Source organism: Streptomyces sp. WM4235 (genome assembly GCF_001279725.1).
Lineage (GTDB): Bacteria > Actinomycetota > Actinomycetes > Streptomycetales > Streptomycetaceae > Streptomyces.
On sequence record NZ_LGDE01000238.1, the window covers coordinates 1 to 56,496 of the forward strand.

Annotated in this window: 51 protein-coding genes and 1 tRNA gene (1 of these 52 only partly in view); 29 read left to right on the forward strand and 23 right to left on the reverse strand. The window is 72.8% G+C overall.

From position 1 onward, the window contains the following. Positions 1-44 precede the first annotated feature (44 nt). Positions 45-728, reverse strand: a complete 684-nt coding sequence (locus ADK55_RS17810; protein ID WP_053679916.1) for an endonuclease V — start codon at positions 726-728, stop codon at positions 45-47. 26 nt (positions 729-754) lie between these two features. Here ADK55_RS17810 and ADK55_RS17815 point away from each other — a divergent pair, with 26 nt between their 5' ends. Beyond that, positions 755-1,054, forward strand: coding sequence for a YciI family protein (locus tag ADK55_RS17815; protein ID WP_053679918.1), 300 nt, complete (start codon positions 755-757; stop codon positions 1,052-1,054). Positions 1,055-1,386: 332 nt separating this feature from the next. Continuing rightward, positions 1,387-2,049: an O-methyltransferase gene (locus ADK55_RS17820; RefSeq protein ID WP_053679920.1), complete on the forward strand. Its 663-nt coding sequence runs from the start codon at positions 1,387-1,389 to the stop codon at positions 2,047-2,049. A gap of 105 nt (positions 2,050-2,154) precedes the next feature. Here ADK55_RS17820 and ADK55_RS17825 read toward each other — a convergent pair whose 3' ends face one another. Then, entirely contained in the window at positions 2,155-3,297 is a 1,143-nt protein-coding gene (locus tag ADK55_RS17825; RefSeq protein ID WP_234350123.1) for a WD40/YVTN/BNR-like repeat-containing protein, read from the reverse strand. Between the two features lie 408 nt (positions 3,298-3,705). Here ADK55_RS17825 and ADK55_RS17830 point away from each other — a divergent pair, with 408 nt between their 5' ends. The 7 genes from ADK55_RS17830 to ADK55_RS17860 all read left to right on the forward strand — a co-directional run bounded on the left by ADK55_RS17830 (position 3,706) and on the right by ADK55_RS17860 (position 10,678). Continuing rightward, the gene (locus tag ADK55_RS17830) at positions 3,706-4,122 is read left to right on the forward strand and encodes an SsgA family sporulation/cell division regulator (protein ID WP_053679924.1); all 417 of its coding nucleotides are present in this window, start codon (positions 3,706-3,708) and stop codon (positions 4,120-4,122) included. 334 nt (positions 4,123-4,456) lie between these two features. Beyond that, positions 4,457-6,103, forward strand: coding sequence for an ABC-F family ATP-binding cassette domain-containing protein (locus ADK55_RS17835; protein WP_053679926.1), 1,647 nt, complete (start codon positions 4,457-4,459; stop codon positions 6,101-6,103). A gap of 907 nt (positions 6,104-7,010) precedes the next feature. After that, complete coding sequence (locus ADK55_RS17840; protein WP_053679928.1) at positions 7,011-7,982, forward strand: acyl-ACP desaturase; 972 nt, start codon at positions 7,011-7,013, stop codon at positions 7,980-7,982. 72 nt (positions 7,983-8,054) lie between these two features. Next, a complete protein-coding gene (locus tag ADK55_RS17845; protein WP_053679930.1) occupies positions 8,055-8,354 on the forward strand; it encodes a hypothetical protein in 300 nt (99 codons plus the stop codon). After that, a complete protein-coding gene (locus tag ADK55_RS38605; protein ID WP_053679932.1) occupies positions 8,347-9,477 on the forward strand; it encodes a hypothetical protein in 1,131 nt (376 codons plus the stop codon). The genes ADK55_RS17845 and ADK55_RS38605 overlap by 8 nt, the downstream gene beginning before the upstream one ends. Beyond that, positions 9,474-10,094, forward strand: coding sequence for a hypothetical protein (locus tag ADK55_RS17855; RefSeq protein WP_053679934.1), 621 nt, complete (start codon positions 9,474-9,476; stop codon positions 10,092-10,094). Before ADK55_RS38605 ends, ADK55_RS17855 begins: the two co-directional genes overlap by 4 nt. Next, complete coding sequence (locus ADK55_RS17860; RefSeq protein WP_159041443.1) at positions 10,091-10,678, forward strand: hypothetical protein; 588 nt, start codon at positions 10,091-10,093, stop codon at positions 10,676-10,678. Before ADK55_RS17855 ends, ADK55_RS17860 begins: the two co-directional genes overlap by 4 nt. Here ADK55_RS17860 and ADK55_RS17865 read toward each other — a convergent pair whose 3' ends face one another. The 3 genes from ADK55_RS17865 to ligD all read right to left on the reverse strand — a co-directional run bounded on the left by ADK55_RS17865 (position 10,679) and on the right by ligD (position 12,649). Further along, positions 10,679-10,936, reverse strand: coding sequence for a WhiB family transcriptional regulator (locus ADK55_RS17865; RefSeq protein ID WP_053679938.1), 258 nt, complete (start codon positions 10,934-10,936; stop codon positions 10,679-10,681). A 71-nt stretch (positions 10,937-11,007) separates the two neighbouring features. Next, a complete protein-coding gene (locus ADK55_RS17870; RefSeq protein ID WP_053679940.1) occupies positions 11,008-11,553 on the reverse strand; it encodes an HAD domain-containing protein in 546 nt (181 codons plus the stop codon). A gap of 76 nt (positions 11,554-11,629) precedes the next feature. Further along, on the reverse strand, positions 11,630-12,649 hold the full coding sequence (gene ligD / locus ADK55_RS17875) for a non-homologous end-joining DNA ligase (protein ID WP_053679942.1): 1,020 nt from the start codon (positions 12,647-12,649) through the stop codon (positions 11,630-11,632). Positions 12,650-12,724: 75 nt separating this feature from the next. Between ligD and ADK55_RS17880 the strand changes: the two genes are divergently transcribed. Continuing rightward, complete coding sequence (locus ADK55_RS17880) at positions 12,725-13,795, forward strand: ATP-dependent DNA ligase (RefSeq protein WP_053679944.1); 1,071 nt, start codon at positions 12,725-12,727, stop codon at positions 13,793-13,795. A 30-nt stretch (positions 13,796-13,825) separates the two neighbouring features. Here the strand turns inward: ADK55_RS17880 and ADK55_RS17885 are convergent, their stop codons facing one another. Together ADK55_RS17885 and ADK55_RS17890 are read right to left on the reverse strand one after the other, a co-directional pair. Further along, positions 13,826-15,217: an NAD(P)/FAD-dependent oxidoreductase gene (locus ADK55_RS17885; protein ID WP_053679946.1), complete on the reverse strand. Its 1,392-nt coding sequence runs from the start codon at positions 15,215-15,217 to the stop codon at positions 13,826-13,828. A 208-nt stretch (positions 15,218-15,425) separates the two neighbouring features. After that, a complete protein-coding gene (locus ADK55_RS17890) occupies positions 15,426-16,427 on the reverse strand; it encodes an NAD(P)/FAD-dependent oxidoreductase (protein WP_234350116.1) in 1,002 nt (333 codons plus the stop codon). Between the two features lie 262 nt (positions 16,428-16,689). On the opposite strand from ADK55_RS17890, the gene ADK55_RS17895 reads away from it, so the two are divergent. After that, positions 16,690-17,229: a nucleotide triphosphate diphosphatase NUDT15 gene (locus ADK55_RS17895; RefSeq protein WP_053679950.1), complete on the forward strand. Its 540-nt coding sequence runs from the start codon at positions 16,690-16,692 to the stop codon at positions 17,227-17,229. Between the two features lie 232 nt (positions 17,230-17,461). Here the strand turns inward: ADK55_RS17895 and ADK55_RS17900 are convergent, their stop codons facing one another. The 3 genes from ADK55_RS17900 to ADK55_RS17910 all read right to left on the reverse strand — a co-directional run bounded on the left by ADK55_RS17900 (position 17,462) and on the right by ADK55_RS17910 (position 22,231). Then, entirely contained in the window at positions 17,462-19,570 is a 2,109-nt protein-coding gene (locus tag ADK55_RS17900) for an MDR family MFS transporter (protein WP_053679952.1), read from the reverse strand. Positions 19,571-19,642: 72 nt separating this feature from the next. After that, complete coding sequence (locus tag ADK55_RS17905) at positions 19,643-20,992, reverse strand: 6-phospho-beta-glucosidase (protein WP_053679953.1); 1,350 nt, start codon at positions 20,990-20,992, stop codon at positions 19,643-19,645. Between the two features lie 147 nt (positions 20,993-21,139). Continuing rightward, positions 21,140-22,231 carry a helix-turn-helix domain-containing protein gene (locus tag ADK55_RS17910; RefSeq protein ID WP_420713641.1) on the reverse strand — a complete coding sequence of 364 codons (1,092 nt, stop codon included), beginning with the start codon at positions 22,229-22,231 and terminating at the stop codon, positions 21,140-21,142. Between the two features lie 109 nt (positions 22,232-22,340). Here ADK55_RS17910 and ADK55_RS17915 point away from each other — a divergent pair, with 109 nt between their 5' ends. From ADK55_RS17915 to ADK55_RS17925, 3 genes are all read left to right on the forward strand, one after another. After that, positions 22,341-23,009 (forward strand): helix-turn-helix domain-containing protein, encoded by a 669-nt coding sequence (locus tag ADK55_RS17915; RefSeq protein ID WP_053679957.1) that lies wholly within the window; start codon positions 22,341-22,343, stop codon positions 23,007-23,009. Positions 23,010-23,073: 64 nt separating this feature from the next. Next, positions 23,074-23,631, forward strand: a complete 558-nt coding sequence (locus ADK55_RS17920) for a hypothetical protein (RefSeq protein WP_053679959.1) — start codon at positions 23,074-23,076, stop codon at positions 23,629-23,631. Then, the gene (locus ADK55_RS17925) at positions 23,628-24,806 is read left to right on the forward strand and encodes an MAB_1171c family putative transporter (protein WP_053679961.1); all 1,179 of its coding nucleotides are present in this window, start codon (positions 23,628-23,630) and stop codon (positions 24,804-24,806) included. Before ADK55_RS17920 ends, ADK55_RS17925 begins: the two co-directional genes overlap by 4 nt. A gap of 31 nt (positions 24,807-24,837) precedes the next feature. On the opposite strand, the gene ADK55_RS17930 is transcribed toward ADK55_RS17925, so the two are convergent. Then, positions 24,838-25,614, reverse strand: a complete 777-nt coding sequence (locus ADK55_RS17930; RefSeq protein ID WP_053679962.1) for a DUF4239 domain-containing protein — start codon at positions 25,612-25,614, stop codon at positions 24,838-24,840. Positions 25,615-25,670: 56 nt separating this feature from the next. Beyond that, positions 25,671-26,270, reverse strand: a complete 600-nt coding sequence (locus ADK55_RS17935; RefSeq protein ID WP_053679965.1) for a hypothetical protein — start codon at positions 26,268-26,270, stop codon at positions 25,671-25,673. A 302-nt stretch (positions 26,271-26,572) separates the two neighbouring features. On the opposite strand from ADK55_RS17935, the gene ADK55_RS17940 reads away from it, so the two are divergent. Further along, the gene (locus ADK55_RS17940) at positions 26,573-27,883 is read left to right on the forward strand and encodes a sensor histidine kinase (protein WP_053679967.1); all 1,311 of its coding nucleotides are present in this window, start codon (positions 26,573-26,575) and stop codon (positions 27,881-27,883) included. Continuing rightward, on the forward strand, positions 27,871-28,539 hold the full coding sequence (locus ADK55_RS17945; RefSeq protein ID WP_053679969.1) for a response regulator transcription factor: 669 nt from the start codon (positions 27,871-27,873) through the stop codon (positions 28,537-28,539). Before ADK55_RS17940 ends, ADK55_RS17945 begins: the two co-directional genes overlap by 13 nt. Here the strand turns inward: ADK55_RS17945 and ADK55_RS17950 are convergent. The 3 genes from ADK55_RS17950 to ADK55_RS17960 all read right to left on the reverse strand — a co-directional run bounded on the left by ADK55_RS17950 (position 28,457) and on the right by ADK55_RS17960 (position 33,891). Continuing rightward, complete coding sequence (locus tag ADK55_RS17950; RefSeq protein WP_234350120.1) at positions 28,457-29,767, reverse strand: glycosyltransferase 87 family protein; 1,311 nt, start codon at positions 29,765-29,767, stop codon at positions 28,457-28,459. The genes ADK55_RS17945 and ADK55_RS17950 overlap by 83 nt on opposite strands. Positions 29,768-29,918: 151 nt before the next feature. Further along, positions 29,919-31,634, reverse strand: a complete 1,716-nt coding sequence (gene metG / locus ADK55_RS17955; RefSeq protein ID WP_053679973.1) for a methionine--tRNA ligase — start codon at positions 31,632-31,634, stop codon at positions 29,919-29,921. Positions 31,635-31,917: 283 nt separating this feature from the next. Next, positions 31,918-33,891, reverse strand: coding sequence for a hypothetical protein (locus ADK55_RS17960; protein WP_053679974.1), 1,974 nt, complete (start codon positions 33,889-33,891; stop codon positions 31,918-31,920). Between the two features lie 326 nt (positions 33,892-34,217). Between ADK55_RS17960 and ADK55_RS17965 the strand changes: the two genes are divergently transcribed. Together ADK55_RS17965 and ADK55_RS17970 are read left to right on the forward strand one after the other, a co-directional pair. Next, positions 34,218-34,739 carry a sigma-70 family RNA polymerase sigma factor gene (locus ADK55_RS17965; protein WP_234350122.1) on the forward strand — a complete coding sequence of 174 codons (522 nt, stop codon included), beginning with the start codon at positions 34,218-34,220 and terminating at the stop codon, positions 34,737-34,739. Next, positions 34,736-36,565 carry a hypothetical protein gene (locus tag ADK55_RS17970; RefSeq protein WP_053679976.1) on the forward strand — a complete coding sequence of 610 codons (1,830 nt, stop codon included), beginning with the start codon at positions 34,736-34,738 and terminating at the stop codon, positions 36,563-36,565. Before ADK55_RS17965 ends, ADK55_RS17970 begins: the two co-directional genes overlap by 4 nt. A 6-nt stretch (positions 36,566-36,571) precedes the next feature. Here the strand turns inward: ADK55_RS17970 and ADK55_RS17975 are convergent, their stop codons facing one another. From ADK55_RS17975 to ADK55_RS17985, 3 genes are all read right to left on the reverse strand, one after another. Continuing rightward, positions 36,572-38,167 carry a serine/threonine-protein kinase gene (locus ADK55_RS17975; protein WP_234350125.1) on the reverse strand — a complete coding sequence of 532 codons (1,596 nt, stop codon included), beginning with the start codon at positions 38,165-38,167 and terminating at the stop codon, positions 36,572-36,574. Positions 38,168-38,321: 154 nt separating this feature from the next. After that, positions 38,322-38,409, reverse strand: a tRNA-Leu gene (locus tag ADK55_RS17980). A 205-nt stretch (positions 38,410-38,614) separates the two neighbouring features. Continuing rightward, entirely contained in the window at positions 38,615-39,556 is a 942-nt protein-coding gene (locus ADK55_RS17985; protein WP_053679978.1) for a beta-ketoacyl-ACP synthase III, read from the reverse strand. A gap of 202 nt (positions 39,557-39,758) precedes the next feature. Here ADK55_RS17985 and fdhD point away from each other — a divergent pair, with 202 nt between their 5' ends. After that, complete coding sequence (gene fdhD, locus ADK55_RS17990; RefSeq protein ID WP_053679979.1) at positions 39,759-40,586, forward strand: formate dehydrogenase accessory sulfurtransferase FdhD; 828 nt, start codon at positions 39,759-39,761, stop codon at positions 40,584-40,586. A gap of 86 nt (positions 40,587-40,672) precedes the next feature. Here the strand turns inward: fdhD and ADK55_RS17995 are convergent, their stop codons facing one another. Continuing rightward, positions 40,673-41,098 (reverse strand): (2Fe-2S) ferredoxin domain-containing protein, encoded by a 426-nt coding sequence (locus ADK55_RS17995; protein WP_199826555.1) that lies wholly within the window; start codon positions 41,096-41,098, stop codon positions 40,673-40,675. Positions 41,099-41,107: 9 nt separating this feature from the next. After that, a complete protein-coding gene (locus ADK55_RS18000; RefSeq protein WP_053680026.1) occupies positions 41,108-42,148 on the reverse strand; it encodes a bile acid:sodium symporter family protein in 1,041 nt (346 codons plus the stop codon). A gap of 190 nt (positions 42,149-42,338) precedes the next feature. On the opposite strand from ADK55_RS18000, the gene ADK55_RS18005 reads away from it, so the two are divergent. From ADK55_RS18005 to ADK55_RS18035, 7 genes are all read left to right on the forward strand, one after another. Then, positions 42,339-43,190: a LysR family transcriptional regulator gene (locus ADK55_RS18005; protein ID WP_053680028.1), complete on the forward strand. Its 852-nt coding sequence runs from the start codon at positions 42,339-42,341 to the stop codon at positions 43,188-43,190. Between the two features lie 328 nt (positions 43,191-43,518). After that, positions 43,519-45,342, forward strand: coding sequence for an AMP-dependent synthetase/ligase (locus ADK55_RS18010; protein ID WP_053679981.1), 1,824 nt, complete (start codon positions 43,519-43,521; stop codon positions 45,340-45,342). Positions 45,343-45,462: 120 nt separating this feature from the next. After that, entirely contained in the window at positions 45,463-46,731 is a 1,269-nt protein-coding gene (locus ADK55_RS18015; RefSeq protein ID WP_053679983.1) for an ABC transporter substrate-binding protein, read from the forward strand. A 9-nt stretch (positions 46,732-46,740) separates the two neighbouring features. Next, complete coding sequence (locus ADK55_RS18020; protein WP_053679985.1) at positions 46,741-49,608, forward strand: ABC transporter permease subunit; 2,868 nt, start codon at positions 46,741-46,743, stop codon at positions 49,606-49,608. Next, entirely contained in the window at positions 49,605-50,378 is a 774-nt protein-coding gene (locus tag ADK55_RS18025; RefSeq protein ID WP_053679986.1) for an ABC transporter ATP-binding protein, read from the forward strand. The genes ADK55_RS18020 and ADK55_RS18025 overlap by 4 nt, the downstream gene beginning before the upstream one ends. A gap of 122 nt (positions 50,379-50,500) precedes the next feature. Next, the gene (locus ADK55_RS18030; protein WP_053679988.1) at positions 50,501-51,349 is read left to right on the forward strand and encodes an aldo/keto reductase; all 849 of its coding nucleotides are present in this window, start codon (positions 50,501-50,503) and stop codon (positions 51,347-51,349) included. Positions 51,350-51,368: 19 nt separating this feature from the next. Continuing rightward, complete coding sequence (locus tag ADK55_RS18035; RefSeq protein ID WP_053679991.1) at positions 51,369-51,794, forward strand: RICIN domain-containing protein; 426 nt, start codon at positions 51,369-51,371, stop codon at positions 51,792-51,794. 69 nt (positions 51,795-51,863) lie between these two features. Here the strand turns inward: ADK55_RS18035 and ADK55_RS18040 are convergent, their stop codons facing one another. After that, complete coding sequence (locus ADK55_RS18040; RefSeq protein ID WP_053679993.1) at positions 51,864-52,616, reverse strand: class I SAM-dependent methyltransferase; 753 nt, start codon at positions 52,614-52,616, stop codon at positions 51,864-51,866. After that, positions 52,616-52,921: a 4a-hydroxytetrahydrobiopterin dehydratase gene (locus ADK55_RS18045; RefSeq protein ID WP_053679997.1), complete on the reverse strand. Its 306-nt coding sequence runs from the start codon at positions 52,919-52,921 to the stop codon at positions 52,616-52,618. Before ADK55_RS18045 ends, ADK55_RS18040 begins: the two co-directional genes overlap by 1 nt. Before the next feature lie 175 nt (positions 52,922-53,096). Between ADK55_RS18045 and ADK55_RS18050 the strand changes: the two genes are divergently transcribed. Next, positions 53,097-53,885: a helix-turn-helix domain-containing protein gene (locus ADK55_RS18050; RefSeq protein WP_053679999.1), complete on the forward strand. Its 789-nt coding sequence runs from the start codon at positions 53,097-53,099 to the stop codon at positions 53,883-53,885. Here the strand turns inward: ADK55_RS18050 and ADK55_RS18055 are convergent. Continuing rightward, positions 53,871-54,296, reverse strand: coding sequence for a hypothetical protein (locus ADK55_RS18055; protein ID WP_053680001.1), 426 nt, complete (start codon positions 54,294-54,296; stop codon positions 53,871-53,873). The genes ADK55_RS18050 and ADK55_RS18055 overlap by 15 nt on opposite strands. Before the next feature lie 322 nt (positions 54,297-54,618). Here ADK55_RS18055 and ADK55_RS18060 point away from each other — a divergent pair, with 322 nt between their 5' ends. Then, the gene (locus ADK55_RS18060) at positions 54,619-55,650 is read left to right on the forward strand and encodes a hypothetical protein (RefSeq protein WP_053680003.1); all 1,032 of its coding nucleotides are present in this window, start codon (positions 54,619-54,621) and stop codon (positions 55,648-55,650) included. A gap of 316 nt (positions 55,651-55,966) precedes the next feature. Continuing rightward, positions 55,967-56,496, forward strand: the 5' end (the start) of a protein-coding gene (locus tag ADK55_RS18065; protein ID WP_159041444.1) for an FAD-dependent oxidoreductase. The gene runs 952 nt beyond the window's last position; only the first 530 of its 1,482 coding nucleotides appear in the window; its start codon is at positions 55,967-55,969; the stop codon falls past the right edge of the window.

Consider the following 56,496-nt stretch of genomic DNA (forward strand, 5'->3'; position numbering starts at 1 on the left):
CCCGACAGGCGGGCTCGGGGCGGGGTGGCCCCGGCCCCGCCCGCCTACTCCGCGACGGCTTCGCGCAGGGCGCGCCGGCACAGGGAGTCGGCGCGTCGGGTCGTCTCCGGAATCCGGTAGCGGGGGCCCAGCGCGAGCGTGTGCGCGCAGGCGTTGTCCAGCGAGACCCGGTGCCCCACCGACACGTACACCGGCTTGATCCCGTCCTGCGTGCGCAGCGCCCGGCCGACGACGGCCCCGTCGGGCGCGAGCAGCGGGGAGGTGTCGCCGCGGCGGGCGCCCGGTTCCTCGTACGTGAAGGTGAACGGGTTCTTCGCGACTCCGATGCTGGGCAGCCCGGTGACCACCCCGAGGTGGCAGGCGAGGCCGAAGCCGCGCGGGTGGGCCAGCCCGTAGCCGTCGCAGACGACCAGCTCCGGGGTGACGGTCAGGGACTCCAACGCGGCCAGCACGGTCGGCAGTTCACGGAACGCCAGCAGTCCCGGCACGTAGGGGAAGCTGACGTGCCCCACGGCCGTGGCCTCCTCGACCACGTCCAGGGTGGCGGCGTCCAGGACCACGGCGGCGGCCGCCACGAGGTCGCGCTCGTCGTCGTAGGCGACGTCCACGCCCGCGATGAGCCCGGTCCCGACCGGCGGCCCCACCTCGTCCAGCACCACGCTCTCGCGCAGTTCGTCCTGTATCGTCCGGGCCTCGGCCTCGTCGGCGGGGGTCTTCGCACTCGTCATGATGGTCCGAGAGTAGCCTGGCGATCATGTTCGTCATGGAGCTCACCTACACCGCGCCCGTCGAATCCGTCGAAGAGGAAATGGACGCGCACATCGCCTGGCTGGACGGCCACTACGCCTCCGGCGTCTTCCTCGCGTCGGGCCGCAAGGTCCCGCGCGACGGCGGGATCATCCTGGCCGGCGGGATCACCCGCGCGGAGATCGAGAAGATCGCCACCGAGGACCCCTTCGCGGTGGCGGGCGTGTGCGAGTACCGGATCACCGAGTTCATCGCGACCAAGACCTCGGCGGACCTCGCGACGGTCCGCGAGAACCCGGCGGCATAGCGGGCCCGTCGACGCGACGGCCCGACCGACGGAAATCCTGACCAACGGCGATCCCGACCAACGGCGATCCCGATCGGACGGCGATCCCGATCGGATCCCTATCGGGATCCGGATCCCGATCGGACCGCGGCCTCGGCTGGAGGCGGGCCGGCCGAGGCAAGCCCGACGGGCACGGGCCCGAACCGACGGCACACGCCTTGAGCAACGGCGCGCCCCCGACCTGCGGCGCACCCCCGACCGGATGGCGAGACCTCGCGGGGTGCGCACTGCCGCGGACGATCACCCTGGGGTAAGTTCCCTTTAGGAACTCACCAACCCCGGGGGGAAGACCCATGCCTCAGCAGACGTGGACCGCCGTCGACGACTACTTCGACGGCCTCCTGGTCGAGGAGGACGCGGCGCTCACCGCCGCCACCGCCGACACCCTGGCGGCCGGCCTGCCCGCACACCAGGTGGCCCCCAACCAGGGCAAGCTGCTCCACCTCCTCGCCCGGATCCGCGGCGCCCGCACCATCCTGGAGATCGGAACGCTCGGCGGCTACAGCACCATCTGGCTCGCCCGCGCCCTCCCGGAGGGCGGCCGGCTGGTCACCCTGGAGGCCGACGAGCGGTGCGCGGACGTGTCCACCGCCAACATCGCCCGCGCGGGCCTCGCCGACGTCGTCGACATCCGCCGCGGCAAGGCCGCCGACCTGCTCCCGGGGCTCGCCGACGGCGAACCGTTCGACCTGGTGTTCATCGACGCCGACAAACCCTCCAACCCCGTGTACCTGGAGTGGGCGCTCAAGCTGACCCGGCCCGGCAGCATCATCATCGGCGACAACGTCGTCCGGGACGGCGCCGTCGTCGACGGCGACAGCACGGACCCCCGGGTCCAGGGCGTCCGACGGTTCACCGAACTCATCGCCGAGCACCCGAGGCTGAGCGCCACCGCCCTGCAGACGGTGGGCTCCAAGGGCTACGACGGGTTCGTCATGGCTCTCGTCACGTCCTGATCACCGGGGCGCCCCGGAGCCGCGGCACCGGGAGACCCAAGGCCTCGGCCGAGCACCCCGACCCCGGGCGCCGACCCCGGGCGCCGGGGGCGCACCCGACGTGCGTCACCGCCGCTCCAGTCGTGCCACCCGCCCCTTCTCACCCGACGCCCAGCAGCCACCGTCCGCCGCACAGTCGACCGTGTCGTACGAGCCCTCCTCCAGCGGCCGCCAGGTGCGGCCCCCGTCGAGCGTCACGTCCGTCCCCGTCGGCCCCACCGCCAGCGCCGCCGTACGCAGGTACGGGTGCCAGGCCACGCCCGACCGGTAGGCGGGCGGCGGGGTGGCCGACGGACGCCAGGTGCGGCCCCCGTCGACGGACACCGCCGCGGCCCTCGGCGAGGCCTCGCCCGTCCGGTAATCGCCGCCGACCGCGAGGCCCGTCGTACGGTCGCGGAAGGCCAGGGCGAAGACCCCTCGGGCCGGATCCCCGGCCGGTACGGGGGATTCCGCGACCCGCCAGGTGCGTCCGCGGTCCGCCGAGTGCAGGACGCGGGCCATCGTGCTCCCGCCCGTGGCCAGCCAGACGTCGCGCGACCCGGCGGTGACCAGGCATTGACCGCTCGCCGCGAAGCCCGCCTCTCCGGGCAGCGCCGCCGGCATTCCGACGTCCGGCAGCACACGCCAGTTCCGCCCGCCGTCATCCGTGGACAGGACACGGAACTTCCCGTCCACCGGGTCGCTCACGGCCAATCCGTGCCGGGCGTCGAAGAAGGTGAGGCAGTCGTAGAAGGCACGCGGGTCGGGGTTGCGGAAGGTCTCGGTCCAGGTCGCGCCGCCGTCCTCGGTCCGCAGCACCCGGGACGCCTCGCCCTCGCCGATGGACAGGGCCACCGCCCGCCGCGCGTCGAAGGCCTCGATGTCGCGCAGCTCCAACCCCTCGGCGACCGCCCCCGGTGGCGAGACGTCCCGCCAGGCGCGTCCACCGTCCACGGTGCGCAGGACGGTTCCCTTGGAACCGGCCAACCAGGCCGTGGAGCGATTGACGGCCGCCAGCCCGCGGAAGCGGACCGCGTCCTTGCCGGTCACCTTCAACGCCCAGCCCACACCACGCGGATCCCGTAAGTCCGCGGCCGAGGCCACGTCCCACGTAGCCGACCTCGCCGACGTAGCCGATGACGCTGATGGCTCCCCCGGCCCCACCGCCTCGAACGTCGCCGCCGGCGCCGGTGCGGCCGCGACACCCACCAGAAGAACTGCCGCGCACATGCCAATTCCCAGAAGTCTCATGGCGCCGGAAGCTAACGCACCCCCGATTCTCCGTCCAGGGCGCGTCCGACCGATCGCCCCCTGATCCGGGGGACCGGACGGTCGGGGCGGGCGGACCTTTCCCTCCCGCCTCCCGCGACGACCCGTGCCCGCGCCTTGTGTCTTGCGCCTGCGGAGTGAGCGGGAACCGGACTTACTGCGACCGCCTCGACGACCTCGCGGCAGACCGAGTTCCTTGCCCCACACCCGCCATCCGGTCACCCTGTGCGATCACACAGGTGTCATCAAGCCAATCGGTGACGCAGCTCACGCAATCCGGCGTGCACGGAACTGTCGATTCAGGCGTCTACTCCGTTGCCGGGAGCCACGCCACAGCCCGGCGACAGATCCGCCGCAAGGGAGCGAGCCTTGATCACTGTCATCGAGCAGGCCGTGCAGGCCCGACTGGTCGCCACCTCACCGAAGGTCGAGACGGTACCCGTCACGCTCTGCTACGACCGGTCGGATCCCTTCGCCGTCCGGATGGCCTTCCCCGCCCTGGCCACCCTGGAAGGCATCGAGATCTCCTGGACGTTCGCGCGCGAACTGCTGGAGTTCGGTCTGCAGCGCCCGTCCGGCCACGGCGACGTACGCGTGCGCCCGTATGACGCCGAGCGCACCACGGTCGAGTTCCACGCCCCCGAGGGGGTGGCGATCGTCCTGATGACCACGGCCGACCTCCAGCATTTCCTGGAGCGCGCCTCCACGGTCGTCCCGCCGGGCCTGGAGCACCTCTACCTCGACGTGGACCACAGCCTGGCCGAGCTCTTGCGCGGCTCCCGCTGAGACGCCGGATCCGGGCCACGCCCCGGCCCCACCCTCCGCCCACGCTCCGACCTCGATCGGCCGGAAGCGCGTAAATCGTTTGCGGGCGGCTCCGGCCTTCCGTAGCTTCGTCTACGCCCCATTGCCGTCGAAACGGAGCAGGACGTTGCTCTTCTGAGGTCCGAGACACCGACCACCGTCACCCCGGTCACCACCGGCGTCGCCGTCACCGCTCTCCTCACGAGACCCCGTGACCGCGCGTTCCCGTGACCTCGTGACCCCGTGACCAGTCGTCCCGACCTGTCGGTTGTCTCCCCCGCGTTGCACACGATCACCACGCAACCTGGAGGCCTCCATGAGCCACACCCCTGCCTTTCTCACCTGCACCGACCTGTCCTTCGCCTGGCCCGACGGGACCCCGGTCCTCGACGATTTCCACCTGACCGTCGGCCCCGGCCGAACCGGTCTGATCGGGGTCAACGGCTGTGGCAAGTCCACCCTGTTGAAGCTCCTCGCAGGCGAACTCCGGCCCGTGGAAGGCCGGTTGTCCGTCGCCGGAACCGTCGGCCACCTCCCGCAGGACGTCACACTCGACACCGCCCTGCGCGTGGACGAGGTACTCGGCATCCGCGAGACCCGCACCGCGCTCCACGCCATCGAGGCGGGCGAGGCCACCGAGGAGAACTTCACCGCCGTCGGCGACGACTGGGACGTGGAGGAGCGGGCCCTCGCCACCCTCGACCAGCTCGGCCTCGCTCGGATCGGACTCGACCGGACCGTGGGTGAGTTGTCGGGAGGCGAGTGCGTCCTGCTACGACTGGCGGCCCTGCTGCTGGCCCGCCCGGACGTCCTGCTGCTCGACGAACCCACCAACAACCTGGACCTGCGCGCCCGCCGCCGCCTCTACGCGGCGGTGGAATCCTGGTCGGGGGTGATGGTCCTGGTCAGCCACGACCGGGAGCTGCTGGAGCGGGTCGACCAGATCGCCGACCTGCGCGACGGGGAAGTCCGTTGGTACGGAGGGAACTTCACCGAGTACGAGGAACTCATCGCCGCCGAGCAGGAGGCGGCCGAGCGGATGGTCCGGGTCGCGGAGGCCGACGTACAACGACAGAAGCGCGAACTCTCCGAAGCCCAGATCAAGTTGGCCCGGCGCAAGCGCTACGGCCAGAAGATGTACGACACCAAGCGCGAGCCGAAGATCGTCATGAACGCGCGCAAGCGTGCCGCCCAGGAATCGGCGGGCAAGCACCACACCATGCACGCCGAGAAACTGGCGGGAGCGCGCGAACGGTTGGACCAGGCCGCGGAGGCGGTCCGGGACGACGACGAGATCCGGATCAAGCTGCCCGCGACACAGGTGCCGCCGGGCCGGCGCGTGCTGACCCTGAGCGACCTGCGGCTCGTCCACGGGGCATCGGTCACGGGCGAATGGGAGCTGCGCGGACCGGAACGGATCGCGCTCGTCGGCGGCAACGGGTCCGGCAAGACCACCCTGCTGCGGACGATCGTCGGACAGGTGGCGCCGGTGTCCGGGGAGGCGTTGACGCACGTGCCGACGCGCTTCCTGCCACAGCGGCTGGACGCGGCGGTACTGGACGACGAGCGCTCGGTGGTGGAGAACGTGGCGCGGTTCGCCCCGCACGCCACGAACAACCTGATCCGAGCGCGACTCGCGCACTTCCTGTTCCGGGGCGCGCGGGCGGACCGGGCGGCCGGCACCCTCTCGGGAGGCGAACGGTTCCGTGCGGCCTTGGCGGCCCTGCTGCTGGCCGAGCCGGCCCCCCAGTTGCTGATGCTGGACGAGCCGACCAACAACCTGGACCTGGCGAGCGTGCGGCAACTCACGGACGCCCTGGCGTCCTACGAAGGCGCGCTGCTGGTGGCCTCGCACGACGTGCCGTTCCTGGAGTCGATCGGCATCACGCGCTGGCTGCTGCTCGACGGCGAGTTGCGGCCGACGACGGCCGAGGAGGTCAGGGAGTCCCTGTGGCACGCCTGACGGCCGTCCCGGGACCGGCGACTTCGGCGTCCGGGACGACCGGGGGGCCGCGCCGGCGCGGCCCTCAGGTTGCCGGCCCCGAGGTCGCCGGACCTCAAGTCACCCGGACCTGAGGTCACCGGGCCCGAGGTCACCGGGTCCGAGGTCACCGGGTCCGAGGCGCCGGGGTCGACGTGGTGGACCGCGCGACGGCCTCCCGCCCGTTCCGCCATTCCGTTCGCCCCGACCGCCCCCCAGGGCCGGACGGAACCGCACGCACACGACGGCCGGGGCGGGTCGGCCCCGCCCCCTCGGCGGCCCGGCCGCGGACGCGGTTCGCCGCCCCCGGTGTGGATTCCCGATTCGCACATGAACCTGTTCCAGACTCGGGCCGCCCGAGGCACACCCGACCCGACCACGCCCCACACCCCCTCACCTCGGAGCCTCCATCGACCCCTCCCGCAGCCCCACCGACGCCCCGCGGGGGAATGACTCGATCCCGACGCCGGCCGCCACCCGAGGGCACCGGAACGTTCGAAGTCCGACCCGATCCGGGCGAAGGGCCGCGCGTGGACACGGGGGCACAGGGCACACGAGTACCGACGCGTACCCGCACGTACCGACGCACACCGAAGCATGCACACCAGCAGACTCGACGGCGCCCGGAACGAGCCCTCTCAGGGCGAGGGCGTGCGCCGCGCACGCACCTACGGCGTCAATCCGGAGGGGCCGAAACACCGGGTGGCGTGATTTGCCTCCCCCATTTCGCCCCTCGGAGGCCCTCCGGCACCCCCCAGAACTGCGTAGATAACCGGATGCAACCGGACATATATCCGCCTGGGGCTTGGCTGGCCTTGATATCACGCTTAACCTACGACTCCGTAGGCTACGGAACCGTAGGTAATTCGCTGTCCCCCCAGGAGCACCCGTGACAATCACCTCTCCCCACCTCGGCAGCTCGGAGGCGTGGACGGACGCCAAGCTGCTGTTCGCGCTGGAAGAGGTGGTCGAAAAGGAACTCAACCGCCACCTGAAGGTCACCAAGGACTGGATGCCCCACGACTACGTACCGTGGAGCGACGGCAGGAACTTCCCCGCCCTCTTCGAGGACGGCGAAGCCTGGGACCCCGAGCAGTCCAAGGTCACCGACATCGGCAAGATCGCCCTCGTCGTCAACCTGCTGACCGAGGACAACCTCCCCAGCTACCACCACGAGATCGCGTCGCTTTTCGGCCGCAATGGCGCCTGGGGCACCTGGGTGCACCGCTGGACCGCCGAGGAGGGTCGCCACGGCATCGTGATGCGCGACTACCTGCTGGCGTCGCGCGCCGTCGACCCGGACAAGCTCGAGGCATTCCGGATGCAGCACATGTCCGAGGGCTTCGAGTCCGACAACCGGCACTCGATGCTGCACTCCGTGGCGTACGTCGCCTTCCAGGAACTCGCGACCCGCATCTCGCACCGGAACACCGGCCACCAGTCCGGCGACCCGGTCTGCGACCGGATGCTGGCCCGGATCGCGCAGGACGAGAACCTGCACATGATCTTCTACCGCAACCTGCTCGGCGCCGCCTTCGAGCTGGCCCCGGACCTGACGATGCAGGCTGTACGGGACGTCGTGGTCGGTTTCCGGATGCCCGGACACGGCATGCCCGGCTTCGAGCGGATGGCCGCGCAGATGGCGATCGGCGGGGTCTACAACCTGCGGATCCACCACGACGACGTACTGAGCCCCGTCATCCGATTCCTGAAGATCATGGACATCGACGGTCTCGGCCCCGACGGGCAGAAGGCGCAGGAAGAGCTCGGGCTCTTCATGGGCGGCCTGGACAGCGAGGCCAGCAAGTTCGACGAGCGCCTGGCCGCCCGCGCGGCGCGCATCGCGGCCCGCAAGGGCTGACCGATTTCCGCTCGCTCGGGCGAGTGATGCCGATTGCCCTGGCAGAGCACCGCTCTGCCAGGGTTTCGCGTCATGACCTTCCTCCAGGTGGAAATCGACCAGCTGACCCGTCTGACGCGGGCACTGGACTCCTCGCTGGTCTCCCTGCGGGAGGCGCGGAAAGCACTGGACCACGTCCGGGCCGACCAACTGGGCACCCGTGACCTCGACGCCGCCTGCGACGACTTCCAGGAGAAATGGGCGTACGGCACGCGCGAGCTGACCAAACGCGTCAAGAACGTACGGGCGGGCGTGGACCGCAGCGCCGCCGAGTACGCGGAGTTGGACAAGGCCATCCGCGACGCCTTCCGCGAGGCCGCGGCCCGTGGCTGACCACCCCGCGCTGGGCTTCGACCCCGCCCCCGGACACCCCGCGTCCGTCCTGGCCCTGGCCAAGAAGCTCACCACCTCCGCGGCCTCCCTCGGGGAAGCCGGGCGGGTCGTCGGAGCCCTCGTCTCGCACAGCGCGAGCTGGCAGGGCGAAGCCGCCACCGCGTTCCGCGCCTCCCTGTCGAGCGAACTCCCCCGCTACCTCAACGCGGCCCACACCTCCCTGACCGACGCCGCCCGACAACTCAACTCCTGGCACGAGACCCTGGTCGCCCACCGCGCCCTGGCTGCACGCTACGAATCCCGGGCCGCCGCCGCCACGACCGACGAGGCCCGCGCCGACGCCCGCCGCCTGGCACACGAACTCGCCTCCGACCACACGGCATCGGCCCGCGCCATCGCCAAGACCCTGAACTCGGCAGCCGCGAAACTGGCCCCGAAGGAACCGGGCATGTTGGCGTCACTGTGGAACAAGATCACGGAAGACCCGGGCGACGCCCTGTCGAACGCGTCGGCCATCCTGGGCGCGGTGGGGGCGGGCGTGGCCCTGTTCTGTCCGCCGGCCGGCCTCGCAGTGATGCTCGTCGCCGGAGGTCTCTCACTGGCCGCCCTCGGAACACACCTCGCGGACCCGAAGTTCCGGAAGCCCCTGACCGACGGCTTCACCAAAGGCGAGTTCGACGCGGACTTCTGGAAGAGCAGCGTGACGTTGCTGGGCGACAGCCTGGGCGCGGTGCCGGGCGTGGCCGCCGTCGCGACCGGCGCCAAGGCCGGAACGGTCGCCGCCCGCGCCGCGATGGCCGTCCCCGAAGCCGGCGCCCTCTCCGGCCTCTCCCCGGGCGCGGGCACATTCGCCCGCACCACGTGGACCGCGGCCGAGGATCTCAGGCAGGTGGAGAACCCCCTCTCCACCTGGGCCATGCGCTCGTCGACCCCCGAGGTGAGGGAGCGGGTCGGCGTCGGTGTGGCAGCGGTGGGGGCGGCGACCGCGACCGTTGGCTACGCGACCGACAACGAGACGGTCGAGCAGGGTTCCACGGCAATCGATGCCGCCAGGGCCGCGATCGAGGACGGTCCCTCCGCAGCCGCCAAGTCAGCCCACTTCTGGACGGCGATCAGGACATGACGAGCGACACCGACGTGCCTCCTCTGTGGTTCCGTCTGCCTCCCGGCTTCCATGACATCGGGCCGGGCGACCGGACCGCACTCGACACCATGGCCGACGCCCTGAACAGTCCCGATGCGCGGAGACAACTCGGTCAGCTCATGGATGGCCTGCGTGAACTCGCCGGTCACCAGGTGGTGCACACCGCCATCGGTTTGCATCCGGACGAGGCCACCGGGGTCGCCACATCCCTGTTCTCCCTGACCGCGAGGCCGTCCGTGGATTCTCATCCGCGGCTGAACGTGGCACGGGCCGCACTCGCGATCACTCGATCCGGCGTGTGGAGCAGTTCGACCAGCCGAGCGATCGATCTCCGCTCGTCGCTCCCCTGCTGTCTGATCAGCGGCACCATCACGCTGCCCGAAACGGGGCAGGAGATGTTTCAAGCGAGAGTGGCGACAGCCCACGCGTGCGCGCCGCACGTCCTCGTCCTGGACCTCACCAGCGCGGCGACCCACCACGCCGAGGCATACGGCGACATCCTCGAAGCGATCACCCACACCCTCACCTTCTCGGACCCCACACCGAGCAGTTCGAGTGGACCGCGGACCTCGCGCATCCTGGAGGTGCTCTCGTGACGCCTCTGCTGACGAAGGTCGCTTGGGATCATCCGCCCACTGCCGCCGGTTACAGGCGGCTGGTGGCACGACGAACCAAGTGGGTTGCCTTGTTGGGCGGCTCGATGCTCGTCTCCGTCGTCTGTCTCCGGTTCGGGCTGATCCCGCAGGCGAGGCTCGCGTTCATCGTCGTCATCGTGTTCGTCGTGCCCTACGTCCCCGTGGTGTTCATCGCCTACTTCCGGCGCCACCGCGTCGCCGCAGTCCTTCGGTCCTATCCATGGCGCGAGCACGCTTGCTCGTATGCGCCCCGTGCCACCGGCATTCAGGCGACCATCCAGATCCCGTTCTCGGAAACGTACGCATCCGCCTACCGGCTCATCCCGTTCCCCCTGGATCTGGCCACCATCGAGAACAGCCATCCGGATCGGATCTGGTTCGCGGGCGACCCCCGTTTCGGTGGGGTCGTGTCTCCCGTCGGCGGCCACTACCCGGTCCGCGCCGTACCCGACAAGGTGCCGGCCGAGGGCTGGCAGGGTGGGGATGACGTGCTGGCTTCGCGGGTGGGGTTGCGGCGGCGGAGTGGGAAGGGGACGCAGACCTGATCAGTGGCGGGGGCGGAGGGCGAGGCGTTCGGATTCCGAGAGGCCGCCCCAGACTCCGAAGCGTTCGTCGTTCGCCAGGGCGTACTCCAGGCACGCGACACGCCCCTCGCACGCCCCGCACAGCCGCTTCGCGTCACGCAGCGAGGAGCCCGGCTCCGGGAAGAAGAAGCCCGGGCCCGTCTGGGCGCACAGGGCGAGTTCGTACCAGGCGGGGGCGGCCACTGCGTTGGTCGGCCGTTCACTCGTGTTCATCGACATGACGGAGATACTCATCGCCGGCGATGGACGTCCGATCAACGCCTGATCAACACCGGTGCATCATGCACGATCTACGGGTGGTCGCGCAGCCATCGCGCAAGCGTGGCGAAGTCCCGGTCGGTCAGCCCCGTACGGGGATCGACGCGGTGCAGCAGGGCCGGGGCCGGATGGTGTACGGCCACCCACGCCCGGTCTGCGGGGGTGATCTCGTCGTCGACCCAGAGGAAGGGGCGTCCGGTCGCCCATTCCACCAGGGTGCGGGTCTTCCAGTGGAGCCCGGTCCGCTCGTCCTCCCCGGCCCGCTCGCCCTCCCCGGCCATCTCGCCCTCGTCGGCCGGTTCCGGCCAGGCCACGACGGGCAGTTCCGGGAGGCCGATGCGCGGCGCTACGTACTCGTTCGCTTCGCCCATCCACGTCGTCGCCCACACCAGGTCGCATCGCAGCGCCGCGAGTCGCGCCCCGTGCCCGGGGTCGAGCCTGGCCAGGAGGGGGTTGCCTCCGGGTTGGCCTTCGTTCCCCCGCGGCGCGGGAGCCTCGCGGTATCCGGTGCCGCCGAACGGGATGAGTGGGCCGTCGACGTCGAGGAAGAGCAGGGGGCGCCGCGTGGTGCCGGTCATCGTCGTACCGTATCCGGATCCGGCGGCGCGGGGCCGTGCGGTCAGACCCCGTGCGGAGTCACGGCGATCACCGCTTTCAGTCCTCGTGCCTGGCCCGGCTCGGCTGGACGCGCTTGGGCTCGCCCGGCATCTTCGGGTAGTCGGGCGGGTAGGGCATGTCGCCCATCCCGTGCTCGTGTTCCTGCCGGTCGGCGAGTTCGAGTACGGCGTCCAGCACGAAGGCGTGCTCGTCCATGTCGGCGTGGAGGTCGCCGAGTTCGGCGAAGCGTGCGGGCATGGTGACGATGTCGAAGTCGCGCGGCTCGGCGTCGTCCACCTCGTCCCAGCGCAGCGGAGCCGAGACCGGGGCGTGCGGGCGTGGGCGGACGGAGTACGCGGAGGCGATGGTCCGGTCGCGGGCGGTCTGGTTGTAGTCGACGAAGATCCGCTCGCCGCGTTCCTCCTTCCACCAGGCCGTGGTGACCTTGCCCGGCATCCGTCGCTCCAGTTCCCGTCCGAGCGCGATGGCGCTGCGCCGGACCTCGGTGAACGTCCAGCGCGGTGCGATCGGTACGAAGACGTGCAGCCCGCGCCCGCCCGAGGTCTTGGGCCAGCCCCGCAGGCCCAGTTCCTCCAGCAGCGCGCGCAACTCGTGGGCGGCGGCGACCGCGTGATGGTAGTCCGTGCCCGGTTGGGGATCCAGGTCGATGCGCAGTTCGTCCGGCCGGTCGGTGTCCTCGCGGCGCACCGGCCAGGGGTGGAAGGTGAGGCAGCCCAGATTGGCGGCCCACAGGACGGCGGCCGGCTCGGTCGGGCAGATCTCGTCGGCCGTGCGGCCGCTGGGGAAGGCGATGTGGGCCGTCGGGATCCAGTCGGGCAGGTTCTTCGGGGCCCGCTTCTGGAAGAAGGACTCGCCGTCCACCCCGTCCGGGAACCGCTCCAACGTGGTGGGGCGGTCGCGCAGGGCCCGGGTGATCCCGGGCGCGACGGAGAGGTAGTACTCGGCGACGTCCCGCTTGGTGAGGCCGCGCTCCGGAAAGTAGACCTTGTCGGGGCTGGACAGTCGGACCGTCCGCCCTCCCGCTTCCAGCTCGATGGCATTGCCCGCAGCACCCATGTGCGCCACGTTAGGCGGGCCCGGCCGGGTGCGCATACCGGGCAGGTCCGGACGTACCATCGCAGAATCGAAGACATGGATCTGCCGGTGATGCCCCCTGTGAAGCCGATGCTCGCCAAGTCCGTGGGCAAGATCCCGCCCGGCATGCAGTACGAGGCCAAGTGGGACGGCTTCCGGGCGATCGTGCACCGCGACGGTGACGAGGTCGAGATCGGCAGTCGCACCGGAAAGAGCCTGACCAGGTACTTCCCCGAGCTGGTGACGGCTCTCAGGGAGAACCTGCCGGAGCGCTGCGTCGTGGACGGCGAGATCGTGATCATCCACGACGCGCGGCTCGACTTCGACCGGTTGACGGAGCGGATCCATCCGGCCGCGTCCCGCGTGAAGCTCCTCGCGGAAACCTCCCCGGCCGGCTTCGTCGCCTTCGATCTGCTCGCGCTCGACGACCGGGCCCTCCTGGACACCCCGCTCTCCGAGCGCCGCGAGACCCTCGCCCACGTCCTTTCCACCGCCCGGCCCCCCGTTCACCTCGCGCCCGCGACCACCGACCTCGCACGGGCGCAGGAGTGGTTCGAGCTGTTCGAGGGCGCCGGGCTCGACGGGGTGATCGCCAAACCCCTCGATCTCCCCTACCGGCCGGACGCCCGACTCATGTTCAAAATCAAGCACGAGCGTACGGCCGACGTCGTCCTCGCGGGTTTTCGTTTCCACAAGAGCGGTCCGATTGTCGGATCACTACTCCTGGGCCTGTACGACCACCACGGCGCCCTCCAGCACGTCGGCGTCTGCGCCGCCTTCCCCATGAAGCGTCGCGCCGAGCTCATCGACGAACTCGAACCGCTGCGCATGCCGGACCCCGAAGACCACCCCTGGGCGGCATGGGCCGAGGAGTCCGCACACGAGAGCGCCCGGTTGCCCGGCGCGCAGAGCCGGTGGACCGGCAAGAAGGACCTGTCCTGGGTGCCGCTGCGCCCGGAGCGCGTCTGCGAGGTCAAGTACGACCACATGGAGGGCGACCGGTTCCGGCACACCGCGCAGTTCCGCCGGTGGCGGCCCGACCGGACCCCGCAGAGCTGTACGTACGCCCAGTTGGAGGAGGTCGTCCGCTACGACCTCGCCGAGGTGCTCGGAAACACCGAAGGCTGACCGGCCCCCTCCCCACCTCCCCCTCCCCCTTCATCCCGCCGTCAGCTTCTCCCATGCGGCGCGATCCGGTCCGACCTCGTTCGGCGCGTAGTCCGGCCGGTCCGCGAGCCAGCGCGCCACCCGCGCCCTGACCTCCGGGTCCGCGTAGGCCCGTTCCGGCGGGTCGGCCAGGTGGCGCACGCGGGCCCGGGCCCGCATCACCTCCGGGTCCTCCAGCGCGCAGTCGAACAGCGCGGCCACCTCGCGTGCCGTCCCGGTACGAGCCGCCCTGGTCGCGAACCGCTCCCCGATGGCCGCGTCGGCCACGACCTGGAAGTCGAACCACGGTTTCAGCGTCCGAAGCGCCCAGGCGTGGTACTCGGCGGCGAACCGGTACGAGCCCGGGTCCTGGTGCGCCGTGCGCGCCACCCGGCTCGCGGCCCACAGGGCGAGCGAAGTTCCCTGGCCCAGGGTCGGGTTGGTGTGGGTGATGGCGTCCCCGACGGGCACCAGCCCGCTCACCACCGGCCCCTGCTCGTCGGCCGGCGCGGACCAGCGATTGTCCAGGCTCGCGGCGGCCATGACGTCGGACAGCGGTTCGGCGCCCAGGCCCAGCCACGCGGCGCCGGGAGGGAAGGCGCGCGCGGCGGCCTCGAACACCTCGGGATCGCGCAGCGCGGCGCGCGTGGGATCCCCCGTGTGCACGAACAGCGTGACGGCGAAGACCCTGTTGTCGGCGGGGAAGACGGCGCACCCGGCGAACGCACCGCCGGTGACCGCCCAGGGGCGGCGCGGGCCTTCGTCCATGCCGTCGGGCAACCGGTACCAGCGGCAGAAGTACGCCAACCCCGTACGGTGCCGCTCCACGGGGACGGGGCGGCAGCCCGCCTCGGCGAGGAGGCGTTCGACGCCGCCCCGCCGCCCGCCGGCGTCGACCACGAGGTCCCCGGAGAACGTCCCGGTCGGCGCGGTCACCCCCGTGGCCCGGATCCCTTCGGGCCCGGTCACGGTGGTCAGCCCGATGACCGGCTCTCCATGACGTGCGACCACCCCGGTCTCGGCACGCAGGGCGGTGGCCAGCGCGCTCTCCAGGACGATGCGCCGGGCTTGGAGCATGACGAGGTCCTCGTCGCCGGGGCGGGTGGGCGGGCGGGCGTCGAACCAGTCGAGCTCGTGTCGTTCACGCGCCCCGAGCCGCAGCATCTCCGCGTGGACGTCGGGCAGTTCGACGCGCAGTACGTTCCGTGCGGCGCCGAGCAACGCGTGCGGTTGGGTCGCCTGGGGCACGGCCGGGCGGCGCCAGCCGAAGAAGTCGCGGTCGAGCGCGGTACCGGGAGCACGGGTGTCCCGTTCGAAGAGTTCCACCGTGTGGCCGCGCCGGGCGGCGAGCAGCGCGGTCGCCTGCCCTCCGATGCCTCCGCCGATGATCAGGACATGTGCCATTGCGCCCCCCTGAGCCAAGGAACCGTACGACGATCACACGGATCAGAGCCTGCACGGCCGGCAGGTGCCCGAAACCCGCACACATGTCCCCATCGCCTCGCACGATCACGCGAACGATCGGAACAGGTGCGCGCGGAACCGGTGCGCACGGAACCGGTGCGTCGTGGCGACCGGTGCGTCGTGGCGACCGGCCAAGGCACGGCGAAGGTCAGCCGGCGTCCCCGCGCCCGGCCCTCAGCGCACGGCGGGTCTCCTCCTCGATCAGGTCGGTGTTGATGGCGACGGCCGCCCGGACCCCTTGCGCGGCGGCGCCCGCCACCTGCTCCATCGGGGCCGTCACGTTGCCCGCCGCCCATACACCGGGCAGCGCCGTCGCCCCGGTCTGCGGATCCGAGTCCACACAGGTGCCGACCACCCGGCCGCCCCGCTCGATCGTGGCCTCCGGCAGCCCCAGGCCGGTCAACACCCCGGACCGGGCGGTGAACCGCGGGGCCACCACCAGCGCCCGACAGGCCACCGACCGGCCATCAGCCAGCACGACCGCGGCGAGCCGGTCGTCCGTACCCACGTCCAAGCCCGTCACCTCGCCCTCGATCACCTCGACCCCCCGGGCCGCGAGCAGTTCGCGCTCGTCCCGTCCCGGCGCCCAGGTGTGGGACAGCAGCGTCACCCGGTCGCTCCACTGGCGCCAAAGCCCCGCCTGGTGCACGGCGAGGGGCCCGGTGGCCAGCACGGCGAGGGGCAGGTCCCGCACCTCCCATCCATGGCAGTACGGGCAGTGCAGCACGTCCCGCCCCCAGCGGTCCCGCAGCCCCGGCACGGGCGGCAGCTCGTCCAGCAGCCCGGTCGCGACCAGGAGCCGGCCCGCCCGTACGACCGAGCCGTCCCCGCACCGGACCAGGAATCCCCCGCCCGGTACGCGGTCGGCGGCGACGACGGTACCTGCGGCCCCGGACCGGATCCGGGCCCCGTACCCGAGTGCCTCCGCCCGCCCGCGGGCCAACAGCTCGGCGGGGTTAGCGCCGTCGTGACCGAGGTACCCGTGCACGTGCGCGGCAGGGGCGTTGCGCGGACTTCCGGAGTCGAGCACCAGCACCGACCGCCGGGCCCTGGCCAGGGTCAACGCCCCGGCGAGCCCGGCGGCTCCACCACCCACGACCACGACGTCCGCGACATTCGCGCCGTCCGCCACACCAAGCCCACTCGTCACACCCGTCGCACTCACCGCACCCGTCGAACTCACAGCACCCACCACATTCGTCGCACCCGTCGAACGCACAGCACCCATCACGCCCACCACACCCGTCGTACTCACAGCACCCGTCGTACTCACTGCACCCACCTCACCCATCGCAATCCAATCCACCCGCCACACCCGTCTCGCGGACTCGCTTCCGTCCCCTGGCGGCCCCGAGCGTCACCCCGACGCGCCCCGCTTGACAAATGTCCTTGCCGAATCGGCAAATGGAGCCATGGCCCCCGCACCCGCCGGACCCACCGGACCCACCGACCCCGCGGCATCCACCACCGAGCCCTGGGTACGCGCCGCTCCCCGACCGAACGCCGTCGTGGGCGTCGGCCTCGTCGTGGTCGACACCGACGGCCGAATCCTGCTCGGCCTGGCCCATGACGGCCGCTGGGAACTCCCCGGCGGCAAGGTGGACCCCGGAGAGGGCTTCGAACAGGCCGCGGCGCGGGAACTCGCCGAGGAGACGAGCCTGCGCGCGAAACCCGAGGACATCGACGTCCTGGCCGTCCACATCGACTCCGCGTCCGGCGTGACGCGACTGACCGCGGCCGCCGTCACCCGCACCGCCGAGGGCACACCGGCGGTCACCGAGCCCGACAAGATCGCCCGTTGGGCCTGGTTCGCCCCCACCGAGATCCCGGCGGACCTCTACGTCCCCTCGGTGACGGTCCTGCGCACCTGCCTCCCCGAAGCCCGCGACCTTCCCACGGTCTCGACGTACGACTACGCGACGCACGGCTGGGCCGGCACGCATCCGCAGTGAGAACGGCGTCCTTCGGGGCGGCAGGCCGATTCCAGCCCCAGCCTGACCACCCGGCCCGGCGAACGTCGCCGTACATGCCGCCGAGCACCCAGGCGGCGTCGGGCCGTCCGGGCATCTCGTCACCGGTGAGACCGTCGTCCTGGGCGAGCCCGGCGAGCCAGTCGGTCTCGGAGGCGGCCGCGAGGGGCCACGGGGCAAAGAGGTCCGCCCGGATCGGCGACAGGCCCTTCGTTCAGGTCGCCGCCCCCGCGGTCGGCCTCGACCTCGGTGCGAAGTTGCCGTCGCGCAGGTCCTCCGCCAGCAGCCGCTTGGCGATGGCGTCGGCGGCCGCCCGCAGTTCCGCGCTGCGCGGCCGACCCCGGTCCTTCTCCAACCGGTCGCCGAGCCAGTCGCCCCAGGCGCGCGAGATGACGCCCGCCTCCCGCTCTCCCGCCGGGGTCAGGGAGACGAAGTCGTTCTCGCGGACCAGGTACCCCTCGTCCACCATCCGTTCGAAGACCGGCAGCAGGACTTCCGGCGGGAGCGAGCGCCGCGCCGCGACCAGGCCGAGGCTCGCGTACCCGACCGTCCGGATCAGCAGGTCCACCTGCATCACCGCCCACGCCCCCGCGATGTCCAGGCGGGTGTCCGAGGCGGCGACGATCCCGCGCGCCGTGTCCGCCCCCATGCTCCGTACGAGTTTGCCGACGGCCAGCTCCAGCAGTTTCGCCGAGTCCCCGGAGGCCGTGGCGGGCGAGCCGAAGCCGTCGCCCATGTCGGTCGAGCCGGCCCGGGCGCTGTCACGCAGCCTGACCTGCTTGAGGAAGAGGGCGACGACGAACCCGAACAGCGCGACGGGCACCGTCCACAGGAACACCGTGTGCAGGGCGTGCGCGTACGCCTCGATGATCGGCGCGGCCGTCGCCGGGTCCAGCCCGTGCACCCCCTCGGGGCTGTGCGCGGCCTCGGCCACCTGTGCCGGGTCCGCTCCGGTGGCTCGCGCGGCCTCCGGGATCGCGGCCTCCAGTGCGGGTCCCAGGGTGTTCGCGTAGATGGTGCCGAAGACGGCGGTGCCGAAGGCGCTGCCGAGCGTACGGAAGAAGGTGACGCCGGAGGTGGCCGTGCCGAGGTCGGCGTAGTCGACGGTGTTCTGCACGGCGATCGTCAGGACCTGCATGGACAGGCCGATGCCGGTGCCGAGCACGAACATGTACAGCGATTCCAGCCAGGACGCGGTCCCCGGCTCCATCCGCGAGAGCAGGTACAGGCCCAGTGCCATGACGGCGCAGCCGACGATGGGGAAGATCCGGTAACGGCCGGTCTTGCTGACGGTGTTTCCGCTGAAGACGGAGGCGATCAGCAGGCCGATCACCAGGGGCAGGGTGCGGACGCCCGAGATCATGGCGGAGTCCCCGTCCACGTACTGGAGGTACGTCGGCAGGAAGGTCATCGCGCCGAGCATCGCGAACCCGACGACGAAGCTCAGGACGGAGCACACCGCGAAAACGGGGTTGTGGAAGAGCCGCATCGGCAGCATCGGCTCCGCGGCCCGCGTCTCGACCAGGCAGAAGAGGGCCAGCGCGACGAGACCGCCCGCGAACAGGCCGATGATGACACCCGAGGTCCAGGCGTACTCGTTGCCACCCCAACTGGTCGCCAGGATCAGCGCGCTCGCCCCGATGGCGATCAGGGCGATGCCCAGGTAGTCGATGACCGGTTTTCCCTCGGCGCGCACCGACGGGATGGTGCGGGCGGCCGCGATGACGACGAGGATCGCGATGGGAACGTTGACGTAGAAACACCAACGCCAGGTCAGCTGGTCGGTGAACAGTCCGCCGAGCAGCGGTCCGATGACGGTGGCGACACCGAAGACGGCGCCGATCATGCCCTGGTACTTGCCGCGCTCGCGCAGCGGGACCACGTCGGCGATCAGCGCCATCGCCGTGACCATCAGGCCGCCGGCGCCGATGCCCTGTACGCCGCGCCACACGATCAGCAGGGTCATGTTGCTCGCGAGACCGCACAGGAACGAGCCGGTGATGAAGATGACGGCGGAGAGCTGGAAGATCAGTTTTCGGCCGAAGAGGTCGCCGAACTTGCCGACCAGTACGGTCGAGACCGTCTCCAGCAACAGGTACGAGGTGACCACCCACGACATGTGGTCGCCACCGCCGAGGTCGGCCACGATCGTGGGCAGAGCGGTGCCCACGATCGTCTGGTCGAGCGCGGCCAGTAGCACGCCGAGCATGATCGTGCCGAAGACGACGTTGCGCTGCCGCCGGTCGAGCACGGGGGGCGCCGCGACTACGGCGGGGGCGGTGGTCACATCTCGCACTCTCACAGCGCGCCCGGCGCGGCGCATGCGGCGCTGGGCCGTACGACTGACCCCAGCCGGCCGGGCACGACCGGCCGGACGCCTCCCCCCGGCGCCGCGTCAGCGCAGGTAGGCCAGCCCCGGATGCTCCGCCGCGTACCCGTCGAGGAGGCGGCGGGCCACGCCCACCGAGTCCACGAGCGGGTGCAGGGCGAAGGCCTTGACGGCGCTCGCCCGCGAGCCGCTCGCCGCCGCGGCGAGGACCTCCCGCTCCACCGCCTTGACCGAGGTCACCAGCCCCACCGCGTGCAGCGGCAGGGGGGCCACGCCCACCGGGTGCGCCCCGTTGGCGTCGACCAGGCAGGGCACCTCGATGACCGCCTCGGCGTCGAGCACGGACAGGGTGGAGCCGTTGCGGACGTTCAGGATCAGGGTGGCGCGTTCGTCCCGGGCGATGGCCCGCATCAGCGCGAGCGCGACCTTCTCGTAGCCGCCGGACTCCAGGTCGCTCTCGTCGCGGTCGCCGACGCCCGCGGCCTCGCGATTCTCGGCCATGTACGTGGCCTCGCGCTCGGCCCGGGTGCGGTCCCAGGCCGCGAGTGCCGCGCCGGCGGGCCGGCCGGGCAGGGCCGCCTCGGCGTAGAACCCGCGTTGCCGGTCGCGCAGGAAGGCTCCGCGGGTCTGCTCGACCTCCTGGTAGGCGCGCACGGTGTCGCGGTTGAAGTAGTAGTAATGGAGGTACTCGTTCGGGATCGCGCCGAGCGAGCGCAGCCATGCGGCGCCGAAGAGCCGGCCCTCCTCGAAGGACTCCAGGGCCGCGTCGTCCGCCAGCAGCCGGGGCAGTTCGTCGCGTCCGCCGACGCGCAGCCCGCGGACCCATCCCAGGTGGTTGAGGCCCACGTAGTCGATCCAGGCTTCCTCGGGCCGGGCCCCCAGCAGGCGCGCGATGCGCCGGCCGAGCCCCACCGGGGAGTCGCAGATGCCGATCACCCGGTGGCCGAGTTCCTCGGCCATCGCCTCGGTCACCACGCCGGCCGGATTGGTGAAGTTGATGACCCAGGCCTCGGGGGCGATCCGGGCGATCCTGCGGGCGATCTCGCGTACCACCGGCACGGTCCGCAGGCCGTACGCGATCCCGCCCGCGCCCACGGTCTCCTGCCCCAGGACTCCCTCGGCCAGGGCGATCCGTTCGTCGGCGGCGCGGCCGTCGAGGCCTCCGACGCGAATGGCCGAGAAGACGAAGTCGGCTCCGCGCAGGGCCTCGTCGAGGTCCGTGGTGGTGACGACCGTCGGCGCGTCCGGTACTCCGGCGGCCTGGTCCGCGAGCACCCGTGCCATGACGGTGAGCCGGCCGGAATCCTCGTCGTACAGGGTCACGCGGGTCACCCGGCCCTCGGCGTGGTCGCCGAGCAGGGCTCCGTGGACGAGCGGTACGCGGAATCCGCCCCCGCCGAGGATGGTCAGCCGCACGCTTCTACCGCCCTTCGCCAGTGCCACGATCGGCGACACGGATGCGGTGGCGCGTCCTGCGCGTTCCCGCTCCGCGGCATCCGGGACGCGGCACACGATCAAGGACCCCAGTGTCCCCCGCCGGCGCCCCGCCGGGGATCACCGCGTCTACGACGGCACGGCGCGCAGGCGCGCCCCCTGCTGGTACGGGGACGTCGCCACGCCGCGGATCGGGCCGGTCGGCAGACCGTTCGGCGCCGACAGGACGAGGGTGATGCGGGCCAGGCCCATCTCCTCCAGCATGCGGCTCGATTCGGCCACCATCCGGCAACGCACCAGACCCCAGCCGGGGTCCGGGTGGCGCACGGTGCGTACGGCCCCGTCCAGTTCGGCGGCGGCCGCCCCGTGGGTGCTCAGCCAGTGGGGGACGCCGTACCGGTAGGCGGCCTCCATGAACGGGTCACGGGCGACCTCCTGGCGGATGCTGCGCAGCCCCTCGTCGTCAGGGGCGACGGCCAGGGCGTTGGCGAACTGGGCCAGGAGCGGTACGCACCAGGCCGGTTCATGGTCCTCCAGAACGGCGGCCGCGTCCGGGTGGAACAGTACGAAGCGCAGGAAGTTGTCGTCCGGCAGGGCCGTGGGGTGCGGGCGCACGGACTGGAAGAGCCGGTCGAAGGCGGAGTTGGTCAGGGCCACGTCCCAGCGGTGGTCCACCAGGAAACTCGGGTACGGCACGGCTTCCATCAGGGCCGCGTAGTCGCACAGGTAGTCGCGCTGGGCGGGGTCCTCGGGCAGCCGGTTCTCCTCCGCCGCGCGCCAGGTGGGCGGCGGGTCCCGGTCGACCATGACGCGGAACAGCCAGAAGCACTGGCGCTCGCTCATCTCCAGGGATTCAGCCAGGGCGAGCAGCTTCCGGTCGGTCCATTCCTTGACCAGGCCGCGTTCCCAGTTTCCGTACGCGCGCACGCTGATGCCCAGCCGTGCGGCGATGTCCTCCTGGCTCAATCCGAGTTCTTCGCGGCGCCGGCGCAAAATCTCCTTGCGTCGCTCCGACCGCACTGCGCCACGGGCGGTTTCATCGTCCGCCAGGCGCTCCTCACCGGCTCGGGCGAGGCCATCGGACGGGCCCACCGCTGCGAGATGTAGCACCGAGAGCTCCCCCTCCTCACGGTCTGGATCTTCATTTCCGTGTGGCGATCCTGCTACCGACTTCATTCGAGTGTCAACTATTGTGGCAATTCCAGCCTCTTGGCAGCTCATTCCCGCCACAGCTGTGGCAAGTTCTGGCCCTGCCGCGCGAGACCGGATAGATTCCCTGAGGCCGACTCACGTGCCTGTACCGACCTCGCGCGATCTAGGAGAACCACTGGTGACAGACGGCTTCCCGGCTCCCGTCGCGGTGGCCAACGTGTCTCTGGCAGCCACCGTCACGCGGGTAGCCGAACTCGCGGGCAAAATGGGCCGTGACCTTAACCAGGTCTTCGACCTGCGCAAGCTCTCGGACGCCTCCGGCGTTCCCACGGACGTGGTCAAAACCCTCCTCGACGGCCGGCGGGCCGGCGAACCCGACCTCCAGACACGCTTCCTCCAGCGGCTGGACCTGCTGCGGCGCACCCGGGTGAAACCCAACGGCCGCCGCTACACTCAGCAGGAGATCGCGGACGGCGCGGGCATGTCCCGGCAGCAGGCAGGAGCCTTGATCAACGGCGACCGGCGGCCCACCATGGAGCACTGCGACGCCATCCAGCGCTTCTTCGGGGTACACGCGGGCTTCCTCACCGCCCACGACGCCGACGCCCTGACCGATGCGCTCCAGCGGACCGAACAGCAGTTGCTCCAGGACTTCGCCGGACGCGAGCGGCAAACCGTACCGGCCGAAACCGCTTCGGTGGGCGATCCGCTGGCAAGACTCCTGCAGGACCACGGAGTGCGGGGGATCGCCTGGCGCGCCGCCCAACTGCCCAGCGACAAGCACCGGGACAAAGTGACCGAATGGCTGGACATGCTCCTGGAAAGCGTCAAACCGAACGAATCATGACCCAGTCGAAAGTCTGGATCTGATCCTTGAGTCCTGATCCGGATCCGCGCCGACGGGGAGAACGGTGAGCATAGGCAGAGAGCAGCGGCGGTTGTGTGGGGAACTCGTGGCCGGCCTCAAGCTGACCACCCCCGTGGAACCCGTGGACCTCTACGCCGCCCTCTGTGAGGGCATGAGCAGACACCGCGGCCGGCCGGTGCAGTTCCGGATGGCACCGTTCCCCCAGGGGACGGCGAGCGGCCTGTGGCTCGACATGGCGGACCGCGATCTCGTGGTCATCGAGGAACGCACGGCGCCGGACCACCAATTGGTGATCCTCGGCCACGAGCTATGGCACATGAAGGCCGGTCACTGCAGTCACCACGTCGACGGAGCCGCCGTCGCCGCCCGGATGTTGACCGACGAAGCCGACCTCGGCGAGACGGTTCGCCGGGTCGCCGCGCGCACCCGCGCCGACGTTCGGGAAGAGACCGACGCGGAAACCTTCGGCCTCCTCCTCGGCAGCCGGTGCCGGACGTGGCTGGCCGGGTCCTCCGGCCAGCGCGCACCCGCGCAGCGCGACCAGTTGGCGGGCCGCATCGAGACCTCCCTCGGCTACCGGGGGCACAGGAACGAGCATTGAACGGACAGGACTACTACATACCGGCCGTCGCGATGGCGATCTCCCTCGTCTTCAAACTGCCGGCACTGCGGACCAACTGGCGTGACCCGCTGCTGCGCTCGGTCTGTTTCCTGCTGCTCCTGGCCGGATCCGTGTTCACCTTCGCCGCCCCGCCCACCATCGGGGCCGTCAACCGGTGGACGGGAATCACCAACTTCTCCGCCCCCTGGGTCTACTGCCTGATGACGGCGTTCAGCGCCTCCTGTCTCGTCCTCCTCCTCAACTGGAGGGGCGGACCCGCCGAGGACATCCGGCGCGCCTCCCGCCGGTGGATCACCGGCTACGCCCTCGTCATCGCCGTCATCATGATCCTCTTCGCCCTCGGCTCCACCCCCGTGGAACGGCTGCGGGACTTCGACACCTACTACGCGAACACCCCGTGCATCGGGCCGATGATCGGCCTCTACCTGGTGGCGCACACCGTGGCGGCCATGACCATGGTGGCGATGTGCTGGCGCTGGTCCCTCCAGGTGAACGGCTGGCTGCGCAGCGGCCTGGTCGTCATCGTGTGCGGATACGCCTTCAGCCTCACCTACGACGCCGCGAAGTTGTCCGCGGTCGTGGCCCGCTGGACCGGGCACGACCTGGACGACCTGAGCACCTACGTGGCCCCGCCGCTCGCCGCCGTGGGCGCGCTGATCAGCGCCATCGGCTTCGTGGTGCCGCTGCTCTGCCAGCGGATGTCGGACAGCCTGCACGCCTGGTCGACGTACCGCCGCCTGGGCACGCTCTGGCACGAGGTCCAGCGCACCGCGCCCGCCGGCGTCCCCGGCGTGCGGATGTCCTGGTGGTCCCCGGCCGAGATCCGGGTGATCCAGCGGGAGTCCGACATCCACGACGGTTTCCTGCGGCTCGGCCCGTGCTTCGACCGGCGGCACCGGGATCTCGCCTACGAACGGGCCCGCGCGGACGGCGAGGACGAGGTGACGGCGCGCGCCGTGGCCGACGCCGCGATGGTGGCGGCGGCCGTACGCGCCGACGTCGCCGACGCTGAGAGCGCCGGGGACGAGGGCGAACGGGTGCTGATCACCGCCGAGGGAGCGCGCGACCTCGTACGGATCTCCCACGCGCTGCGGCACTCCCCCGTGGTGGCGGCGGTGCGCCGGCAGGCCGCCCTCGCCGGGACCGGCCCGTAGGCCCGTCCCGGCCGGAGCCCGGAGAGACGGTCTAGCGGGAAGCCGTCACCGAAAGGGCGGGGAAGAGGTCCTGGAAGGGCCCGGCCGAGTCGATCCCGTCCCGGCCGTAGGGCGCGTCGAAGCTCCACACCATGAACAGCAGCATCACGATCAGCGCGCTGAACAGCCCCGCCAGCAGCAACTCCCGCCCGGAGCGGCGGATCTGGAGGGTGAAGATCAGCCCGACCGTGACTATCCCGCCGACCAGCAGACCGAACCACACCACGCCCGGCAGCGTGGACTCGTCGCTCTGCAGCCGCGAGTGGCGGGCGTCGTCGGCGGTCGCGATGTGGTCGAGCAGCGGCTGGTAGGCCTGTGCCTGGAGTTCGGTGGTCGGGCTCTGGTGGGTGACGTCGCCGCGCAGCGTGCCGAGCAGCCGCGCACCCTCGGCGGAGGCGGACTCACCCGAGGTCAGGAGCGGCCAGTCCACGGCGACGGTGTGGGCGACGTACGCGTTCACCTCGCCCCGGATCCGGTCGCGGACCGGGGCCGGGTAGACGTCGGCGCGCTGGGTCACCTCGTACAGCGACTGGGCCTCGCGGCGCACGCTGTCCTCGGCGGTGCCGCGCGCCTCCCAGACGCCCGCGATGGCCAGGCCCAGGACGATCGCGTAGACCACGCCGACCATCATCGTCATGTACTCGATGACGTCGGGGGTCTCGCTGGTGTCCTCGTCGGCGGCGACCCGGCGGTGCCGGATCGTGGTGATGGTGAGGACGAGGGCGCAGACGAGCGCCATGGCGATGGCCAGGACCAGCCATTCGGACACGAGGGATCTCCCGTTCGGAAGTTCGGTGGGGAAAGGACCGCGAGGCCGCCGGGCGGCTAGCCGCGGCCCTTGGAGCGGGGTCGCAGCGCGGCGGCGGCGAGCACCGCCGGGGTTCCGACGACGACCATGAGCATCATGGCGGACAGGCCGTCGGGGGCTCGGCGTTCGGACGCCGAGGGGTGGTACGGGCGCATCCGGAAGGCGCTGGTGAACTCCGTGGCCGTCCTCGCCCGGGCCGGCGCGGGCGCGGCCGACGGCACGGGCTCGGCGGGCGAGGCGGCGGCCGGTGCCCCCGGCCGGGCCGGGGCGGCCGGGGGCCGGACGGGGAGTCCCGGTGCCGGGGCGGTGTGCGGGCCCTCGGGGGCCGCGGGGAGCCCCGGGGCCCGGCCCGGGTGGTGCGCGGTCGGCCCGGCGCCGGGCAGGGTCATCCGTACGGGCGGCCGGAGGACGGGTGGCACGACGGACGGTACGGACGGCGGCAGGACGACGGCCGGCCCGCCGGCGGGTGGCCGGACGTGCAGGGACCCGCCCGGTACGCACACGTCCACCCGGGCGCCCCGCCCGTGGCCGTCCCCGGCCACGGCCACGTGCCCGTGCAGCGGACAGAGGGCGCCCACCAGGCCCGCCCCGGCGACGTACTGCCATGCGGTCACCACGCGGCACGACCTCCTGATCCGTTCGTCAGTCATGACCGGCGGCAGCGCGGGTCACGGCTGAAGAAACGATCACGGCGCGGCTTCGACACGCGCCATACAGGTCAAGATCTTGTACGAAGGGTCACCTCGGGCTTCGGCCGGCCCGCCCCCACCGGCCCGGCTCGTCCCGTCACGGCGTCCACACCGGCGTGGACCGGTGATCGGCGGGCCGATTCCGGCAGCTCAGCGGGGCGGTGCGGGTGTCGGGCTCGGCCGTGTGAAAGGTCTCGGGGACCGGAGGCGCGGTCACATAGGCTGCCTGTATGTCCGCTTCCGCCGCCCTCCCGGAGCCACCCCGCGAACCGCCCGTCGCCGTGTGGAGTGTGCTGCGGCGGCCGGGCCGGTTCCTCACCTCCTGGTGGCCCTGGCGCTGTTGGGGATACCTCGGTACCGGATCCGTTCTGGGCTACGCCGTGTTGCTCGCCCTGCTCGGGCTGGTCGGCCTGGGACTGCTGCTCGCCGTCGTCGGCGTCGGGCTGCCGCTGCTGATCGCGGCCGCGACGCTGGGCGTGCCGCTCGGGCGGCTGGAGCGGCGGCGGCTGCGGTTCGTGGAACCGGCGCCGGTCGCCGACCCGCACGCCTCGCTCGCCGGGGCCCGGATGTCCGCCCGGCTGCGCACCCGGCTGCGGGAACGGTCCACCTGGCGGGAGTTGGGGTACGCCGTCCTGCTCGGGCCCGTCTTCGGGGCGGCCGGCTTCGGGGTGCTCACGCTGCTCGCGTTCTCCCTGGTCCTCGTCGCGACCCCGGTGTTCGTGTGGGCCGTCGCCCCGGACCAGGTCATGCTGATCCCCGGCCGGGTGGTGTCCGGCCCGCTGGAGGCCTTCTGCGGCACCGCCGTCGGTCTGTTCGCACTGGCCGTGACCGGGTACGCCGGGGCGCTGCTCGCGGGGGCTCAGGTGAAGACCGTACGGCTGCTCCTCGGCCCGCGCGAGGAGGACGCCCGGGTGTGGGAACTGACCCGCTCACGGGTCCGTCTCGTCGATGCCTTCGAGGCCGAACGGCGGCGCATCGAAAGGGACTTGCACGACGGGGCACAGCAGCAGCTGGTGGCCCTGAGCATGACGCTGGGGCTCGCCGAGATGGAGCTGCGCGAGGTCCCGGGGGCGGTCGACGCCGCCGCGCTCGTGGCCCGGGGGCGGGGCGAGGCACGGCTGGCCCTGGAGCAACTGCGCGACCTCGTCAGGGGAATCCACCCTCAGGTGCTCACCGATCACGGTCTCGCGGCCGCCGTCGCCGAGGTCGCGCAGCGCCACCCGGCGGCGGTGACGGTGGACCTGGACCTGCCCCGGCTGCCCGACTCCGTCGAGATCACCGCGTACTTCACGGTCACCGAGGCCCTGGCGAACGCGGCCAAGCACAGCGGGGCCGCGCACATCGGCATCGCCGGTAGGGTCGAGACGGGCCGACTCACTCTCACCATCACCGACGACGGCCGCGGCGGGGCCGACCCCGGCGCGGGAGCGGGTCTGGCGGGTCTCGCGGACAGGGTGGCGATGTTGCAGGGCAGGCTGGTGGTGTCCAGTCCGGTGGGCGGACCGACCGAACTCCGGGTGGAGGTGCCGTGCTCCGGCTGATCCTCGCGGAGGACTCCGTGCTCCTGCGGGCCGGGCTCACCGAGTTGTTGACCCGCGGCGGCCATCACGTGATCGCCGCCGTCGGCGACGCCGATCAGCTGGTGCGGGCCGTGGAGGCGGAGCGACCCGACGTGGTCGTCACGGACGTGCGGATGCCCCCCGACTTCCGCGACGAGGGGCTGCGGGCGGCACTCGAACTGCGCGCCCGGGACGCCTCGTTGCCGGTTCTGGTGCTGTCCCAGTACGTGGCGACCGCGTACGCGACCCGGCTCCTCACCGCCGGCGGGCGCGAGCGGGGCGCCGGCGGCCTGGGCTACCTGCTCAAGGACCGGGTCGGCGAGGTGGCCGAGTTCCTCGACGCGCTCGAACGGGTGGCCGGCGGGCAGACCGTCATCGACCCCGAGGTGGTGCGCGTCCTGCTGAGCGCCCGGACGGCGGACCTGCCGCTGTCGCGGCTCACCCCGCGCGAACGCGAGGTCCTGGCCCTGATGGCGGAAGGGCTCAACAACCAGGCCCTGGCGGCCCGTCTGTTCGTGACCGAGGCGGCCGTCGTCAAGCACGCGAGCAGCATCTTCATGAAGCTGGACCTGGACCCGACGGAGGGGAACCGTCGCGTCCTGGCCGTACTGGCCCACCTGCGGGGCGTACAGGCCTGACCGCGCCCGGCGCCCCTCCGCCCGGGGACCCGCCCGTACGGGTCGGGGGCGGCGCGCCCGGACCGGTCCCCGCCGGCCGCTCGGAGCCCGCGACGACGAGGGAGCGGGACGGGAGGGACATCGAGCGGGCCCACAGGGAGAGCACCAAAGGCAGCGCCAGGTACCCGAAGCGGCCCGCCGGGGCCAAGAGGAAGGCCAGGGTGAGACCGATCGCGAGGCGGTCGGCGGCGGCCCGCAGCGTCCGGGGCGGACGCGACACCAGGGACGCGGCCACGCCGAGAGCGCCCACCACGAGCAGACCCGTCGTCAGGTACCAGCCCCACGGCCCGAGTTCCGCCAGCAGATGCCCCGGCAGAGGGCTGCTCGCCGGGGTCGGCACCTCGGCCCGGCCCGTGGGGAAGGCGAACACCTGCCCCCACATCTGCGCCGGCTGGAGCAGCGCGCTCGGCAGCACCAGCGCGGCCGTCCCCGAGACCGCCACGAGGGCGCAGCGCACCGCGGCCCGCCTGCCCCGAGCGGCCGCGAGGACGGCGACCGCCACCGCCACCGCGGGCAGCGCCGTCCACTTCAGCGCGCACGCCCCGGCGAGGGCCGCTCCGGCGAGCGCGGGCCGGCCGGCCACGGCAGCCGCCAGGGCCAGGCAGCACAGCCCGGTCAGCGGCAGGTCGACGCCGCTCACGACCAGCGGCAGCGCCAGGACAGGCGAGGCCACCAGGACGGGCAGCAGGCCCCCCGGCTCCGCGCCCACGACCCGGCGCCCCGCCCACAAGGCGGCGAACAGGGCCGCCGCACACCACAGTCGGGCGTCGCCCGGCGGGCCGGGCAGCACGCCGGGGATGCCGAAGGCCGCCATCCCCGGCAGGTACGGGGTGTAGTCCTCGACCCGCGCCGGGCGGTCGATGTAGATCCGCCCGGAGTCCAGGAGGAGGCGCCCGGACCGCTCGATGACCGCCACCTCGCTCTGCCCCTGCCCGGTCAGCACCAGCCACAGCAGCGGGACGGCCACGGCGCCCGTCAGGGCCACCGCGACGGCCGCCCCCGGCCGGCGGGCGGTGAGGCAGGCCGCTCCGAGGTAGCCGAGGGCCGCGCACCAGCCCCAGAGCCGATGCGGGGCGAGGGTGGAGAACAGCGGGAAGCACAGGGCCCACGCGGCCGCGAGCAGCCACAGTGCGGTCATTCGGCGCGCGGTCCACCAGGAGCCGGGGGAAGGGGTCGGGGAAGGGGTCATGGGTCCATTGCAGCCGTGCTCCCCCGGCGGGGTCTGCACGCCCAAGTGGACACTTCGGGGTGGGGTTTCCCCTACTCCCGGTCCGCGCCGGACACGGGTGAGGGGCGCGACCCGTACGGGTCGCGCCCCTCACTCGGTGAAGCGGTGGGCCTCAGGCCTCCGGAGAGCCGCCGAAGCGCTCCCGGTACGAATCCAGGTCCTCTTCGGTGATCTTCGCGAAGAGCACCGGCGGCACGGTGAACGGCGTGCCGGCCGGAACCGCGTCCAGCGACCTGGCCTGCTCCGGGGTCACCCACGTCGCCGTGTCCTCGGCGAGCGTGAACGCGGAGCGCATGGCGCGCGCCGAGGACGGGATGAACGGCTCGGAGACCACCGAGTAGAGGTGGATGAGGTTCATCGCGGTCCGCAGGGTGAGCGCCGCACCCTCGGGGTCGGTCTTGATCTCCAGCCAGGGGGCCTTCTCCTCCAGGTAGGAGTTTCCGGCCGACCACAGGGCACGCAGCGCCGCCGCCGCCTTGCGGTACTGGAGGGTCTCCATGTGGCCCTCGTACTCGGCGAGCAGCTCGGCGATCTGCCCGCCCAGCTTCGCCTCGGCCTCGCCGGCCGCGTTGCCCGCGGGGACGTCGTCGCCGAAGCGCTTGCGCGAGAAGGACAACACGCGGTTGACGAAGTTGCCGAGGGTGTCGGCGAGGTCCTTGTTGACCGTGGCGGTGAAGTGCTCCCACGTGAAGGACGAGTCGTCCGACTCGGGGGCGTTGGCGATGAGGAAGTAGCGCCAGTAGTCGGCCGGGAGGATCTCCAGCGCGTGGTCGGTGAAGACGCCGCGCTTCTGCGAGGTGGAGAACTTGCCGCCGTAGTACGTCAGCCAGTTGAAGGCCTTGACGTAGTCGACCTTCTTCCACGGCTCGCGGGTGCCGAGTTCGGTGGCCGGGAACATCACCGTGTGGAACGGGACGTTGTCCTTGGCCATGAACTGGGTGTACCGGACGTCCTCGGCCTCGTACCACCACGCCTTGTAGTCGCGGTTCGCCGGGTCGGCGTCCGCCCACTCCTTGGTGGAGGCGATGTACTCGATCGGCGCGTCGAACCAGACGTAGAAGACCTTGCCCTCGGCGGCCAGCTCGGGCCAGGTGTCGGCGGGGACGGGAACGCCCCAGTCGAGGTCACGGGTGATGGCGCGGTCGTGCAGGCCCTCGGTCAGCCACTTGCGGGCGATCGAGGAGGCCAGCTGCGGCCACTCCTCCTCGTGCTCCGCCACCCAGGCCTCGACCTCGACCTGGAGCTTGGACTGGAGGAGGAAGAGGTGCTTGGTCTCGCGGACCTCCAGCTCGGTGGAGCCGGAGATCGCGGAGCGGGGCTCGATCAGGTCCGTGGGGTCCAGGACGCGGGTGCAGTTCTCGCACTGGTCGCCGCGGGCCTTGTCGTAGCCGCAGTGGGGGCAGGTGCCCTCGACGTAGCGGTCCGGCAGGAAGCGGCCGTCGACCGGCGAGTACACCTGCCGGATCGCCCGCTCCTCGATGAAGCCGTTCTCCTGGAGCCGCCGCGCGAAGTGCTGGGTGATCTCGGCGTTCTGCCGCGAGGAGCTGCGGCCGAAGTAGTCGAAGGACAGCTCGAAGCCGTCGTAGACCGCCTTCTGGGCGTCGTGCGCCTGCGCACAGAACTCGGAGACCGAGAGACCGGCCGCCTTGGCGGCGAGTTCGGCGGGGGTGCCGTGCTCGTCGGTGGCGCAGATGTAGAGGACGTCGTGGCCGCGCTGGCGGAGGTACCGGGAGTACACATCCGCCGGAAGCATCGACCCGACCATGTTGCCCAGGTGCTTGATCCCGTTGATGTAGGGAAGCGCGCTGGTGATCAGGTGTCGAGCCATCCTCGGATGCTCCATTCGTTTCATTTGTACGGATTTACGCGTGACGACCCGCGGTGACGGATCGTGATGCTGTTCATCGTATCGAACCGCCCAGAGGCGCCGTCCCGCATTCTTCACGGGTGGACCGAACACAAAAGCGAGGACAGTGACCTCTGCGTCACGGCCCTCGCGATGGGGCCATGCTACAGCCGGGGGGCCGGGGCCCCGACCGGTGGCCGCGGGGTGGACGGCCGCGCCGAACGGGTCCCGCCCCCGGTCCGGCCCGGGCCCGCGGTCCCGGCGTTCAGTCCCGGCCGCCGGCCGCGCCGTCGAGCGCGGTGATCCCGGCGCCGCTCGCCAGCCTTCCGGTCAGCGTGACCGCGGCGCCCCGGGCGCCGGCCGGAGCGGCGAGACTGCGTCCCTTGCTCTCCGCGCGGACCGCGCCGGTCGCGGTGATCGCCGTGACCTCCCGGCTGCCGGCGGCGAGCTGGTACCAGCGGCCGGCCGGGGAGCGCCAGCGGGTGCCCGCGAGCAGGTGCTGTCCGAAGCGCCCGCAGGCGGCGGTGGCCCGCGCCCGCGCCACGTCCTGCGGCGGCCCCGAGGGCGGGCGCAGTTGTACGAGCACGTCCCCGGGGCCGGCCCAGCCGGAGGCCCGGGTGCAGGACCAGACGGCCCGACCGCCTCCGTCGGGGAGTTCCGGGTCGGCGAAGTCCCAGATGTTGACGGCGCGCACCCCGGCGCCGGGGAGTTCCCGCAACCGGCAGGCGACCGGCGCCCAGGCGGCCCGGGCGGCCGTTCCGGTGGCCTCGCGCGGTTGCCGGGCGGGCACGGCGCCGGGTCCGGTGGGCAGCGGTGTGTAGGTGAGGTGCACGGGGGTGAGCGCGCCCAGGTCGGCGAGGACGAAGGCGTGCTTCTCCACGATGCGGGCGGAGGAGGTCAGTTCCAGTGCGGGCCAGGTGTCGCAGGCGCCCGCGGCGCGGGGCACCGCGGTGGGCGCGGTGACCCCGTCGGCGGCGACGTCCAGGGGTTTCGCCGGGTCCCCGGCCCGTGTCAGGTCGCGGGTGCCGGCCTTGGCGATCCACGGTGCGAGCAGGTACCGGGCGGCCGTGCCGGTGCGGCCGAGGCTGAGCGCGGCGGCCGTGGTGACCCCGGACTCGTCGGTACGGGCGAACGCGAGCTCTCGGGCTCGCGGCCCTTCGGCGGCCTCGGCGTAGCGGACGACCCGGTCCGCGTCGAGCAGGAGCACCACGGCCCGGCCGTCGCTGTCCCCCGCGTACAGCAACTGGGGCGGGCGGGCCGGCGGGTCCGTGGGCGTCCCCGGCGCGGCCGTCACCGGCACCTCGCGCGGTCGGGCCGCCCACGTGCCCAGGGCCCGGGCGAGCAGGGCCCGGTCGGCGGCGCGACCGCCCCGGGCGGGCCAGGCGGTGAAGTCGACCCGGGCGGTGTCGGCCCAGGCGTCGGCCGGCACCCTGACCAGCCGTGCGGGGTCCAGTGCCCCGGCGGCCACCGGACCGGCGAGCGGCCGGACGTCGGGCGACCGCGACGCGGTGTGGGCGGCCAGGACCCCGCCGACGACGGCGAGCGCGGCCGTCGCGGCCCATACGGCCCGGACCCGGCGGCGGCGGCGCAGCAGGTCGGTGGGGCGGGCGCTGACCACGCTGGCGTCGAACTCCGGGTTCCGCAGGGCCTCCGGGAGCGCCTCCCCCGCGCGGGACCCGCCGTCCGGGTCGGCGGTGTCCCCCGCGGGGACCGCCATCGCCTCCCGGACGGCGTCCGCCGGGTCGGCGGCGCCGGCCGCGCGGAGCAGTCGTACGACGCTCTCCTCGGGCAGGCCGTCCAGCCGGTGCAGCACGAAGGCGGCTCGCACCGGGGCGGACGCGCCGGCCAGCAGTCGGGCGGCCTCGTCGATCCCGCCGGCCGGGGGCCACAGCCTCAGCCCCCACACGAAGGGCGGGGCGGGTGGCCAGGAGAGCCGGGCCAGGGCGGCGCGGGTCCGACCGGCCCGGGCGAGGGAGGCGCGGAGCACGCGTACCCGCACGTCCTCCAGCGGGGCGCCGGGGTCGTCGGGACCGCCCGGACCGTCGGCCCCGGTGCCTCCTCCCCCGGTGTGCGGGAGCGCGCGCTGCACGGCCTTGTGTGCCAGCAGTACGCGGGTGTGCCGCCCCGATGTCCCGGGGAGCGTCACGTAGGCGAGCCGTACCAGTCGGGGGTACTGCTCGACGATGACCGCCTCGGCCTGCTCGACTGCGGTGGTACCGAATCGCTGTGATGTGCCCACGCTCCGACAAACGAGTGAATCTTGGGATGGTCACACGTGGTGCGCGGTGGGCGCGGTGCCGGAGGGGCCGGCACGCGAACGGCATATGCGTATGCGCCGGTTGAGGGGCGGCTCGATCGAAGTTGGTCGCAAGTCGATCACCACTGTGCCGATTGCTTCCAGCTTTCTTCTATACGCCCTCCGAGTGCGCCCGCGCTGACACGCTGGCGGTGCGAGCGCCCAGGGGATGAGGGCTCAGGGGATGGGGTGGAGCGGTGAACGATGGCGGACCGGAGGAGCCCGGCGGTGCCGTGGGGCTGCCGAGCCGGCGACGGCAGCCGACTCCGATGACCCAGTGGGATCCGCCCGCGCGCCTGTCGTACTGGGCCTTCCACACCAACCGGCGGCCCGCCTACATGCGGTTCGCCTACCTCCAGCTGGGCTCCGACGCCGCCGCCGAGGACGCGGTGGACGCCACCTTCGACACGCTCATGAACGACTGGCTCCGCATGCTGCACATGGACCGCCTGGACGCCTACGCCTGGACCGTCCTCAAACAACGGATCGTCGATCGACAGCACCGGCGCGTCCCGTGCCCCCGGCCGATGGACATCAGCGCCTTCGAGGCGGCGCTCAAGGAAGCCCACTGCGATCACTACGAGGTGCTGACCGACACCATCCGCTTCTACTCGGCCGTCTCGCGGCTCGCCGAACGGCAGCGGGACACCGTGATGCTGCGGTACGGCCTCCAGTGCACCCCCGGGGAGGCCGCCTCGGTGATGGGTGTCGACGAGGCCACGGTCCGCTCGCAGCTCGGCCAGGCGCACCGTCGACTCGCCCGGCTGCTCGACGCGTCCGTCGAGTCATGAGGCCGCGCGAGAGCCGGGACCGCGACGGAACCCCTCGCTCCCTGGCCGAGTTCCTGGCCCGGGCGGGCGTCCGCGACCGCTACCCGCACTACGACCTCGGCGCGGCCGAGGCCCGGTTGCTGCGCTTCCCCCGGACGCCCGCCGGCCGCGCACGGCGCGGTTCCCCCCTGGGCTGGAGCGATCCGGCCCGGGACGTGCCGCTCGACGCCGAGCGGGCCCGGCGCGACCTGAAGTCGGCCTGCCTGGGCGCCGTGTGCGATCCGAACGCGGAGGCCAGGCTCGCCTCCTTCGCCCGCGGCGGGCACACCGACCTGGCCGGCGCGGTGGTCTTCGGCTGCCTGCTGCACCTGTCCGGTCTCCGCGAAGGGGCCAGGTTCTGGTGGCAGTTCGCGGCCGGCTCCGGGCGGGCCCGGACCGCGGCGGCCGCCTACTGCCTTTTCCTCGACCACTCCCGGCGCGGCGAGCACCACGACGCCCGCGTCTGGGCCCGGGAGCTGGGCCGCCGCGGGTACCGGCCCGCCGGCCACCGGGAGCTGCGCGAGGTCCGGCTGTGCGCGCAGGCGGCCGTCCTGCGCTACGTGGACCAGCTCGACGATCCCGACCTGGGACCGGTGCCGCTGCCCAAGCCGGGGCTGACGACCGTGCTGGCGGCGTTCCGCCCCGCGCCTGCGCCGCCCGCCCCCGCCGCACCGGGCGTCGGCCCGCCGCGCCGGCCGCCCCTCACCGGGGCCTCCCGTGCCGGCGGATCGCTCGGCGCGGCGGGCGAGGCCCTCGCGCAGGCCCGCCGCGCGCTGGCCGTCGTACGCGTACTGGAACGTCGCCCGCTGGGCGTGCGGACCTGCCAACTGGGGCGTGAATCGGGCCTGTCCGAAGCGGAGCTCGCGCCACTGCTGTCGATGCTGTGCGAGGAGGGGTACGCCTGCCGGCCCGGCGCGGGGGTCTTCGGCCGCGGACCGGCCCTGGACCGGCTCGCCGCCCCGGGCCTCGCGGGCCTCGCGGAGCAGCTCCGGCGTGCCCTGGCACGGGAAGGCTCGGGGGCCGCCGTCCACCTCGGCCGGCACCCGGACGAGGAGGCCCGGATCCCGCGGCCGGCGGACGGGCCCGGTATGCCGACGGGGTGGCGGTGGCCGGACTTCCGCGCCGGCGCGCACACGGCCGGCGTCGGGGAGTGCCCGTTCACCCGGTTCGACCACGAACTCGGCACGGACCACGTGGCGCGGCTCCGCCCGGCCCGGCCGACGCCGTCGGCCGTCATCACCGACGGCCGCGTCCTGTTCCATGCCCTCGACCCGATGGCGCCGGGCGTCCCGGTCCTCGATCTGCGTGCCTGCTCCCCCGGGGCCGGCTGCCCGGTCGCGCCGATCGACAGCGCCGCCGCCGGCTGCCTCGCGCTGTCGCTGCCCGCGCCGCACGCGCAACGGCTGCGGCGCGCCGGCGACCTCCTGCGCCGCACGGCGGTCCCGGTGCTCCTGGCCCTCCTCCTGTCGGGCGCGATCCCGGCGGACGCGCCCGCCGTGCGGGTTGACGTCACGGAGGCGGCGAACGCTCCGAGCCCCCCGGTCCCGCCGGTCTCGCCCGCCGGGATCACCCCGGAGACCCTGCGGCACCTGCGCAAGCTGTTCCGTACCCCGGTCGGCGGTGGCGCCGGCGCGGACGGCCCCCACCTGGTCAGCGACCCGGTCGCGGCGGCCGCGTACCTCTTCGACGCCGTACCGGAGGACGCCGAACGGCCGCGGCTGGCGCTCCCCCACACCTTCGCGCCGCTCACTCCCGGCAGCCTGACCGCGCCGGGAGGGCTGGTGGTGCTGGGGACGGACGAGACGTGACGGGCCTCAGGCCGGTGGCACGAAGGAGTCCAGTGCCGCGTCGAAGTGGCTCCGCGCCTCGCCGAGCCGTCCCACGGGGGCGGAGACCCAGACGTCGTACATGCTGCCGTTCTCGTCCCAGCAGAGGTCGAAGGTGTGCCGGGCGCCCTCCGCCGCGGTGAAGCCGTTCCAGGTGAACTCCCACAGCGCGGCGGGCAGTCCGTTGTGGGTGGTCCGCACGATCGTGTTGTCGCGGTAGCCGGGATTGGTGTCGGGGCCGCCCGCGTCGGAGGTCTTCATCGCCGCGGGCGGTCCGCCGGCGACCGGCGGCGTCGACTTGATGCCGATACGGAAGGCCCCGTCCGGGGAGACGTAGAAGACCCGCTGGTCATCGGTGGTGCGCTGGTACCCCTGGGGCACGGCGAGGCTGAACCCCTCCCGGTCGACGACGGTGCGGTAGCCGGCGGGCGCGGGTTTCGTGGGCACGGAACGCTCGGGCCGCGGGGTCCGCGCTTCCACGGGCGCGGGGGTCGCCGTGGGCGGGAGGACGGCGTTCGCGGGGCTCGGGGAGGCCGGGATCCCGGCCGCGGATCCGGGCGCGCCGGCCGGGGTCGTGGCGGCGGGGGCGGCCGTGTCGGTCCGCCCCCGCGACCCGTCGTCGAACAGCGAGGTCACGATCACGGTGGCGACGACCGCCAGGACGACCAGGGCCACGACCAGCCCGATCCGCAGGGCCGGGCGGGCCGGGGCGGCGGCGGGGCCGGCCGGTCGAACCACGTGCTCGGTCGGGGAATAGCCGGGCGGGGTGCCGGTGCCGGGCGCCGCCTTCCGACCGGAGGTCCCGGCGGGCGGGGTCGCGGCGGCGGCCCGGTCGAGCAGGGGCACCTTGCCGGTGGCCACGTACGCCGACAGCAAGCGCTTCGTCTCGGCGGCGTCCAACCGTCGCTCCGGATCCCGGTCCAGCAGGCCGTGGATGACCGGCAGCAGCGGCCCCGCCTTCGCCGGCGGGCGGATCTCGTCGTGGACGACGGCGTGCAGCACCCCGCCGAGGGAGTCCCGGTGGAAGGGCGATTCCCCGGTCAGGGCCGCGCACAGCAGGGCGCCCAGTGACCACAGGTCGGATTCGGGTCCCGCCGCGGCGCCCTGCATGCGTTCGGGGGAGGTGTACTCGGGTGAGCCGACGAAGGCGCCGGTCTCGCTGATGGTCGTGGAGCCGGCGAGGTGGGCGATGCCGAAGTCGGTCAGGACCACCCGGTCGGTGTCGGCCTCCATCAGGACGTTGGCGGGCTTGACGTCCCGGTGGAGCACCCCGCGGGCGTGGGCCGCGGTCAGGGCGCCGAGCAGGGCGAGTCCGGTGCGGGCGGTCTCGGCGGGGTCCAGCGGGCCCGCGGCGGCGAGCCGGTCCGCGAGGGACCCGCCGTCGACGAGTTCCATCACGATGTACGGCCGCCCGTCGTCCTCCACCACGTCGTGGACGACGACCACGTGCGGATGCCGGACCTGCGCCACGGTGCGTGCCTCGCGCAGGGCTCCCGCGGCTTCCGTTCCGTCCCCGACGTGGAGTTCCTTGACGGCGACCGACCGTCCGAGCAGCTCGTCGGTCGCGCGCCAGACGGTCCCCATCCCGCCCCTGCCCAACCGCTCCTCCAGCCGGTAACGCCCGGCGACCACAGTCCTGTTGCGCGGATCGTGCTGCGACACGTCTCTCCCCCTCGCCCCGTTCAGGGCCATGATGCCGCACAACGCAAAAAGCCCCACCGAAGTGGGGCTTTCGTGCTGGTGTCCGAGGGGGGACTTGAACCCCCACGCCCGATAAAGGGCACTAGCACCTCAAGCTAGCGCGTCTGCCATTCCGCCACCCGGACCAGGTGGTCGGCCCCGGTTTCCCGCGGCGACATGGACAACAATAGCAGGGGATCGACGTGGTTCCGACCAGGTATTCGGCTCCCGTGGAATCCGACGCGCCGCGCTGACCTGCGGGCATACCCCGCGGGGCCTGACGAGACGGATCGTCTCTCCGCTCGGCCCGGGGATGGGCGGGCTCGCGTTCCCGTGAGCGGGTCGGGCCGGCTACGGGCAGTGGATGACCTGACCCGCGTACGAGAGGTTGCCGCCGAAGCCGAAGAGCAGGACCGGGGCGCCGGAGGGGATCTCGCCGCGCTGGACCAGCTTGGACAGGGCCATCGGAATGCTCGCGGCCGAGGTGTTGCCGGAGTCGACGACATCGCGGGCGACCACGGCGTTGACGGCTCCGATCTTCGCGGCGAGCGGTTCGATGATCCGCAGGTTCGCCTGGTGCAGGACGACGCCGGCGAGGTCCTCGGGGGTGATCCCGCTGTTCTCGCACACCTTGCGGGCGAGCGCGGGCAGCCGACTGGTGGTCCACCGGTAGACGGCCTGGCCCTCCTGCGCGAAGACCGGGGGCGAGCCCTCGATCCGCACGGCGTGGCCCATCTCGGGCACCGAGCCCCACAGCACCGGGCCGATGCCGGGCCGCTCGCTCGCCTCGACCACGGCGGCTCCGGCGCCGTCGCCGGTCAGCACGCAGGTGGTGCGGTCGCTCCAGTCGGTGATCTCGGTCATCTTGTCGGCGCCGATGACCAGGGCGCGGGTGGCGGCGCCGGCGCGGATCGCGTGGTCGGCGGCGGCCAGGGTGTGGGTGAAGCCGGAGCAGACGACGTTGATGTCCATGACGGCGGGGCCGCCGCCCATGCCCAGCTTGGCCGCGACGCGGGCGGCCATGTTGGGGGAACGGTCGATCGCGGTGGACGTGGCCACGAGGACGAGGTCGATGTCGTCGGGGGTGAGTCCGGCGTTCGCGAGGGCCTTGCCCGCGGCCTGGAAGGCCAGCTCGTCGACCGGCTCCTCGGGCCCCGCCATGTGACGCGTCTTGATGCCGACCCGGGATCGGATCCACTCGTCGTTGGTGTCGACCATGGCCGCGAGGTCCTCGTTGGTGATCACTTTCGCGGGCTGGTAGTGCCCTAGCGCCACCACGCGTGAACCGGTCATGGGCGGAAATCCCCTCGTCGACAGTCAGGATCACCCAGCTTTGCCTGCTACCGGTGGGTACGTGTGCGCGTGACCCGACAGGATTAAGGCACCTGAATTTGGAGAATTCCGAGGATCCTCCTGCCGGGGGCGTCCGCGACGGCGGATCCGCGAGAATGGGCCCGTCAGCTGCACGACGAGGAACGAACGGTGGACTGATCACATGGGACGGGTCACCGAACGCCGTCGCGTCGTCCGGATCCGCGGCGGCGTGGCGGGGGCCCGCCCGGACACGCTGGTGGCCGAGGAGCCGCTGGAGATCCGGTTGAACGGCAAACCGCTGGCCATCACGATGCGCACGCCGGGCGATGACTTCGCGCTGGCGGTGGGCTTCCTGGTGAGCGAGGGCGTGCTGGCGCACGCCTCGGACGTCCAGGCCGTCACCTACTGCGAGGGGGCGACCGCGGACGGTTCGAACACGTACAACGTGGTGAACGTGCAGCTCGCGGCCGGGGTGCCGGTGCCGGACATCACGCTGGAGCGCAACGTCTACACGACGTCCTCCTGCGGTCTGTGCGGGAAGGCGAGCCTGGACGCGGTGCGTACGGCGAGTCGGTTCCCGGGGATCGACGCCGACCCGGTCCGGGTGAGCGCGGAACTGCTGTCCCTGCTGCCGGACCGGCTGCGCGCGGCCCAGAAGGTCTTCGACCGTACGGGAGGACTCCACGCGGCGGGCCTGTTCTCCGCGGAGGGAGAGCTGATCGACCTCCGGGAGGACGTGGGGCGGCACAACGCCGTGGACAAGATCGTCGGTCGGGCGTTGCAGGCCGGTCGGTTGCCGCTGTCCGGCTCGGTGCTGCTGGTGTCGGGGCGGGCCTCGTTCGAGCTGGCGCAGAAGGCGGTGATGGCGGGGATACCGGTGCTTGCGGCGGTCTCGGCGCCGTCCTCGCTGGCGGTGGACCTCGCGGTGGAGACGGGGCTGACGCTGGTGGGCTTCCTGCGCGGGCCGGACATGAACATCTACGCGGGCGAGCAGCGCGTGAGCCTGTAGCGGCGCGTCACCCGGCGCCGGCCACCGGTCCCCCGCCGTCGACGCCCCGTCCCGTCGACGCCCTCACCCGTTGGGCCCCTCGCCCGTCAACGTCCTCGGCGGCCGCGTCGGGTCGGGGTCTGCTTCGGCTCCGGGGGATCGATGCGGTGCAGGTCGAGCGTCGCCGGGAGCGGGGTGGCTCCGGGGCCGCCGGCCTCGGCCCACGCGATGATCTCGTCGGTCGCGGTGTCGTCCAGGGCCCAGCCGAACCAGGCCGCGCGGGCGCCCTTGCGGCGGGCCTCGCTCGTGGGTTGGACCACGATGACGTTGGCCTGGGCGCAGGGGCCGAGGCAGTCGCTGGTACGGACGGCGAGGCGGCCGCCCGAGGCGGCGGCGGCCTCGCGCAGCCGGGCGAGTTGGCCCGCGTGGTCGGAGCCGGGGTTCTTGCGGGGGTCCCCGCAGCAGCAGCCCCGGCAGACCACCAGGGTGCAGGGTCGTTCGGCGTGGGCGGCGAGCGGGCGTATCCAGGTCACCGCCGCACGCTACCGGGCCCGCGGCGCGGGGTGTCGGGCCGGCCGGGAGACCTCCGCCACACGTTCGGCGGGGAGTTCGGGGTCGGCGTCACGGGCGCGCCGGCGGGCGAGTACCGCGCAGACCATCAGCTGCATCTGGTGGAACAGCATGAGCGGGAGCACGGCGAGGCTCGCGTGGGCGCCGAACAGCACGCCGGCCATGGGGAGTCCGGCGGCGAGGCTCTTCTTCGACCCGGCGAACTGGATGGCGATCCGGTCCTCCCGGCCGAATCCGAGGCGCTTCGCCCCGTACCAGGTGACCAGGAGCATCACCGCGAGGAGCACGGCCTCCACCGCCATCAGGGCGCCCAGTCGCAGGGCGCTGACCTGGTGCCAGATGCCGGCCACCATGCCCGCGCCGAACGCGGTGTAGACGACGAGCAGGATCGAGCCCCGGTCCACGCGACCCAGCACCTTCTTGTGGCGCAGGAGGAAACCGCCGAGCCGGGGCCGCATCAGTTGCCCGAGGACGAAGGGCAGCAGGAGTTGGAGGGCGATCTTCCGCAGGGAGTCGAGGGAGAAGCCGCCCGCGCTGTTGCCCAACAGCGCGGCGGCGAGCAGGGGGGTGAGGAAGATGCCGGCGAGGCTGGAGAAGGACCCGGCGCAGATCGCGGCGGGCACGTTGCCGCGGGCGAGCGAGGTGAAGGCGATGGAGGACTGGATGGTGGAGGGGACCAGGCAGAGGAAGAGCAGACCGCTGTGGAGCGGGGGCGTCAGGACGCTCGGGACGAGGGCGCCGGCGGCCAGGCCGAGCAGCGGGAAGAGCACGAAGGTGCAGACGAGCACGGTCAGGTGGAGCCGCCAGTGGCGCAGCCCGTCGAAGGCCTCGCGGGTGGAGAGTCGGGCTCCGTAGAGGAAGAAGAGCAGGGCCACGGCCGCGGTGGTGGCGCCCTGCGCGACGCCGGCGGCCTGCCCGCGGGCGGGCAGCAGGGCGGCGAGGCCGACGGTGCCCAGCAGGGCCAGGACGTACGGGTCCAGGGGCAGCCAGGAGGGTGGGTGGGGGCGTCGCATGGGCGCGGTGCTCATTCGTTCTCGGGGCCTGACCGCCTCGGGGCTCGGCGGGTCGCGGCGGGACGTCGGGAGGGGGCTCGGCGCGGGACGCCTGGCCTCCTTCATCGTCGGGCACCGGGCAGTGATCGGGAAACCCGCATACCGAACTGACTGTCATCACGAACAGCGATAGCGTGGGGCCATGAACGGCATGTACGACCCGGTTCAGTTGCGCACGTTCCTCACGGTGGCCCAGACGCTCAGCTTCACGCAGGCGGCGGGACGGCTCGGCGTACGGCAGTCGACGGTCAGCCAGCACGTCCGGAGGCTGGAGGACGCCACCGGCAGGCCGCTGTTCGTCCGGGACACGCACAGTGTGGAGCTGACGGAGGACGGTGAGGCCCTCTTGGGTTTCGCCCGCACGATCCTGGAGGCGCACGAGCGGGCGGCGGCCTTCTTCTCCGGGACCCGGCTGCGGGGGCGGCTGCGGTTCGGGGCGTCGGAGGACTTCGTGCTGACCCGGCTGCCGGAGGTGCTGGAGGGATTCCGGCACGAGCACCCCGAGGTGGACCTGGAGCTCTCGGTCGAGCTGTCGGGCACCTTGCACGAGCGGCTGGACGCGGGGCGACTGGACCTCGTGCTGGCCAAGCGGCGCGGTCGGGGGGACGAGCGGGGTCGGCTGGTGTGGCGGGACCGGATGGTGTGGATCGGCGCGGAGGGGCTGCGGCTGGACCCCGAGCGTCCTGTTCCGCTGATCGTCTTCCCGCCGCCGGGAATCACCCGCGCACGGGCCCTGGAGGTCCTGGAGCGGGACGGGCGGGCCTGGCGGATCGCGTGTACGAGCGGCAGCCTGAGCGGCCTGATCGCGGCGGCCCGGGCGGGGCTCGGCGTGATGGCGCACACCCGCGGGCTGATCCCGCCGGGCCTGGTCCGGGTGGGCGGGCTGCCGGAACTGGGGCCGGTCGAGTTCGCGTTGCTCCAGGGGCACCGGCCGACCCCGGCCGCGGAGGCTTTGGCGGGGGCGATCCTCTCGGGCGGCGACCGACTGAGCCGGCCGGCCTGACCCCTGCGGACACGGGCCGGGGGCCCTGCGGACACGGGCCGTGGGACCCTCGGGACACGGGCCGGGGGCCCTGCGAACGCGGGCCGGGGCCGGGCGGTCGCGGTGCGGGGCTCGCGCAGATGTCGTGGAGATCCGGGCCCGTTCCTCCGTCGATCACCCATCGATCTCCCATCGATCTCCCGTCGATCTCCACGGGCCCCGCGCCCACGGCGCTGACCAGTGGTGATGGCTTCGCATCGGTTGTTCGGACCTCCTCCCGTCGGGCCCCCGCGTGGGGTACCGTCACCGGCGCCGTGCGGAGCGAAACTGCGCGGAGAGGAGCGGGCCCTTGCGCGAATTCACCGTCCCACCCGTGGTCACCGACGTGCCGGTCGGCGGTCTGGCCGACGTCGTCTTCCAACATGCCCGGCAGGATCCGGACCGGGTGGTGCTCGGCCGCAAGACGGACGGGGTCTGGCGGGACGTCACCTCCGGGGAACTCGCCGATGAGGTGCTGGCGCTCGCGAAGGGGTTGTTGGCCCAGGGCATCCGGTTCGGGGATCGGGTGGGCGTGATGTCCCGGACCCGGTACGAGTGGACGCTGTTCGACTTCGCGCTGTGGGCGATCGGCGCCCAGCCGGTGCCGGTCTACCCGAGTTCGTCGGCCGAGCAGGTGCACTGGATCCTGTACGACTCCTCGTGCACCGGCTGTGTCGTGGAGAACGAGGACCAGGCCATGACGGTGGGCTCCGTCATCGAACGCCTCCCCGACCTGCGCAGGCTCTGGCAGCTCGACGCGGGTGCGGTGGCGGAGCTGGTCGAGGGCGGGCGCGGTGTCGCGGAGGACGTGGTGCACCGCCACCGTCGCGCGGTGACGCCCGACGCGACCGCCACGGTCATCTACACCTCGGGGACCACGGGTCGCCCCAAGGGCTGTGTGTTGACGCACGCGAACTTCATGTTCGAGGCGGACACCATGGTCGACCGCTGGGAATCGGTCTTCCGCGCCGGCCCGGGCGAGCAGCCCTCGACGCTACTGTTCCTGCCCCTCGCGCACGTCTTCGGTCGGATGGTGGAGGTCGCCGCCGTCCGGGCCCGGGTGAAGCTCGGTCACCAGCCGGTGCTGGCGGCGGCCGAACTGCTCCCGGACCTGGCCGCGTTCCGGCCGACCTTCGTGCTGGGGGTGCCGTACGTCTTCGAGAAGGTGTTCGCGGCGGCCCGCCGCAAGGCGGAGGCGGAGGGCCGCACGGGCCCCTTCGACCGGGCGGTGGAAACGGCGGTGCGCTACGCCGAGGCCCGCGAGCAGAAGGCCTTCGGCAGCGGGCCGGGGCCGTCGGCCGCGCTGCGCGTGGAGCACCAGGTCTTCGAGAAGTTGGTGTACGGGAAGGTCCGCGAGGCGATGGGCGGGCGGGTGCGGCACGCGATGTCGGGCGGGTCGGCGATGTCGCGCCGGCTGGGGCTGTTCTTCGACGGCGCCGGGATCACCGTGTACGAGGGGTACGGGCTGACGGAGTCCTCCGCCGCCGCCACGGCGAATCCGCCGGGGGCGACGAAGTACGGAACGGTGGGCCCGCCCATCCCGGGCGGTTCGGTGCACATCGCGGACGACGGGGAGGTCTGGCTGCACGGGGGGCACGTCTTCTCCGGGTACCTCAACGATCCGCACGGCACGCAGGAGGTGCTGCGCGGCGGCTGGTTGGCGACCGGGGACCTGGGCCGGCTCGACGCGGACGGGTATCTGACCATCACCGGGCGCAAGAAGGAGATCCTGGTGACGTCGAACGGGAAGAGCGTCTCCCCGACGGCGCTGGAGGAGCGGGTGCGCTCGCATCCCCTGGTGTCGCAGTGTGTCCTGGTCGGCAACGACCGGCCCTACATCGCGGCTCTGGTGACCCTGGACATGGAGGGGGTCGCGCACTGGCTTTCGATGCGGGGGTTGCCCCAGCAGGCGGCGGCGCGGGTGATACACGACCCGGAGCTGTCGGCGGAGGTGCGCCGTGCGGTGGTGGCCGCCAACACCCTGGTGTCGCAGGCGGAGGCGATCCGTACGTTCCGGGTGCTGGCCGAGCAGTTCACCGAGGAACGGGGTTTGTTGACACCGTCGTTGAAGTTGAAGCGGCGGGCGATCGAGCAGGCCTACGCCACGGAGGTGGCGGCCCTGTACCAGGGCTGACGGGTCGGGGCGGCTCCGGCGAGCATGATCTGACGATCCGTCATTTCACCTGGTCGGCGATATTGACGGTGCGTCAGGCCGCGCACAGAATGCGGGGATTCCGACCGGAGGGGATTCCACATGCTGCGACCCATCCACGCCCTCGCCGCCGCGGCGGCTGCCCTCGCGCTCCTCACCGCCTGCAACTCGGCTTCCACCAACGGCACTTCGCCGGGCGGGCTCGGGAACACACCGGGTGCCACGCGCGGGGTCACCGCCGACTCGATCAAGGTCGGTGGCATCGTGTCGATGACCAGCGCCAGTGGATACAGCAAGAAGGACACCGACCTCGGCGCGAAGGCCCGTTACCTGCGCGCCAACGCGGAGGGCGGTGTCAACGGCCGCACGATCGACTACATCGGCGCCGAGGACGACGGCCAGGACCCCGGCAAGAACACGGCCGCCGCCCGCAAGCTCGTCCAGCAGGAGAAGGTCTTCGCGGTCTCCCCGATGAGCTCCGTCACCTTCTCCGGCGCGGACTTCCTCCAGCGCGAGAAGGTGCCCACCTTCGGCTGGGGCACCCTGCCTTCCTTCTGCGGACCGGAGTACATCTACGGGTTCAACGGCTGCCTGGTCCCCACCCCCGGCGGCACCATCAACCAGACCTGGCCCGAGGGCATCGCCCGGATCCTCGGCGGGGCGGCCGGCAAGTCGGTCGCGATCATCGCCAATGACAGCGACGCCGGGAAGTTCGGCGTGGCCACCTTCCGACAGGGATTCGGCAGCGCCGGATTCACGGTGTCCTACGCGAAGGCGTCGGTGCCCGGCACCGCCGTGCCGAGCGACTGGTCGGCGTACGTGAAGGAGATGCTGACGAGCAACGGCGGCAAGGCCCCCGACGCCGTCGTCTCCGTCATGCAGACCCCCAACAACATCGGCCTGTTCACCGCGCTCAAGCGCGCCGGCTACCGGGGCGTGCTCACCGACCCGACCGACTACGACCCGGGGCTGCTCGCGAAGGACGCCACCCGGCAGGCGCTGGACGGGGTGTACGTACTCCTGCAGTTCGAGCCGTTCGAGTCGCGGTCCCCGGCGATGGCCCGGTTCAAGGCCGACATCAAGGCGGCGGCCGGCGGGCGAAATGTGCCGCTGAACATGCACATGATGACCGGGTACATGTCCGCGGACCTGTTCCTCTCCATCGCGGGCAAGGCCGGCAGGAACCTCACCCCGGAGACCTTCCAGAGCGCCGCGCGGACCTTCTCCGACACCGGCACGCTGGTCGGTGACCGAGCGGAGCCCAAGGGGCAGAAGGACAGCTTCGGCTGCGGGGCGCTCGTCCGGCTGGGGGACGGCGCGTACGAGGTCGCCGTCCCGTTCGCGTGCCACCAACCCATCCCCTTCAAGTAGGCCCGCGGCATGGGTGACCTGCTCGTCTTCGTCCTGAGCGGCCTGGTCTCCGGCGCCCTGTACGCGCTGCTGGCCACCGGGCTGGTGCTGTCGTACTCGGCGTCCGGGCTCTTCAACTTCGCGCACGGGGCCACCGCCTACCTGTGCGCGCTCACCTTCTACGAGCTGCACTCCGGACTGGGCCGGCCGGCCGTCCCCGCGGCGCTCCTGGTGGTGTTCGGCGTGGCGCCCGTGATCGGCTGGGGGCTGGACCGGCTGATGTTCCGGCGACTCGCCCGGGTCGGGGAGACCGCGCAGATCGTGGCGACCATCGGGCTGCTGGTGGCGCTGCCGGCGGCCGGACTGTGGGCGGTGGAGCTGCTCGGCGACGCGGGGGCGCCGGTGAAGCCCGCCGAGAACCAGTTCGGGCTTCCCGGGGTGGGGCCGAGCCCGGCACGGTCCTGGCAGCTCGCCGAGGGCGTCGGCATCGACTCCGATCAGCTGATCACCTGGGTGGTGACGGCCGTGGTGGCGGTGGCCCTGTGGGTGCTGATGCGACACACCCGCCTGGGGCTGACGCTGCGGGCCGCCGTCGACAACCGCTCGCTGACCGAACTGCGCGGCATCAGCGCCGACCGGCTGTCCTCGGTCGCGTGGATGATCGCCTCCGGGCTGGCGGGGCTCGCCGGGGTGCTGGCGACCCCGCTCCTGGGCCTGTCCGCGCACGACTTCACCCTGTTCCTGTTCGTGTCGGCGACGGCCGCCGTGATCGGACGGTTCGCGTCGGTCCCCCTGGCGTTCGCGGGCGGGCTGGGGCTGGGGGTGCTGCAGAACCTGGTCGCCGGCTACGCCTCGTTCGCCGAGCGGATCACCGGGTTCCGGACGGCCGTGCCGTTCCTCATCCTGTTCGGCGGGCTGCTGGTACTGACCCGGCGGGCGCGGACCGCCGGGACGATCGCCGCGGACGCGCCGCCGGTGGACCACCTGGCCGGGGCCTCGTGGGCGCGGCGGTGGGGGGTGTGGGCGGCGGCCGCGGGGCTGCTGTGCGTGGCCTTCTACACCGTGACGACCCCGTTCTGGAGCGGACTGCTCGCCCAGGGGTTGGCCATCGCCCTGGTGTTCATGTCGTTCACCGTGGTCACCGGGCTCGGCGCGATGGTGTCGTTGGCGCAGGCGACCTTCGTGACCGGGGCGGCGTTGGTGGCCGGGCTGTTGATGAGCCGGGGGTGGCCGTTCGTGGCGGCGTTGGCGGTGGGCACGTGCGTGGCCGCCGTCCTGGGCGCCCTGGTCGCACTGCCGGCGCTGCGGCTGGGGGGACGGTCCCTGGCCCTGGCGACACTGGCGCTGGCGTTCCTCGCCGACCAGGTGCTGTTCCAGTCGCGGTGGTTGCGCAACGGGGACTCCGGCTGGTCGATCCCTCGGCCGGTCCTCGGCCCGGTGGACCTGTCCGACGACCGGGCGATGGGGGTGACCCTGGTGGTGCTCGTCGCCGTCGTGGCCGCCGCGCTGGGCGCGCTGCGCGACTCCCCCTCGGGCCGGGCCATGCTGGCCGTGCGGTCGGCCCCGGCGGCGGCCATGGCGTCCGGGGTGTCCGTGCTGCGGACGAAGCTGCTGCTGTTCACGCTGTCGGCCGGGCTCGCGGGGTTCGGGGGCGTCATGTACGCCTCGTACAACACCCGGATCACGGCCACGGACTTCACGGCGATGACCGGGTTGGTGTGGCTGGCCGTGGTGGTGGCGGCGGGGGTGCGGCGGCCGCAGTACGCGGTGGTGGCGGGGCTGGTGTTCGCGGTCGCCCCCCAACTGATGGCGCACTACGTGACGGCGTCGGCGCACCTGCCGGTGATCCTGTTCGGGTTGGCGGGTCTGGCCCTGGCCAACGACCCGGACGGCTACTGCGCCGCGGTACCGGTACGGCTGGCCAGGCGGCGCGCCGGGCGCGCTGCCGGGACGGGAACCTCCGCCGGGGTCGGGGTCGGGACCGAGGCCTCCGCCGGGACCGAGGCCGGAGCCGGGACCGAGGCCGGAGCCGGGACCGAGGTCGGAGCCGCACCCCGGGTCGTTTCGGGGGCTCCGCCCCCGGGCTCCCGCGCCACGCTCGCCGGCGGGGCCGAACGGGTGGGGGGTGGCGTCGAGAGCGCGAGGGCGGCGGCGGTGCCCGGGCCCCGGGCCGACCCCGCCGGCGGGGTCGGCCCGGCCGGGCGCCCCGTCGCGCTGGAGTTGCGGGGGGTACGGGCCGGGTACGACGGTGGGGCGGTGTTGCACGGCGTGGACCTCGTCGTGCGGCGGGGCGAGATCCTCGCCCTGCTCGGGCCCAACGGGGCCGGGAAGAGCACCGCGTGCCGGGTCGCGGCCGGGGTGCTGACCGCCGGTGACGGCCGGGTGCTCGTGGCCGGGCGGGACGTGACGCGGGAGGGGGCCGTGCGCCGTTCGCGGGGCGGGGTGCTGCTCGCTCCCGAGGGGCGGGGGATCTTCCCCTCGCTCGACGTCGAGGAGAACCTGGCGATCCACCTGCGGGACCCGGCCGAACGGGACGCCGTGCTCGGGCGGTTCCCCCGGCTGCGGGAGCGGCGCCGGGTGCCCGCCGGCGCGTTGTCGGGCGGGGAGCAGCAGTTGCTGGCGCTGGCTCCGCTGTTGCAGCGTCCGCCGCGGGTGTTGATCGCCGACGAGCCCTCCCTGGGACTCGCGCCGCGCGTGGTGGACGAGGTGTACGGGCTGCTCGTCGAGCTCCGGGCCGCCGGGACCGCGCTGCTGTTGGTGGAGGAGAAGGCGGCGGAGATCCTCGGGATCGCGGACACGGTCGCCTACCTGTCCCAGGGGCGGGTGTCCTGGTGCGGCCCGCGCGCCGAGGTGGAGGCCGACCGGCTGACCGAGGCCTACCTGGGGATGGTCCGATGACGGCGCCGTACGTGTTGGAGGCGGTCGGGGTCGGTGTGCGCTTCGGCGGGGTCCGGGCGCTGACCGGGGTGGACCTCGGGGTCCGGGCCGGGGAGGTGTGCGGTCTGATCGGCCCGAACGGGGCCGGCAAGACCACGCTGTTCGACGTGTTGTCCGGGATCCGCCGCCCCGATCGGGGCCGGATGCTGCTCGACGGGGTGGACGTGACCCGCCGCTCCCCGGCCTGGCGGGCCCGGCACGGGGTGCGCCGGACCTTCCAGCGGCAGCAGCTCTTCGGGCAGCTCAGCGTGGCCGACAACGTGCTCGTCGCCCAGGAGTGGCGCGGTGGTGGGGGCGGTCCGGTCGCGGACCTGATCGCCGCGCCGGCCCGCCGGCGCAGGGAGCGGGAGCGCCGCGAGCGGGCCGCGCGGGTGCTGGAGGGCTGCGGGATCGGTGAGCTCGGGGACGCGTACGCGGGCGGGCTGCCCGTGGGCCGGGCCCGCATGGTGGAGCTGGCCCGCGCGGTGGCCGACCGGCCGAGGGTGCTGTTGTTGGACGAGCCCGCGTCGGGGATGTCGGCGCCCGAGCGGGAGCGGCTCGCGGCGGTCGTCCGGCGGCTCGCCGAGGAGGAGGGGTGCGCGGTGCTGCTGGTCGAGCACAACGTGGCCTTCGTGATGGAGCTCTGCGCGCGGGTCGTCGTACTGGACCTCGGGACCGTGCTCGCCCAGGGGACGGCGGCCGAGGTGCGGGCGGACCCGCGGGTGCGGCGGGCCTATCTGGGAGCCTCCTGAATAACCACCCATTTGGCGGGAATGCGCGCCGCGAGTGGCCGGTTATGGCCCCTCGCAGGACCCGGCGGTACCGCCGGGTCCGCATCCGCACACCTGTACCCGACGACGAGGAACGACCCGACGTGAACCAGGTCCCCGGCATCAAGCTCAACAACGGCACCCTCATGCCCCAGCTCGGCTACGGCGTCTGGCAGGTCCCCGACGACGAGGCGGAACAGGCCGTCACCACCGCCCTGGAGGCCGGCTACCGCAGCATCGACACGGCCGCGATCTACGGCAACGAGGAGGGCACCGGCCGGGCCATCGCGGGCGCCGGGGTGCCGCGCGAGGAGCTGTTCGTCACCACCAAGCTGTGGAACGGCCCGGACCGCGTCTGGGGCCGCGACGAGGTCCTGCGCGCCTTCGACGAATCGCTCTCCAGGCTGGGCCTCGACCACGTCGACCTGTACCTGATCCACTGGCCGCGCCCCATGCGGGACGACGTCCTCACCACCTGGAAGACCTTCGAGGAGATCGCCGCGAGCGGTCGCGCCAAGGCGGTCGGCGTGTCGAACTTCCGCCCCGAGGACCTGGAACGGATCCGGACCGTGAGCGACCTGGTTCCGGCGGTCAACCAGATCGAACTGCACCCGCTCTTCCCGCAGAGCGCGCTGCGCGCCCTGCACGCCGACCTCGGCATCGCCACCGAGGCCTGGTCCCCGCTCGGCCAGGGCAAGGAGCTGCTCACGCTTCCCGCCGTCGCCTCGATCGCCGCCAAGCACGGTCGCACCGCCGCGCAGGTGGTACTGCGCTGGCACCTCCAGCTCGGCAACATCGTGATCCCCAAGTCCGTGACGCCCGCGCGCATCCGCGAGAATCTGGATGTCCTCGGCTTCGAACTGGATGCCGACGACATCGCCGCGCTGGACGCCCTGGGCGCCGGCACGGCGGGCCGGCGGCTCGGGCCCGACCCGGCCGTCTTCGACATGTGAGCGAGCCGAGGGTGTGCGGGTGAACGTTCCTGACGGGGTCTACCGACTCCGCAACGTGGGCAGCGGGCTGCTGCTCCAGGTGGAGAGCGGGAACCGGGTACGGGTGGGGCCGGACGGCCCGCCCGCGCCCGCGTCCGCAGACCAGTGGGAGATCTCGCCGGTGTACGGCGGCGGTGGGATCTTCCACGTGGTGAGCGTGCACAACGGCAAACGGCTGGACGTCGCGAACGCGTCCGTGGACAGCGGGACCCGGGTCCAGGTGTGGAAGGCCAACGCGTTCGGCGCCCAGGAGTGGATCGTCGAGGAGCACCTGGACGACCCCGGTGTGGTCTCCCTGATCGCCGTCATCAGCGGGCTCCCGCTGGAGGCGGACGAGGAGGGGCGGGCCCGCCAGTGCGAGGACACCGACTCGCCGGCCCAGTGGTGGCGCCTGGAACCCGCCTGACCCGCCACTCCCGCCCGCGCCCTTCGTCCCCGCGCCCTTCGCCCCCGGCCGTCCGCCGCCAGTCCGCCGTCAGTCGCGTACGAAGGCGGCCAGGCGGTACGTCGGGTCCGCGCGCGGAACATCCTGTTCGGGCAGCGCCCCCAGCCGGGTCGCGACCTCCTCGACGGTGGCACCCCTGGGTAGCACGCGGGACGCGTACCGTCCCGCGCGCAGCGCCTCGGCCGCGCCGCGCGGGGTGACGCCCTGGCCGAAGCCCGTGAACAGGGTCTCCCCGCACGGCCGCAGACCCGCCTGCGCGGCGTAGGCCGTCACCTCGGCCGAGGCGTCCGCCGGGGTCGACGTGAGATGCGGTGCGAGCACCTCGTCGATGTCGCCGCCGACGTCGTGGGCGGCGTCCTTGTCCACGGTGGTGACGAACACCCCGCCCGGCCGCAGCGTCCGCGCCACCTCCGCGATCAGTCGCGGCACCACCCCGGGCTCCCGCAGCAGGTGCAGGAGCCACACCGCGCTCACGGCGCCCACCGACCGGGACCGCACCGGAAGCCCGGTCCCGGAGGCGATCACCACCGGGATCCCGCGCCGCGCCGCCATCGTCGCCATGCCGTACGAGGCGTCCGCGCCCAGTACCCGCAGCCCGGGGCGCCGCAGTCGGGCGGTGACGATGCCCGTGCCACAGCCCAGATCGAGCAGGGTTGGCGCGCGGGCCGGGACGAGGTCGAGCACCGCGGCCGCCGCTGCCTCGGCGCGCGGGGCGCCGCCCCGGGTGGCGTCGTAGGCCTCGGCCTCGGCGTCGTAGTCGAGCGGGGAACGCGGTATCGGCATCAGTTCGCCCCGTGGGCGGGAGCCAGGGCCTCCAGTCGTTCGGCGAGGGCGAAGTCGGTCTCGGTCACGGCGTCGCCCGCGCTGTGGGTGTTCACCGACACGCGGACCGTGTCATAGCCCAGGGTGAGGTCCGAGTGGTGGTTCAACTCGTCCTGCACCGACGCGATGTGGGCGACGAGGGCACTCGCCGCGAAATGGCTGCCCAGCCGGTAGGTGCGCAGGATCCGGTCGTCCTCGAAGGCCCAGCCCGGGAGTTCCCGCAACCGGTCCTCGATCTCCTTCTGGGAAAGCGGCTCGCCCGACATCCGCACACTCCTTCACGACTCGGTCGGCTCCATCGCCTGACGTGGGGTCAAGGTTCCCACAGCGCGGGCCCGCCGGCGGGTCCCGCGCGGCGGTGCGTGCCGGCGCGTCCGCGCGTCGTCGCCGCGGCGGCCGGCCCCGGACCGCGGGCCGGGCCCGCTGGGCTACCGTCGGGACATGACGACGGTGAGTGTGGGCGTGATGCTGCGCACCTGGCGGGAGCGGCGCGGGATCAGCCAGTTGGAGCTGGCGGGTCGCGCCGACTCCTCGTCGCGGCACATCAGTTTCGTGGAGACCGGCCGTTCCCGGCCGAGCGAGGAGATGGTGCTGCGGCTCGCGGAGCACCTGGACGTCCCGGTGCGGGAGCGCAACGCCTTGTTGCTGGCGGCCGGCTACGCGCCCCGCTACCCGCACACCCCGCTCGACGACCCGTCGATGGAGGTCCTTCGGGACTCTCTGGAGCGACTGCTGGCGGGCTACGAGCCGTATCCGGCGCTGGTCGTGGACGCCACCTATCAGGTGATCGCCGCGAACCGGGGCGTCGCGCTGCTGCTGGACGGCGTGCCCGAGCACCTGCTGGCGCCGCCGCTGAACGCGATGCGGCTGACCCTGCATCCGCAGGGCCTGGCCGCGCGGATCCTCAACCTGCGGGAATGGCGCGGGCACCTGTTGGAACAGATGGAGCGGCAGATCGCCCTGTCGCGCTCGGAGCCGCTGCGCGCGCTGTACGAGGAGGTGGCGGCCTACCCCGTGGCGGAGCGGGCCGATCACGGGGAGCCGCGGCAGGCGGTCGCGAACATCGCGCTGCCGCTGCGGATCGAGCACGACGGGCACGTCCTGTCCTTCGTGTCGTCCATCTCCACCTTCAACACGCCGATGGACGTGACCGTCGCCGAGCTGGCCATCGAGACCCTGCTGCCCGCCGACCCGGCGACGGTGAAGTACCTGCGCTCACTGGTCCCCTGAGGCCACACCGCGCAGCGCGAGCCACTGGGCGAGCGCGAACCCGGCGACGACGAGCGCCTGTGCCGGGATCCACACCGCGCCCGCGACGGTCGGGGTGAACCACAGGAGTGCCGAGGCCAGACTCAGGGCCACCCAGAGGCAGTTGGTCTCGATGACGAGGCGGACGGGGAGGACCGGCGGCCGGCGGCGGGAGGCCACCCACCCGACGCCCGCCCCGTACAGGGCGAGGATCACTCCGAGGACGAGCAGGGTCGTCGAGTCGACGCCCAGGAGTCGGCCGAGCGGCGCGGAAAAGGCCAGGTAGGCGAGCCCGTTGCCGGTGGTGACCAGTGCGTCGAGCGCGAGGAACCGGCGCAGCACGACCCGGGGCCCGGTGGTGTGGGCGATGCCGGCGAGGGGGGTTGCGGACATGGTGGATCGACCTCCGTCGAGGATCGGATGCGCGAGGTGGTGGGACACCGGGTCCCGGAGCCGAGTGCGCGACCCCGGAACCCGATGCGTCCCACTGTGCCGACGGGCCCGGGCGGGGTCGATTACCTCGGGGGTAAGGGCTCTGGGTAAGGGCTCTGCCCCGAGGTCGTGCGCAGGCCGCGGGTGCCCGACTCCTTCGAGCGGGTGCCCAACTTCTTTGAGGTGGAGCGAAGGGAAGGTGGGGGTCGCGCTGGTTCGGCGCGGGGGTGCGGGCTAGGCTTCGGGCAGCCCGAACGCCCGAGCGACATACGGAGAGTTTCCGGTGCGAGCCGCCGCCCGACCCGACCTGACCGCGCTCCGGGACCGTGTCGACAGGCTGGCGCGGCAGCGCGGACAGGACCCGGCCGACGTGCTGTCCGTCGAGCGGCTCAGCCACCTCTCCGGCGTCGATCCGGAGCTGATCCCACGGGTCTTGGCCGGCGAAGCTCCCGAAGTCCCCCTGACCCGGCGGGTGCACCGTCGTTTCCTGCGGCTGCGCGAGACTCGGCGTGACAAGCACGGCCGGGAGTGGTCGCTCGCCGCCGTAGCCGATGACTTCGGGGCGCCCGGCGCCTCCCTGGGCCCACTCAACGCGGGTACGGGACTGCCCGGGTTGGGGCACGCGGCCGGGATCCAGCGGTTCTTCGGGGTCTTCGCGGGCTTCCTGCTGGCCGACAACAAGAGCGCGGTGGAACGGGCCCTGGCCGGCGCCCCCGCCGGGCGGGGCGCCCCCGACGACCTGGACCGTCTGTCTTTCCTCACCGGCATCACCCCCGAGGCCATCCGCCTCACCCTCGACGGCCGGCCGGCGCGGCTTCCGCTGCGGCAGCAGGTCCGGGAGCGTTTCGAGCACCTGCGCCGCACCCGGCCCCGGGAGGACGGGCGGCCGTACTCCCTGACGGCCATCGCGCGTTCCTTCGACGCGTCGGGGCAGTCGCTGACCCGCCTCGCGCAGGGCGAGGGCCTGCCCAGTCTGGCCGCGGCCGCCGGGATCCAGCGGTTCTACGGGGTGGAGGGCGGCTTCCTGCTGGCCGATGACACCGAGGCGCTGGCCGCTGCCCTGGCCGGGATCGAGCACGAGTTGGGGTCGGCCGCGCACGAGGCCGAGAACCCGATGCTCGCGGTCCTGCGGGCACACGACGTACGCAGCATCGTCACCCGCGCCGGACTGCTCTCCCCCGCGGGCTGGAAGTCCCTGGCCGACCACCTGGACGATCTGCTCGCCCGGGAGGGCCGTCTCGACGTCCGCCCCACCGGGGACCCGGGGCCTGCCGGCCGGGGCCCGGTACGGGGCCCCGAGGGGGGCGCGCCATGAGGGCCACCCGGGCTCCGCGCGGCTCCGACTCCGACCCAGGCCGCGGCCGGCCCGCCCGAGTGACCCTCGGGCCGCGCGCTGCGGCGCCCCGCGCCCCGGCCCCACGCCGATCCCCCGCCCCGCCCCGTTCCCGGGTCGACGCACGAACCCCGCCCCGTTCCCGGGAGGTTCGACCGTCCATGGCGATCGGACGGGTCAAGTCCCGGATCGACAGGGCCCGTTGACCGGACGCCGGCCGCACCCCCCGGTGGCCCGAGCACACCACTTCACTTGTGTCGCCGTCTCCCGTGCGGCCCCGACAGAGAGCCACCACACGATGCCCCAGCCTTCCGCACCCCGTCATGTCGTCGTCATCGGCGGCAGCATGTCCGGCCTTCTGACGGCAGCCGTCCTCGCCCAACACGCCACGGTCACGATCATCGACGCCGACACGCTGCCCGAGGGCCCCGCTCCGCGCCGCGGCCTGCCGCAGGCCCGCCACGTGCACGTCCTGTGGTCGGGCGGGGCGCGCGCCATCGAGGAGATACTGCCGGGCGTCATCGGGGAGTGGACGGCCGCGGGCGCCCTGCGTCGCAGCCTGCCCGTCGAGCTCGTCACCAAGGCCGCGGAGGGCTGGTTGCCACGGTGCGGGGAGAAGCAGTTCAGCATCTCGTGCAGCCGCGACCTCCTCGACTCGGTGGTTCGCGCGAAGGTCCTCGGCCTCAAGGAGGTGCGCACCCTCCAGCGGAGCCGGGTACGGGGCCTGGAGGGCACGGCGTCCCGGATCACCGGGGTCCGCGTCGACACCCCCGAGGAGGAGGACCGGCTGATCACCGCGGACCTCGTCGTCGACGCGAGCGGTCGCGG

Coding starts and splice junctions, on each gene's coding strand:
- ADK55_RS17810 (WP_053679916.1), bottom strand. CDS start 728: ATGACGAGTGCGAAGACCCCCGCCGACGAGGCCGAGGCCCGGACGATA.
- ADK55_RS17815 (WP_053679918.1), top strand. CDS start 755: ATGTTCGTCATGGAGCTCACCTACACCGCGCCCGTCGAATCCGTCGAA.
- ADK55_RS17820 (WP_053679920.1), top strand. CDS start 1,387: ATGCCTCAGCAGACGTGGACCGCCGTCGACGACTACTTCGACGGCCTC.
- ADK55_RS17825 (WP_234350123.1), bottom strand. CDS start 3,297: ATGTGCGCGGCAGTTCTTCTGGTGGGTGTCGCGGCCGCACCGGCGCCG.
- ADK55_RS17835 (WP_053679926.1), top strand. CDS start 4,457: ATGAGCCACACCCCTGCCTTTCTCACCTGCACCGACCTGTCCTTCGCC.
- ADK55_RS17845 (WP_053679930.1), top strand. CDS start 8,055: ATGACCTTCCTCCAGGTGGAAATCGACCAGCTGACCCGTCTGACGCGG.
- ADK55_RS17855 (WP_053679934.1), top strand. CDS start 9,474: ATGACGAGCGACACCGACGTGCCTCCTCTGTGGTTCCGTCTGCCTCCC.
- ADK55_RS17865 (WP_053679938.1), bottom strand. CDS start 10,936: ATGTCGATGAACACGAGTGAACGGCCGACCAACGCAGTGGCCGCCCCC.
- ADK55_RS17870 (WP_053679940.1), bottom strand. CDS start 11,553: ATGACCGGCACCACGCGGCGCCCCCTGCTCTTCCTCGACGTCGACGGC.
- ligD (WP_053679942.1), bottom strand. CDS start 12,649: ATGGGTGCTGCGGGCAATGCCATCGAGCTGGAAGCGGGAGGGCGGACG.
- ADK55_RS17880 (WP_053679944.1), top strand. CDS start 12,725: ATGGATCTGCCGGTGATGCCCCCTGTGAAGCCGATGCTCGCCAAGTCC.
- ADK55_RS17885 (WP_053679946.1), bottom strand. CDS start 15,217: ATGGCACATGTCCTGATCATCGGCGGAGGCATCGGAGGGCAGGCGACC.
- ADK55_RS17895 (WP_053679950.1), top strand. CDS start 16,690: ATGGCCCCCGCACCCGCCGGACCCACCGGACCCACCGACCCCGCGGCA.
- ADK55_RS17900 (WP_053679952.1), bottom strand. CDS start 19,570: ATGCGCCGCGCCGGGCGCGCTGTGAGAGTGCGAGATGTGACCACCGCC.
- ADK55_RS17910 (WP_420713641.1), bottom strand. CDS start 22,231: ATGAGCTGCCAAGAGGCTGGAATTGCCACAATAGTTGACACTCGAATG.
- ADK55_RS17940 (WP_053679967.1), top strand. CDS start 26,573: ATGTCCGCTTCCGCCGCCCTCCCGGAGCCACCCCGCGAACCGCCCGTC.
- ADK55_RS17950 (WP_234350120.1), bottom strand. CDS start 29,767: ATGACCCCTTCCCCGACCCCTTCCCCCGGCTCCTGGTGGACCGCGCGC.
- metG (WP_053679973.1), bottom strand. CDS start 31,634: ATGGCTCGACACCTGATCACCAGCGCGCTTCCCTACATCAACGGGATC.
- ADK55_RS17965 (WP_234350122.1), top strand. CDS start 34,218: ATGACCCAGTGGGATCCGCCCGCGCGCCTGTCGTACTGGGCCTTCCAC.
- ADK55_RS17970 (WP_053679976.1), top strand. CDS start 34,736: ATGAGGCCGCGCGAGAGCCGGGACCGCGACGGAACCCCTCGCTCCCTG.
- ADK55_RS17975 (WP_234350125.1), bottom strand. CDS start 38,167: ATGGGGACCGTCTGGCGCGCGACCGACGAGCTGCTCGGACGGTCGGTC.
- ADK55_RS17985 (WP_053679978.1), bottom strand. CDS start 39,556: ATGACCGGTTCACGCGTGGTGGCGCTAGGGCACTACCAGCCCGCGAAA.
- fdhD (WP_053679979.1), top strand. CDS start 39,759: ATGGGACGGGTCACCGAACGCCGTCGCGTCGTCCGGATCCGCGGCGGC.
- ADK55_RS18000 (WP_053680026.1), bottom strand. CDS start 42,148: ATGCGACGCCCCCACCCACCCTCCTGGCTGCCCCTGGACCCGTACGTC.
- ADK55_RS18005 (WP_053680028.1), top strand. CDS start 42,339: ATGTACGACCCGGTTCAGTTGCGCACGTTCCTCACGGTGGCCCAGACG.
- ADK55_RS18015 (WP_053679983.1), top strand. CDS start 45,463: ATGCTGCGACCCATCCACGCCCTCGCCGCCGCGGCGGCTGCCCTCGCG.
- ADK55_RS18020 (WP_053679985.1), top strand. CDS start 46,741: ATGGGTGACCTGCTCGTCTTCGTCCTGAGCGGCCTGGTCTCCGGCGCC.
- ADK55_RS18025 (WP_053679986.1), top strand. CDS start 49,605: ATGACGGCGCCGTACGTGTTGGAGGCGGTCGGGGTCGGTGTGCGCTTC.
- ADK55_RS18040 (WP_053679993.1), bottom strand. CDS start 52,616: ATGCCGATACCGCGTTCCCCGCTCGACTACGACGCCGAGGCCGAGGCC.
- ADK55_RS18045 (WP_053679997.1), bottom strand. CDS start 52,921: ATGTCGGGCGAGCCGCTTTCCCAGAAGGAGATCGAGGACCGGTTGCGG.
- ADK55_RS18050 (WP_053679999.1), top strand. CDS start 53,097: ATGACGACGGTGAGTGTGGGCGTGATGCTGCGCACCTGGCGGGAGCGG.
- ADK55_RS18055 (WP_053680001.1), bottom strand. CDS start 54,296: ATGTCCGCAACCCCCCTCGCCGGCATCGCCCACACCACCGGGCCCCGG.